At 71.9% G+C, this 46,232-nt stretch carries 36 protein-coding genes, 1 tRNA gene, 1 pseudogene and 1 riboswitch (1 of these 39 only partly in view); of the genes and pseudogenes, 13 read left to right on the top strand and 25 right to left on the bottom strand.

The annotated features are described in order from the left end of the window. The first annotated feature begins 286 nt into the window (after window positions 1-286). Window positions 287-1,507 carry an acetyl-CoA C-acetyltransferase gene (locus J2X68_RS08110; RefSeq protein WP_310431746.1) on the top strand — a complete coding sequence of 407 codons (1,221 nt, stop codon included), beginning with the start codon at window positions 287-289 and terminating at the stop codon, window positions 1,505-1,507. Window positions 1,508-1,804: 297 nt separating this feature from the next. Then, entirely contained in the window at window positions 1,805-2,614 is an 810-nt protein-coding gene (locus tag J2X68_RS08105) for a hypothetical protein (protein ID WP_310431745.1), read from the top strand. Between the two features lie 3 nt (window positions 2,615-2,617). On the opposite strand, the gene J2X68_RS08100 is transcribed toward J2X68_RS08105, so the two are convergent. Next, window positions 2,618-2,929 (bottom strand): hypothetical protein, encoded by a 312-nt coding sequence (locus J2X68_RS08100; RefSeq protein ID WP_310431744.1) that lies wholly within the window; start codon window positions 2,927-2,929, stop codon window positions 2,618-2,620. Between the two features lie 104 nt (window positions 2,930-3,033). Here J2X68_RS08100 and J2X68_RS08095 point away from each other — a divergent pair, with 104 nt between their 5' ends. Continuing rightward, window positions 3,034-3,261 (top strand): DUF4287 domain-containing protein, encoded by a 228-nt coding sequence (locus tag J2X68_RS08095; protein WP_020128488.1) that lies wholly within the window; start codon window positions 3,034-3,036, stop codon window positions 3,259-3,261. A gap of 111 nt (window positions 3,262-3,372) precedes the next feature. Here J2X68_RS08095 and J2X68_RS08090 read toward each other — a convergent pair whose 3' ends face one another. The 3 genes from J2X68_RS08090 to J2X68_RS08080 form a co-directional block, all read right to left on the bottom strand. Further along, window positions 3,373-4,266, bottom strand: a complete 894-nt coding sequence (locus J2X68_RS08090; RefSeq protein ID WP_020128487.1) for a Bax inhibitor-1/YccA family protein — start codon at window positions 4,264-4,266, stop codon at window positions 3,373-3,375. A 233-nt stretch (window positions 4,267-4,499) separates the two neighbouring features. Continuing rightward, window positions 4,500-5,675, bottom strand: coding sequence for a 4-hydroxybenzoate 3-monooxygenase (locus J2X68_RS08085; RefSeq protein ID WP_310431743.1), 1,176 nt, complete (start codon window positions 5,673-5,675; stop codon window positions 4,500-4,502). A 230-nt stretch (window positions 5,676-5,905) separates the two neighbouring features. Next, window positions 5,906-5,989: transfer RNA gene (locus J2X68_RS08080), tRNA-Leu, on the bottom strand. Between the two features lie 391 nt (window positions 5,990-6,380). On the opposite strand from J2X68_RS08080, the gene J2X68_RS08075 reads away from it, so the two are divergent. After that, the gene (locus J2X68_RS08075; RefSeq protein WP_020128485.1) at window positions 6,381-7,151 is read left to right on the top strand and encodes an ABC transporter ATP-binding protein; all 771 of its coding nucleotides are present in this window, start codon (window positions 6,381-6,383) and stop codon (window positions 7,149-7,151) included. A 51-nt stretch (window positions 7,152-7,202) separates the two neighbouring features. Next, window positions 7,203-9,731 carry an FtsX-like permease family protein gene (locus tag J2X68_RS08070; RefSeq protein WP_310431742.1) on the top strand — a complete coding sequence of 843 codons (2,529 nt, stop codon included), beginning with the start codon at window positions 7,203-7,205 and terminating at the stop codon, window positions 9,729-9,731. Between the two features lie 63 nt (window positions 9,732-9,794). Here J2X68_RS08070 and J2X68_RS08065 read toward each other — a convergent pair whose 3' ends face one another. The 12 genes from J2X68_RS08065 to J2X68_RS08010 all read right to left on the bottom strand — a co-directional run bounded on the left by J2X68_RS08065 (window position 9,795) and on the right by J2X68_RS08010 (window position 23,610). Beyond that, the gene (locus J2X68_RS08065) at window positions 9,795-11,084 is read right to left on the bottom strand and encodes a cyclopropane-fatty-acyl-phospholipid synthase family protein (RefSeq protein ID WP_310431741.1); all 1,290 of its coding nucleotides are present in this window, start codon (window positions 11,082-11,084) and stop codon (window positions 9,795-9,797) included. 325 nt (window positions 11,085-11,409) lie between these two features. Continuing rightward, the gene (locus tag J2X68_RS08060; RefSeq protein WP_310431740.1) at window positions 11,410-12,804 is read right to left on the bottom strand and encodes an NAD(P)/FAD-dependent oxidoreductase; all 1,395 of its coding nucleotides are present in this window, start codon (window positions 12,802-12,804) and stop codon (window positions 11,410-11,412) included. Between the two features lie 453 nt (window positions 12,805-13,257). After that, entirely contained in the window at window positions 13,258-14,199 is a 942-nt protein-coding gene (locus tag J2X68_RS08055) for a Ppx/GppA phosphatase family protein (protein ID WP_310431739.1), read from the bottom strand. Further along, window positions 14,196-14,741 carry a DUF501 domain-containing protein gene (locus J2X68_RS08050; protein ID WP_310431738.1) on the bottom strand — a complete coding sequence of 182 codons (546 nt, stop codon included), beginning with the start codon at window positions 14,739-14,741 and terminating at the stop codon, window positions 14,196-14,198. Before J2X68_RS08050 ends, J2X68_RS08055 begins: the two co-directional genes overlap by 4 nt. Before the next feature lie 22 nt (window positions 14,742-14,763). Then, on the bottom strand, window positions 14,764-15,240 hold the full coding sequence (locus tag J2X68_RS08045; protein ID WP_310431737.1) for a septum formation initiator family protein: 477 nt from the start codon (window positions 15,238-15,240) through the stop codon (window positions 14,764-14,766). Window positions 15,241-15,352: 112 nt separating this feature from the next. Next, the gene (eno, locus tag J2X68_RS08040) at window positions 15,353-16,645 is read right to left on the bottom strand and encodes a phosphopyruvate hydratase (protein ID WP_310431736.1); all 1,293 of its coding nucleotides are present in this window, start codon (window positions 16,643-16,645) and stop codon (window positions 15,353-15,355) included. Window positions 16,646-17,018: 373 nt separating this feature from the next. Beyond that, entirely contained in the window at window positions 17,019-17,726 is a 708-nt protein-coding gene (locus J2X68_RS08035) for a transglycosylase family protein (protein WP_310431735.1), read from the bottom strand. 3 nt (window positions 17,727-17,729) lie between these two features. Continuing rightward, window positions 17,730-17,916: riboswitch (cyclic di-AMP (ydaO/yuaA leader) on the bottom strand. Between the two features lie 208 nt (window positions 17,917-18,124). Then, a complete protein-coding gene (locus tag J2X68_RS08030; RefSeq protein ID WP_310431734.1) occupies window positions 18,125-19,135 on the bottom strand; it encodes a transglycosylase family protein in 1,011 nt (336 codons plus the stop codon). 205 nt (window positions 19,136-19,340) lie between these two features. After that, a complete protein-coding gene (locus tag J2X68_RS08025; RefSeq protein WP_310431733.1) occupies window positions 19,341-20,636 on the bottom strand; it encodes a cytochrome P450 in 1,296 nt (431 codons plus the stop codon). A gap of 222 nt (window positions 20,637-20,858) precedes the next feature. Continuing rightward, a complete protein-coding gene (locus J2X68_RS08020; RefSeq protein WP_399039492.1) occupies window positions 20,859-21,872 on the bottom strand; it encodes a nucleoside triphosphate pyrophosphohydrolase in 1,014 nt (337 codons plus the stop codon). Window positions 21,873-21,933: 61 nt separating this feature from the next. After that, window positions 21,934-22,578, bottom strand: coding sequence for a SurA N-terminal domain-containing protein (locus tag J2X68_RS08015; RefSeq protein WP_310431731.1), 645 nt, complete (start codon window positions 22,576-22,578; stop codon window positions 21,934-21,936). Window positions 22,579-22,779: 201 nt separating this feature from the next. Beyond that, on the bottom strand, window positions 22,780-23,610 hold the full coding sequence (locus J2X68_RS08010) for a glycoside hydrolase domain-containing protein (RefSeq protein WP_310431773.1): 831 nt from the start codon (window positions 23,608-23,610) through the stop codon (window positions 22,780-22,782). Window positions 23,611-23,877: 267 nt separating this feature from the next. Between J2X68_RS08010 and J2X68_RS08005 the strand changes: the two genes are divergently transcribed. After that, entirely contained in the window at window positions 23,878-24,282 is a 405-nt protein-coding gene (locus J2X68_RS08005; RefSeq protein WP_310431730.1) for a hypothetical protein, read from the top strand. A gap of 82 nt (window positions 24,283-24,364) precedes the next feature. On the opposite strand, the pseudogene J2X68_RS08000 reads toward J2X68_RS08005, so the two are convergent. Beyond that, window positions 24,365-25,098, bottom strand: a pseudogene (locus tag J2X68_RS08000) (N-acetyltransferase). Window positions 25,099-25,263: 165 nt separating this feature from the next. Beyond that, window positions 25,264-26,022 (bottom strand): HNH endonuclease family protein, encoded by a 759-nt coding sequence (locus J2X68_RS07995; protein ID WP_310431729.1) that lies wholly within the window; start codon window positions 26,020-26,022, stop codon window positions 25,264-25,266. Window positions 26,023-26,210: 188 nt separating this feature from the next. On the opposite strand from J2X68_RS07995, the gene J2X68_RS07990 reads away from it, so the two are divergent. Continuing rightward, entirely contained in the window at window positions 26,211-26,396 is a 186-nt protein-coding gene (locus tag J2X68_RS07990) for an antitoxin (RefSeq protein WP_310431728.1), read from the top strand. A gap of 220 nt (window positions 26,397-26,616) precedes the next feature. Here the strand turns inward: J2X68_RS07990 and J2X68_RS07985 are convergent, their stop codons facing one another. Next, window positions 26,617-27,612 carry an SCO6745 family protein gene (locus tag J2X68_RS07985; protein ID WP_310431727.1) on the bottom strand — a complete coding sequence of 332 codons (996 nt, stop codon included), beginning with the start codon at window positions 27,610-27,612 and terminating at the stop codon, window positions 26,617-26,619. Window positions 27,613-27,720: 108 nt separating this feature from the next. Here J2X68_RS07985 and J2X68_RS07980 point away from each other — a divergent pair, with 108 nt between their 5' ends. Then, on the top strand, window positions 27,721-28,284 hold the full coding sequence (locus tag J2X68_RS07980) for a TetR/AcrR family transcriptional regulator (protein ID WP_310431726.1): 564 nt from the start codon (window positions 27,721-27,723) through the stop codon (window positions 28,282-28,284). 56 nt (window positions 28,285-28,340) lie between these two features. Here J2X68_RS07980 and mfd read toward each other — a convergent pair whose 3' ends face one another. The 3 genes from mfd to J2X68_RS07965 form a co-directional block, all read right to left on the bottom strand. After that, window positions 28,341-31,874 (bottom strand): transcription-repair coupling factor, encoded by a 3,534-nt coding sequence (gene mfd, locus J2X68_RS07975; RefSeq protein WP_310431725.1) that lies wholly within the window; start codon window positions 31,872-31,874, stop codon window positions 28,341-28,343. 436 nt (window positions 31,875-32,310) lie between these two features. Next, the gene (locus tag J2X68_RS07970) at window positions 32,311-34,890 is read right to left on the bottom strand and encodes an ABC transporter permease (RefSeq protein WP_310431724.1); all 2,580 of its coding nucleotides are present in this window, start codon (window positions 34,888-34,890) and stop codon (window positions 32,311-32,313) included. Further along, on the bottom strand, window positions 34,887-35,675 hold the full coding sequence (locus J2X68_RS07965) for an ABC transporter ATP-binding protein (protein WP_057600581.1): 789 nt from the start codon (window positions 35,673-35,675) through the stop codon (window positions 34,887-34,889). The genes J2X68_RS07970 and J2X68_RS07965 overlap by 4 nt, the downstream gene beginning before the upstream one ends. A 388-nt stretch (window positions 35,676-36,063) precedes the next feature. Between J2X68_RS07965 and J2X68_RS07960 the strand changes: the two genes are divergently transcribed. The 3 genes from J2X68_RS07960 to J2X68_RS07950 all read left to right on the top strand — a co-directional run bounded on the left by J2X68_RS07960 (window position 36,064) and on the right by J2X68_RS07950 (window position 40,294). Beyond that, entirely contained in the window at window positions 36,064-37,788 is a 1,725-nt protein-coding gene (locus J2X68_RS07960; RefSeq protein WP_399039487.1) for an MFS transporter, read from the top strand. 470 nt (window positions 37,789-38,258) lie between these two features. Continuing rightward, window positions 38,259-38,687, top strand: coding sequence for a DUF485 domain-containing protein (locus tag J2X68_RS07955; protein ID WP_310431722.1), 429 nt, complete (start codon window positions 38,259-38,261; stop codon window positions 38,685-38,687). Next, window positions 38,684-40,294, top strand: a complete 1,611-nt coding sequence (locus tag J2X68_RS07950) for a cation acetate symporter (RefSeq protein WP_310431721.1) — start codon at window positions 38,684-38,686, stop codon at window positions 40,292-40,294. The genes J2X68_RS07955 and J2X68_RS07950 overlap by 4 nt, the downstream gene beginning before the upstream one ends. A gap of 175 nt (window positions 40,295-40,469) precedes the next feature. Here the strand turns inward: J2X68_RS07950 and J2X68_RS07945 are convergent, their stop codons facing one another. After that, window positions 40,470-41,060: a helix-turn-helix domain-containing protein gene (locus J2X68_RS07945; protein ID WP_310431720.1), complete on the bottom strand. Its 591-nt coding sequence runs from the start codon at window positions 41,058-41,060 to the stop codon at window positions 40,470-40,472. A gap of 317 nt (window positions 41,061-41,377) precedes the next feature. Here J2X68_RS07945 and J2X68_RS07940 point away from each other — a divergent pair, with 317 nt between their 5' ends. Together J2X68_RS07940 and J2X68_RS07935 are read left to right on the top strand one after the other, a co-directional pair. Then, window positions 41,378-42,397, top strand: coding sequence for an aldo/keto reductase (locus J2X68_RS07940; protein ID WP_310431719.1), 1,020 nt, complete (start codon window positions 41,378-41,380; stop codon window positions 42,395-42,397). 44 nt (window positions 42,398-42,441) lie between these two features. Next, complete coding sequence (locus J2X68_RS07935) at window positions 42,442-43,317, top strand: LLM class flavin-dependent oxidoreductase (RefSeq protein WP_310431718.1); 876 nt, start codon at window positions 42,442-42,444, stop codon at window positions 43,315-43,317. 67 nt (window positions 43,318-43,384) lie between these two features. Here J2X68_RS07935 and J2X68_RS07930 read toward each other — a convergent pair whose 3' ends face one another. After that, the gene (locus J2X68_RS07930) at window positions 43,385-44,269 is read right to left on the bottom strand and encodes a cellulose-binding protein (protein WP_310431717.1); all 885 of its coding nucleotides are present in this window, start codon (window positions 44,267-44,269) and stop codon (window positions 43,385-43,387) included. 281 nt (window positions 44,270-44,550) lie between these two features. Then, window positions 44,551-46,232, bottom strand: the 3' portion of a protein-coding gene (locus J2X68_RS07925; RefSeq protein ID WP_310431772.1) for an SUKH-4 family immunity protein. Its footprint extends 1,255 nt past the window's final position; the window shows 1,682 of its 2,937 coding nt (coding positions 1,256-2,937); the start codon falls outside the window, past its right edge — the gene reads right to left on this strand; its stop codon occupies window positions 44,551-44,553.

Below are 46,232 nucleotides of genomic sequence, written 5' to 3'. Positions count from 1 at the left end.
CCGGGGGTCCGGGGGTCCGGGGGTCCGGGGGTCCGGGGGTCCGGGGGTCCGGGGGTCCGGGGGTCCGGGGGTCCGGGGGTCCGGGGGTCCGGGGGTCCGGGGGCGCGGCCCCTGGTCCGGCGCGCCGTCTCCCCCGCACGCGTCCGTCCCGTCGACGACGAGCCAAGCAAGCGCTTAGTAAATTGCGGCCAGGGTCACACCGCCACCCCCGTGACCCAGGCCATACGTACGGGTAACTTCCCAGACAGCCGTGCCCGTACGAAAACCCCTCGCCAATGGAGCCGTGATGCCCGAAGCCGTCATCGTCTCGACCGCCCGCTCGCCCATCGGCCGCGCTTTCAAGGGCTCCCTGAAGGACCTGCGCCCGGACGACCTCACCGCCACGATCATCCAGGCGGCCCTCGCCAAGGTCCCGGAGCTGGACCCGAGGGACATCGACGACCTCATGCTCGGCTGCGGTCTGCCCGGCGGCGAGCAGGGCAACAACCTCGGCCGCATCGTGGCGGTGCAGATGGGGATGGACCACCTCCCCGGCTGCACGATCACCCGCTACTGTTCCTCGTCCCTGCAGACCAGCCGGATGGCCCTGCACGCCATCAAGGCCGGCGAGGGCGACGTCTTCATCTCGGCCGGTGTCGAGACGGTCTCCCGGTTCGCCAAGGGCAACTCCGACAGCCTGCCGGACACGCGCAACCCGTTCTTCGCCGAGGCCGAGGCGCGCACCGCGGCCGTCGCCGCGCAGGAGGGCACCACCTGGCACGACCCGCGCGAGGACGGCCTCGTCCCGGACGCGTACATCGCGATGGGCCAGACCGCCGAGAACCTCGCCCGCCTCAAGGGCGTCACCCGCCAGGACATGGACGAGTTCGGCGTCCGCTCGCAGAACCTCGCCGAGGAAGCCATCAAGAACGGCTTCTGGGAGCGGGAGATCACCCCCGTGACGCTCCCCGACGGCACGGTCGTCAGCAAGGACGACGGTCCGCGGGCCGGCGTCACGCTGGAGGGCGTCCAGGGCCTGAAGCCGGTCTTCCGCCCCGACGGCCTGGTCACCGCCGCCAACTGCTGCCCGCTGAACGACGGCGCCGCCGCGGTCGTCGTCATGAGCGACACCAAGGCCCGCGAGCTCGGACTCACCCCGCTCGCCCGCATCGTGTCGACCGGCGTCTCCGGCCTGTCCCCCGAGATCATGGGCCTCGGCCCGGTCGAGGCGAGCAACCAGGCCCTGCGCCGGGCCGGTCTCACCATCGACGACATCGACCTGGTCGAGATCAACGAGGCGTTCGCCGCCCAGGTGATCCCCTCCTACCGCGAACTGGGCATCGACCCGGACAAGCTGAACGTCAACGGCGGCGCCATCGCCGTCGGCCACCCCTTCGGTATGACGGGCGCCCGCATCACCGGCACGCTCATCAACTCCCTCCAGTTCCACGACAAGCAGTTCGGTCTGGAGACGATGTGCGTCGGCGGCGGCCAGGGCATGGCGATGGTCATCGAGCGCCTGAGCTGACCGCCCGCGCCGGGGCCCGCGGCAGAGCCCCTGCGTAACCGCTTCAGCACCTGCCGTGACGGATCAGCCCGGAGTCCGGAAAGCCCCTGGACTCCGGGCCGTTTTGTGATCCAATCTCCCCCAGGATGTGACCTATCTCCCTCCCCGGAGGGATTTACCCAGCTCAGCGCCTTTCGGTACCGAACCCCGGGCCCAAAGTCCTGCCCGTTTCGTGACGTTACGCACTGACAGCTGGATAGTCCGCCCTTCAAGCTGATGTAGGAAGTCGGGGGTCGACTTTGAACCGGGAGTACGTCAGTGAGCGCCATGCCGATCGCCTTGCTGGTCACCACGGCCGCCACGGGCGCCGTGGGCGTCGCCGTCCTGCGCACCCTCTTGCAGTTGCGCCGGCAGGTCGCCGCCCTGCACACCCAGCTCGCCAAGGACGCCAGGAACGCCGAGGAGACCGCCGCCGAGCTGCGCGGCTTCGTCCCCGCCGCCCGCGGGACGGCCGACGCGGCTGAGATACGCGCCGCCGTCGCCGACGCGCTCGCGGAGGAGCGGGAGCGGGAGCTGGCCGAGGCCCGCGCCTTCTGGGCCGCCCAGGAGTCGCGCGACGCCTCCGACGCGCCCACCCTGCTGGGCCTCCCGGACAGCGAGCTGTTCCTGCCCCGCCAGACCGACTTCGTGGGCCTGGAGCCCCTGGAGTCGGTGAGCGAGCCGACCGCGGACGCCGACGAGTTCGCCGGGGACTCCGCCGAACTGGCCGCGGCCCGCCGCCGTCACCCGTCCCACCCCGACTTCGTGCCGGTCCAGTCACCGGTCGTGAACGACCACGAGCGCACGGTGGCGACCCTCGAGGAACTGGCCGCGTCCCAGATCGAACTGACCGACGTCCGCCCGGGCCCGCTCGGCACCCTCGACGTCTACGTCTTCGCCGACGGCACCACCCTGTGCATGACCCCGGGCCACCGTGAGACGGCGGACCGCCTCGCCGCGGCCCTCACCGCGGGCGAGACCCCGTTCCTGCTGGGCGGTTCGGGCATCTCGGGTGCGTACACCCTGACGTTCCAGTGCGGCGCGGAGAACGTCTACATCCTGGCCGACCGGGTCATAGCGAGCCTGTGAGGCTCACACGCCCGCCCGCTTCTGCGCCTGCGCCACCAACTCCAGAGCTTCTCGCACCTGGCCCTCGTCCGTGAGCACGAGGGCCAAGTCGTGTGCCGCGACGGTGATCTGATCGGCGGCGGCGAACATCCCGGCGTCCGGCATCTCGCGCGGCGGCGTCCCGGGCTCCTCGATCAGCTGGGCGCGCCGGACCAACTCCCGCGCCAGCGCCAGCGCCTCCGCGGCGGCGCCTCTCTGGAGCCGGCTCTGCGGGGCGGCGCGCAGACGATCGGCGAAGTGGTCCACCGCACGGGTCAGGGACGTCGTATCAGCCACGCCGCGAGACTACGCGTCGCACCGGGACTGTTGCCAACGGGCGAACACTCAGGCACCGTGACCTGAAGGACCGGCTTACATCCCCTTTGCTACCGGAGGCGCCGATGTCCCATGTCCTCTCCGAGGAGACCCACCGCAACATACTGGCCCGCATCCCCCATTGCACCGGTCGTGAAGTAGCCGACTGGCTGCGCACCGTCGACGAAGGCCCCGCTCTCCGCTTCGAGGAGAAGGTCAGCTGGCTGCGCGCCGAGCACAACCTCGCGTACGGCCACGCCAAGGCGATCATCCACGAGTACGACCTGAGGAGGGCCGCGCGCAAACTCCTCTAGCGCGCACGCGACACACCGCCCACGGACACGGGGAAGGGCCCCGGGATCGGATCCCGGGGCCCTTCCTCACCGTCTGGGCGGTGCCACGACCGGTCGGCCGGTCGCCGTCGATCAGTCGCTGTTGAGGATCGAGAGGAGTCGCAGGAACTCCATGTAGATCCACACCAGCGTCAGCGTGAGGCCGAAGGCGGCGAGCCAGGCCTCCTCGCGCGGGGCGCCGTAGGCGATGCCGTCCTCGACCTGCTTGAAGTCGAGGGCGAGGAAGCAGGCGCCGAGCAGGATGCCGATGACGCCGAACACGATGCCGAGCGGACCGCTGCGGAAGCCGAGGCCGTCGCCGCCGCCGAAGACGGTGAACAGCAGGTTCACGGCCATCAGCAGGACGAAGCCGAGCGCGGCGGCCATCACGAAGCCGTAGAAGCGGCGGTTGACGCGGATCCAGCCCGCCTTGTACGCCACGAGCACGCCGGCGAAGACCGCCATGGTGCCCATCACCGCCTGGGCGACGACGCCGTCCGCGATGTAGGTGGAGACCGCGCTGGAGATCACGCCGAGGAAGACGCCCTCGAGGGCGGCGTACGACAGGATCAGCGCGGGGGCCGCGCGGCGCTTGAACGACTGGATCAGGGCCAGCACCATGGCGACCAGACCCGCGCCGATGGCGATGCCGTACGACTTGCCGAGGTTGGCCTCGTCGACGGGCAGCAGCACCCAGGACAGCACCGCCGTGACGACCACGGTGCCGAGCGTGGTCGCGGTGCGCGCGACGACGTCGTCCATGGTCATCCGGCCGGTGGCGGCCGGGGCCTGCGGCGGGGCGCCGTACTGCAGGTCCTGCTGGGCGTAAGGGTTCTGCGCGTACGGGTTGCCGGCCTGCTGGGCGTACGGGTTGCCCTGCTGCGTGCCGACTGCGGGTCCCCCGGCCTGCGGCGCGGCGTTGAAGCCCGCGTAGCCGTTGTCGCGGCTGAACCCCCGTCGCGAGAAGACCGGGTTTCTGCTCCTCATTGCACTCCTCCATGGCCACACTGCGCGGCCTTGAGCTCAAGGGTAATAGGTAGGCAAAGGATTGACCCTAGTGCTTGGGGAGGATCTTTCCCTCGTGCTGCTGGCCAACACGCTACGTGGCGTCGTGATTCCCGGCACAGGAGGGCCGTATTCATGACCGAGCCGCGACATGGCCGGTACCGGACGGAGACCCGGCGGGGCCGGGCGGGTCTCCGACGGGGCCCGCCGTCCGCTCACCCGAACGGGAAACCGGTGTACGCCTCGGCCAGGTCGGTCTCGGCGGCGCGCGAGGACGCGATCCGCTCCAGCCGGGCCAGCTGGAGGCGGTCCTCGAAGGGGGTGGCGTCGGGGGCGCGGTGCAGGAGGGTGGTCATGTCGTACGAGAACCGCTCGGCCTGCCACACGCGCCGCAGGCAGGTCTCGGAGTAGGCGTCCAGGAGAGTGGTGGACCCCGTCTCCCTGCGGTGCGTGAGGGCCCGCGCGAAGGTGACGACGTCCCCGACGGCGAGGTTCAGCCCCTTCGCCCCGGTCGGCGGCACGATGTGGGCCGCGTCCCCGGCGAGGAAGAGCCTGCCGTGCCGCATGGGCTCGTGCACGTAGGAGCGCATGGGGGTGACCGACTTCTGGGTGATCGCCCCGCGCTCCAGCTTCCAGTCGTCGTCGGTCTCGAAGCGCCGTTCCAGCTCGTCCCAGATCTCCTCGTCGCCCCACGCCTGGGCGTCCGTGCCCTCGGGCACCTGGAGGTAGAGGCGCGAGACGGACGGGGAGCGCATGGACAGCAGCGCGAAGCCGCGGTCGTGGCGGGCGTAGACGAGTTCGTCGTGCGAGGGCGGCACGTCGGCGAGGATGCCGAGCCAGCCGAAGGGGTACGTCCGCTCGAAGACCCGGGTCGACGCGGCCGGGATCGCCTGCCGTGCGACGCCCCAGAAGCCGTCGCAGCCCACGACGTAGTCGCACTCGAGGACGTCCTCGGCCCCCTCGTGGCGGAAGCGGATCCGCGGCTGGTCGGTGCCGGCGCCCTCGACGGCCAGCGCCTCCGCCTCGAACAGCAGCGGGCCGCCGTCCGCGAGCTGGAGGGCGATGAGGTCCTTGCACACCTCGGTCTGCGCGTAGACCATCACCGACCGGCCGCCGGTGAGGGCGGGGAAGTCGACGCGGTGCCGCCGCCTGGCGAAGCGCAGCTCTATGCCGTCGTGGGGCAGCCCCTCCCGGTCCATGCGCTCCCCCGCGCCGGCCGCGCGCAGCACGTCCACCGTGCCCTGCTCCAGGATCCCGGCGCGCTGTCGCTGCTCGACGTAGGCCCGGTCGCGGCTCTCCAGCACGACGGAGTCGATGCCGGCGCGGTGCAGCAGACGGGCGAGGAGGAGGCCGGCGGGGCCGGCGCCGACGATGCCGACGGTGGTGCGCATCGGGCGTATCCCTTCACTGTTCGCACAGTGAAGTTTTCTTCACTGTCTTGGAACGTGAGTCTGCGCCCCCGGTTACCGGGTGTCAACGGTCGGGACGTCGGACGTCGGCATCGCGAGACGCCGGGAGGGCGAGACGCCGGGACGGTGAGACGTCGAGAAGTGGAGGGAGCCGACCGCCGCGGCGGTCAATGCCTCGATGGAGGATGCAGCGATCGCCGGGACGTCGGAAGTGCCCAGAGCCGGACTTGAACCGGCACGCCCGCGAAGGGGCAGCGAGGTTTAAGCTCGCCGTGTCTGCATTCCACCATCTGGGCAGGCCTGAGGGCTCCGCTTGAGCTTCCGACCCTATCGGGATCCGTCCCTCGAACAGCGGAACAGCGGACCGATGTTGTCTTATTTTATTGACGTCTGAGGGTGCATCAGCACCTGGAACTGGCCATCTGCACTTGCCAATAGCCTCGCGCGCGGCAACCGCTTGCGTATGCGGAATGACGGAATTTCACCGTCCGAACGAGGTTGCTCCACCGGTTCTTGACGATCGGGCTCTCAGGGACAGGGGTCATCCCCAGGTATGACATGACGGCCCACCGTCCGACCCGAGGCTGCCCTCGGAACCGGAACAGCGGGTGACTACACGGCCGTCGGCGGCCAGGACGATGGTTCTCGTCCCCCAGACTTGCCGTCGTCCCGTCAGGAGCCACGCCCGTGACCACCAGCCCCCTCGCCGAGCGGACCACCGCCGTGGCCGCACGCGCCACGGACCTGTCGAAGATCTACGGACAGGGCGAGACCCAGGTGGTCGCTCTGGACCGGGTCTCCGTCGACTTCCGGCAGGCCGAGTTCACCGCGATCATGGGGCCGTCCGGCTCCGGCAAGTCCACGCTGATGCACTGCGTCGCGGGCCTCGACAGCTTCTCCTCCGGCTCCGTGCGCATCGGCGACACCGAGCTCGGCGCCCTGAAGGACAAGCAGCTCACCAAGTTGCGCCGGGACAAGATCGGTTTCATCTTCCAGGCGTTCAACCTGCTGCCGACCCTGACGGCGATCGAGAACATCACGCTCCCGATGGACATCGCGGGCCGTAAGCCGGACAAGGAGTGGCTGGAAAAGGTCATCCGGATGGTGGGGCTCGCCGACCGGCTGAGCCACCGGCCCTCTCAGCTCTCCGGCGGCCAGCAGCAGCGGGTCGCGGTCGCCCGCGCCCTCGCCTCGCGTCCCGACATCATCTTCGGGGACGAGCCGACCGGAAACCTCGACTCGCGGTCGGGCGCCGAGGTGCTCGGCTTCCTGCGCAACTCGGTGCGGGAGCTGGGCCAGACGGTGGTGATGGTGACCCACGACCCGGTGGCCGCGGCCTACGCGGACCGGGTGATCTTCCTGGCCGACGGGCGGATCGTCGACGAGGTGTACGGCCCGACCGCCGACTCGGTGCTCGACCGGATGAAGCAGTTCGACGCCAAGGGCCGCACCAGCTGATCCCCCCACCGGGACCGACCGCTCGCCGACGAGCAGGACTGAGAAGAACCCATGTTCCGTACCGCCTTGCGCAACGTACTCGCGCACAAGGCCCGGCTCCTGATGACCGTGCTCGCCGTGATGCTCGGCGTGGCCTTCGTGTCGGGGACCCTGGTCTTCACCAACACCCTTTCCGGCGCCCTCCAGAACAGCTCCGCCAAGGGCTTCGACCAGGTCGACGTCGCCGTCACCGCCGAGGCCCAGGAGGACGTCGGCGACCGCATCGTCAAGACGCCCGAGCTGACCCAGGCGCTGCTGGAGCGGAGCGCGAAGGTGCCCGGCGCCGCGTCCGCCATCGGCGTCGTGGACGGCTTCACCGCCATCGCCGACAAGGACGGCAAGCTCGTCGGCGGCGGCTTCCAGTCCCAGGGCGGCAACTACTGGGGCGACAAGGACACCCGGTACCCGCTCTCCGCCGGGCGCGCGCCGCGCGGCGCCGACGAGGTCGTCATCGACTCCCGGACGGCCGAGCGGGCCGGGTACGAGGTCGGTGACACCGTGCGGATCTCCGTCGACGGCCCCGTCCTCAGCCCGAGGGTCACCGGCATCTTCACCACCGACGACGGCAACGTCGCGGCCGGCGGCAGCCTCGCGCTGTTCGACACGGCGACCGCCCAGACGCTCTTCGGCAAGCCCGGCACCTACGACGAGATAGACGTCAAGGCCGCCGCCGGGACCTCGCAGAGCGCCCTGAAGGCCGCGCTGGACGCCGCCCTGCCGAAGGGCGAGGTCGAGACCGTCACCGGCGGGCAACTCGCCGACGACCAGGCGGAGATGATCTCCGCCTCGATGAGCGGGATGAAGCAGGGGCTGCTGGTCTTCGCCGGGATCGCGCTGTTCGTCGGCACCTTCATCATCGCCAACACCTTCACCATGCTGGTCGCCCAGCGGACCAAGGAACTCGCGCTGATGCGGGCCGTCGGCGCCTCCCGCCGGCAGGTCACGCGCTCGGTGCTGATCGAGGCGTTCGTCGTCGGCACGGTCGCCGGGGTGACCGGTCTGGTGGCCGGCATCGGCATCGGGGCCGGGCTGCGCTCGCTGCTGGGGACACTGGGGGCGACCGTCCCCGACGGTCCGCTCGTCGTGTCGGGCGGCACGGTCGCCGCCGCCCTCGTCGTCGGCGTCGTCATCACCATGCTGGCGGCCTGGCTGCCCGGCCGTCGCGCCGCGAAGATCCCGCCGGTCGCCGCGATGAGCAGCGTGCACGCCACCGCGACCACCAAGTCCCTGGTGCTGCGCAACACGCTGGGCGCCCTGTTCTCGGCGGCGGGCGTCGCCGTGGTCCTGACCGCGACGACGATGAGCGGCTCGGACGGCCAGGCCCCCATGGGCCTCGGCGCGGTCCTGCTCATCATCGGCGTCTTCATCCTGACCCCGCTGCTGTCCCGCCCGCTCATCGCGGCCGCCGCGCCCGTCCTGCGGATCTTCGGGGTGTCCGGCAAGCTGGCCCGGCAGAACTCGGTGCGCAACCCGCGCCGTACGGCGGCCACGGCCTCCGCGCTGATGATCGGGCTGACCCTGATCACCGGTATGACGGTGATGGCGGGCAGCCTCCAGAAGTCCATCGACAAGATGGCGTCCTCCGCGATCAGGGCCGACTACGTCGTGTCGATGGCGAACGGCAACGAACTGTCCGCCGACATCGACGAGAAGCTGAAGGCCACCGACGGGGTCACCGCCACCAGCCCGATGCGCAACGCACCCGGCCGGATCGACGGCACGACCGAGTACCTCACCGGCGTCACCGGCTCCTCCATCGGCTCGCTGACCGACCTCACGGTCGACGACGGCTCCTTCGAGGTCGGCGGCGGGCAGGTCGTCGTCGACGACGCCACCGCCGAGTCGCACGGCTGGAAGGCCGGTTCCGCCTTCACGGTCCACTACGAGGACGGCAAGAAGCAGCAGCTGACGGTCTCCGGGGTCTACGAGGGCAACGAGCTCATCCAGGGCATCCTGCTGGACAACGCCGCCCTCACCCCGCATCTGGCGGACCCGGCCGACATGCGGGTCATGGTCAAGACCTCGGGCGGCGCCTCGGACGCCACGAAGGACCGGCTGGAGAAGGCCCTCGGCGCCAACCCGGCCATCAAGGTCCAGAGCAAGCAGGACCTCTCCGACGAGGTCGCGAAGATGTTCACGCTGATGCTGAACATGCTCTACGGGCTGCTCGCGATGGCCGTGATCGTCGCGGTCCTCGGCGTCATCAACACCCTGGCGATGTCGGTCTTCGAGCGGTCCCAGGAGATCGGCATGCTGCGGGCCATCGGCCTGGACCGGCGCTCGGTCAAGCGGATGGTCCGGCTGGAGTCCCTGGTGATCTCGCTCTTCGGCGGGGTGCTCGGCATCGGCCTGGGCGTGTTCTTCGGCTGGGCCGCCGGTGAGCTGCTCGGCGCCAGCATGCCGACGTACGAACTGGTCGTGCCGTGGGCCCGGATGGCCGTCTTCCTGCTGCTGGCCGCCGGGGTGGGCATCCTGGCCGCGCTGTGGCCGGCCCGGCGGGCGTCGCGCCTGAACATGCTGGCCGCGATCAAGTCCGAGTAGGGCAGGACCGGTTCGGGGCCCCGTCGCGCGGTGCGGCGGGGCCCCTCGCGCGTGCGGCGGCCGTCAGTTCCAGGTGCGGGCGCGCAGCGGCATGCCGGAGTCGCCCGACCCCGGGGTCCGCACGGCCAGGACCTGGTTGACGCCGATCTGGTTGCGTTCGAAGGCGACGGCGGAGGCGGCCATGTAGAGCCGCCAGACCCGGGCGCGACCGGGGCTGGTGAGGTGGACGGCCCGGTCCCAGTCGGCCTCCAGCCGGGCCACCCAGCGGCGCAGGGTGAGGGCGTAGTGCTCGCGGATCGACTCGACGTCACGGACCTCGAAGCCCGCCCGTTCGAGCTGGCCGACCGTGGTGCCGAGGGGGGCGAGTTCGCCGTCCGGGAAGACGTAGGCGTCGATGAACGAGTCCACGCCGTACGCCGACTCGTCGCGCTGCGGGCGGCGGGCGATCTGGTGGTTGAGCAGCCGGCCGCCGGGCCGGAGCAGGGCGGACAGGACGCGCGCGTACTCCAGGTACTTCTCGGAGCCGACGTGTTCCGCCATGCCGATGGAGGAGACCGCGTCGAACGGCCCGTCGGTGACGTCCCGGTAGTCCTGGACGCGGATCTCGACCTTGTCGGTGAGCCCGGCGTCGGCGACGCGCTTGCGGGCGAACGCCGCCTGCTCCTGGGAGAGGGTGATCCCGACGACGGTGACGCCGTGCTCACGGGCGGCGTGGACGGCGAGGGAGCCCCAGCCGCAGCCGACGTCCAGCAGCCGCGCCCCGGGTCTCAGGCCGAGCTTGCGGCAGACGAGTTCGATCTTGTCGTGCTGGGCGCGTTCGAGGGTGCTGTCCGCGGACTCCCAGTAGGCGCACGAGTAGACCATGGACGGGCCGAGGACGAGCGCGTAGAAGTCGTTGCCGACGTCGTAGTGGTGGCTGACGGCGCGCCGGTCGGTGCGGCGGGTGTGGAGGTGTCCGGTCCGGCGGACCTCCTCACGCGGCGGGGCGGGCGGCAGCGGCGGTCCGGCGAGTGCCAGCAGGCCGCGCACCGCCGAACGGAAGTCGGGGTCGCGCATCGCCCGGGCGAGCGTACGGGCGTCCTCGCCGCGCTGCCAGATCAGGCCGGAGAGCAGATCGAGAGCGGTGTAGAGGTCCCCCTCGACCGCCAGGTCGCCGGCCACCCAGGCGCGGGCGAGGCCGAGTTCACCGGGCTTGAAAAGGAGCCGCCGCAGGGCCCGGCGATTGCGGACGACCAGGGTCGGCGCCTCGGGCGGGCCCGCCTGCGAACCGTCCCAGGCGCGGACGCGCACCGGGAAGGGGGCTCCCAGCAACTGTTCGACGAGGGCGTGGAGCCGCGGCGCGGCGTCAGCCATGATGCACACCTCCGTGACGGGTGATCCCGCAATGTCCTGACACCACGTAAACACGGAAGAGCGCGCCGTCCAGTCCCGCGCGGCCGTCATGGCTCGGCAAAATACCTGCACAGGGCAGGTCTCGCCGCCGGGCCCCGGCGCGCGGGCCGGGGCCCGGGCGCGGTCCGGGCGCGGGCCCCGCGCACGCCGAAGGGGCCGTCCGCACCACGGATGGCGGACGGCCCCTTCGGGGGTGTTCCCGTGACCTGCGGCCCTGCGGCCGGAGGTCGGGTGACCTGTGGCCAGGTGACCGGAAGTCAGCTGACCGGGGGTCGGTGACCGGAGGTCAGGAGGCCTTGGCCTTCTCGCTCTCGGTCTTCTCGACGGCCGGCTTCGCGGCGACCGGGGCCGGCTTCGCGGCCTCGTAGAACTCCTCGCGCGGGGACTCCAGCGCACCGAGCGCCACGACCTCGCGCTTGAGGAACATGCCGAGCGTCCAGTCGGCGAAGACGCGGATCTTACGGTTCCACGTCGGCATCGCCAGGCCGTGGTAGCCGCGGTGCATGTACCAGGCGAGACGGCCCTTGAGCTTGATCTTCATCTTGCCCATGACGATCATCGCGACGCCCTTGTGGAGGCCGAGGCCCGCCACCGCACCCTTGTTGGAGTGCGAGTACTCCTTCTGCGGGAAGCCCCGCATACCGGAGATCACGTTGTCGCCGAGGACCTTGGCCTGCCGCAGCGCGTGCTGCGCGTTCGGCGGGCACCAGGCGTTCTCGACGCCGGCCTTGCGGGCGGCGACGTCCGGGACCTGGGCGTTGTCGCCGGCGGCCCAGATGTAGTCGGTGCCCTGGACCTGGAGGGTCGGGGCCGTGTCCACGTGACCGCGCGGGCCCAGCGGCAGGCCGTAGCGGGCCAGCACCGGGTTGGGCTTGACGCCGGCCGTCCAGACGATGGTGTTGGAGTCGACCTCGAGGCCGTTCTTCAGCACCACGTGGCCGTCGACGCAGGAGTCCATGGAGGTGGAGAGGTAGATCTCCACACCGCGGCCCTCGAGGTGCTCCTTGCCGTACTGGCCCAGCTTGGGGCCGACCTCGGGAAGGATCTTGTCGGCGGCGTCGACGAGGATGAAGCGCATGTCCTCGCGGGACACCGTCTTGTAGTACTTGGCCGCGTCCCGGGCCAGGTCCTCGACCTCACCGATGGTCTCCGCGCCGGCGAAGCCGCCGCCGATGAAGACGAAGGTGAGCGCCTTGCGGCGGATCTCCTCGTCGGTCGTGGAGTCGGCCTTGTCGAGCTGCTCGAGGACGTGGTTGCGCAGGCCGATGGCCTCCTCGACACCCTTCATACCGATGCCCTGTTCGGCGAGGCCGGGGATCGGGAAGGTGCGGGAGACCGCGCCGAGCGCGATCACCAGGTAGTCGAAGGGCAGCTCGTACGCCTCGCCGACCAGCGGGGCGATCGTGGCGACCTTGCGGTCCTGGTCGATGGTGGTGACCCGGCCGGTGAGGACCTCCGCCTTGGGCAGCACGCGTCGCAGCGGGACGACGACGTGGCGCGGGGAGATGTTGCCGGCGGCGGTTTCGGGGAGGAAGGGCTGGTAGGTCATGTACGACCGGGGGTCGACGACCGTGACGGTCGCCTCGCCGTAGCGCATCTTCTTCATGATGCGCCGAGCTGCGTACAGGCCTACGTACCCACCGCCTACTACGAGGATCCTGGGACGCTCCGTGGTGCTCATGCCATCGAGTATCCACCCGCTCGAGGGGGGTCGCTCGTGCGCCCCTTCACAAGCTTCCCGGGGGTGTGTGCTATCCTCCGCGACCCGCGTGATCCACGTCATGGCGCGGAGCGGGAACCAGCGTGTAGGGCATGACGTTGTCCATGCCGCGTGAGCTGCCTCTCCGGGCCCGGAAGGGCTCCGTGAGGACCGTCCGGAACCCCTTCCGTGAACCTTCGCGATACGTCCGCGCGCGCCTCTTTTGAACACGTTCACAGGGGTGTTGGGCCCCCGGAAGGGTCAACCGGGGCCCCTCTGTCCTCCGACAGGGCCGAATTCCTTGTGAAGAACTTCACGAACTTTCCCGAGGGGGTGCCCCCGGGACGCGCCCGAGGGGCCACGAAGGGCCCCTCGGGTCTGCTCATACGGGCATCCTGCCTGCTCAGCAGAGTGCAAGTAGCGCCCCGGCCGCCGTCACGCGATCGACCAGGCGATGCCGTCGAGGATGTCGTGTTCGCTCACGACGACCTCCTCCGCGCCGATCCTTTCCATGATCGCCAGCAGGACGAGCGCGCCCGCCCCGATCACGTCCACCCGGCCCGGGTGCATCGCCGGATACGCGGCCCGCTCTTCATGGGTGGCCCGGAGAAGGTCGTCGCTGATGCTCCTGACCCGGTCGACGCAGATCCGCGCGTGGTGGATCCTCGTGGAGTCGTACGCCTCCAGCCCGAGGGCGATCGCCGCGACCGTCGTCACCGAGCCGGCCAGGCCCACCAGGGTGTGCGCCTCGCGCAGCGGGACCGTCCGCTCGGCGAGGTCGAGGGCGGCCTCGATGTCGGCGCGTATCGCCGCGATCTGCCCGGCGGTGGGCGGGTCGGTGACCTCCCCGTCCACGACCAGGTGCCGCTCCGTCATCCGTACGCAGCCCACGTCGACGGAGCGCGCGGCGCGCACCCGGTCGTCGCCGACCACGAACTCGGTCGAGCCGCCGCCGATGTCCACGACCAGGAAGGGCTTGGCCAGGTCGGCGCGCCCGCCCAGTTCCCTCGTGGCGCCGGTGAAGGAGAACTCGGCCTCCTGGTCGCCGGTGATGACCTCGGGCTCGACGCCGAGGATGTCCAGCACCCCGCGCACGAACTCGTCCCGGTTCTCCGCGTCGCGGGAGGCGGAGGTGGCGACGAAGCGCAGCCGCTGCGCGCCGTGCTCCTTGATGGCGGCCGCGTACTCCCGGCAGGCCGCGAAGGTCCGCTCCAGCGCCTCGGGGGCGAGCCGGCCGGTGCGGTCGACGCCCTGGCCGAGGCGGACGATCGTCATCCGGCGGTCCAGGTCGACCAGCTCGCCGGTCTCCGGGTCGGCGTCGGCGACGAGCAGGCGGATCGAGTTCGTACCGCAGTCGACGGCGGCCACGCGGGTCATCGGGCGCCCTCCGCCGCGTCGTCGCGCGGGCCCCGCGCCACGCACGTGCCCTTGCGCCACCACTCCGGGAGCATCTCCAGGGCCTCGTCGCCGAGGGGGTTCACGCCCGGGCCGGCGGCCAGGGAGTGCGCGACGAGCACGTGCAGGCACTTCACGCGGTCCGGCATGCCGCCCGCGCTGGGGAAGCCCTGCAGCTCCTCGATCTCGTCCCGGCGCCGGATGTAGTCCTCGTGCGCGGCGCGGTAGGAGGCGGCCAGCTCCGGGTCGGTCCCGAGCCGCTCCGTCATCTCCTTCATCACGCCGTTCGCCTCCAGCGTGCCGATGGCCGAGTTGGCCTTCGGGCACGTCAGGTAGTACAGCGTCGGGAAGGGCGTGCCGTCGGGCAGGCGGGGGGCCGTCTCCACGACGTCCGGCTCTCCGCAGGGGCAGCGGTGCGCGATCGCGCGCAGGCCGCGCGGCGGCCGTCCGAGCTGCTGCTTGAAGGCCTCGACGTCCGCGTCGGTGGGCTCGGTGCGCGGGGTGGTCGGCGGGGGCGTTTGCATGCCTGTCTTTCTATCGGTCAGTTCACTGGTCGGAGGCGTCGGACTTGTCGACGCCGTCCCAGACGTTCGAGTACCAGGGGCGGTCGGCCGCGCCGAGGTCGGCGCGGGACTGCCGGGCCGCGTCCGGGTCGATCACCACGAACCCGGTCTCCCCCGGCAGCACGTAGTGCAGCCGCTGCCGGATCTGCTGCTCCGCGTAGGCGTCGTCCTGCCAGCGCGCCTTGAGGTCGCGCAGCTGCTCGACGCGCTCGCTGGCCTGGCGCTTCTCCCGCTCCAGGTCGGCGATCTCGGCGCGCTGGGAGACGTACTGGCGCATCGGATAGGCCAGCGCCACGATCAGCGTGCACAGGACGAGCGCGAGGAGCGCGGCGCGGCCGGTGAGCCGGGAGCGGCGGGCCTGGCGCTTGGTCTGGGAGCGGTAGACCCGGGCCGCGGTCTGCTCGCCGAGCAGCTTGATCCTGGTCGCGGTGGAGAAACGGTCCCGGTCCTTCACGGCCACTGCTTCACGCCTCCCGTCTCACACGTGCGTACGTCCCCGCACACGGTACGGGACCGGGTACGGGGACGTACGTACGACTGGCGGAGCCTTGACTCGGCCCTTGCTGCGACGATCAGTTCGCGGAGCGGAACCGGGGGAACGCGGAGCGCCCGGCGTACACCGCGGCGTCGTCGAGGATCTCCTCGATGCGCAGCAGCTGGTTGTACTTGGCGACGCGGTCCGAGCGGGCCGGGGCGCCGGTCTTGATCTGACCGCAGTTCACCGCGACGGCGAGGTCGGCGATGGTGACGTCCTCGGTCTCGCCGGAGCGGTGGGACATCATGCACTTGAAGCCGTTGCGCTGGGCCATCTCGACGGCGTCCAGGGTCTCGGTCAGCGAGCCGATCTGGTTGACCTTGACGAGCAGGGCGTTGGCGGAGCCCTCCTCGATGCCGCGGGCCAGGCGCTCGGGGTTGGTGACGAAGAGGTCGTCGCCGACGATCTGGACCTTGTCGCCCAGCTTGTCGGTGATGACCTTCCAGCCGGCCCAGTCGTCCTCGTACAGCGGGTCCTCGATGGAGACGAGCGGGTACGCGGAGACGAGCTCCTCGTAGTACTCGGTCATCTCGGCGGCCGAGCGGGACTTGCCCTCGAACTCGTACTTGCCGTCCTTGTAGAACTCGGACGCGGCGACGTCGAGCGCGAGCGCGATCTGCTCGCCGGGGACGTAACCGGCCTGCTGGATGGCCTCGATGATGAGGTCGAGCGCGGCGCGGTTGGACTCCAGGTTCGGGGCGAAGCCGCCCTCGTCGCCGAGGCCGGTGGACAGGCCCTTGGTCTTCAGCACCTTCTTGAGGGTGTGGTAGACCTCGGCGCCCCAGCGCAGGGCCTCGGAGAAGGACTCCGCGCCGATCGGGGCGATCATGAACTCCTGGATGTCCACGTTGGAGTCGGCGTGCGAGCCGCCGTTCAGGATGTTCATCATCGGCACCGGCAGCAGGTGCGCGTTGGGGCCGCCCAGGTAGCGGAACAGCGGCAGGTCGCTGGCCTCGGAGGCGGCGTGGGCGACGGCGAGCGAGACGCCGAGGATGGCGTTCGCGCCGAGCGAGCCCTTGTTGTCGGTGGCGTCCAGGTCGAACATGGCCTGGTCGATCAGGCGCTGCTCGGTGGCGTCGTAGCCGACGAGCTCCGGGCCGATCTGCTCGATGACGGCGAGCACGGCCTTCTCGACACCCTTGCCGAGGTAGCGGTTCGGGTCACCGTCGCGGAGCTCGATGGCCTCGAAGGCACCGGTGGAGGCGCCGGACGGAACGGCGGCACGACCCGTGCTGCCGTCGTCGAGGCCGACCTCGACCTCGACCGTGGGGTTGCCTCGGGAGTCCAGGATTTCCCGGGCTACGACGACGTCGATGGACGGCACGAGCATCTCCTTCTTGGGATGTGACGCTGGTTGTGCGGGGCCCAGGGGCCTTGATGAACCCTTGCTGAGCCTTGCGACTAGAGCCTAACCGCCCCGGGGCCGTCGGCAGCCGACCGACCGTCCCGTGGACAGACAGACGGTACCTATTGTTTCCGCCCGGAACAAAGGGGGTGGCCCAGAAAAGCCGACAGGAGGTGACGAACGGGCAAAGAGAAACCCCGCTCCGGTGCGTACGGGGGAACACGCACCGGAGCGGGGAGCCCGTGGGGACGGGGGGACCCTCACGAGGTCTTCAGTGTGCCGACCCCGGATATGAGGGCGCTGTGGCTTCTCTGGGGGCCAGGTGTCACCTCGGGCCGAGTGCCACGTCAGGCGCGGGTCACTTCAGGTGCAGCTGCTGGCCCGGGTAGATCAGGTCGGCCTGGTCGACGATGTCCTTGTTCAGCTCGAACAGCTTCGCCCAGCCGCCCTTGACCTTGTGCTTCTCGGCGATGGAGCTGAGGGTGTCGCCCTTGACGACCTTGTACTCGCCGTCACCCTTCTTGACCTTCTTGCCGGTCGGGGTGGTGACCGTCTTGGAGGCGGCCGGGCGGTCGGTCGAGCGGGAGGCGCTCTGCTCCTCGGTCGAGCGGCTGCCGGTGCTGCCGCTGTTCGACGAGCCGGTGGAGCCGGCGGAGCCGGAGTCCGAGGACTCGGCGCTCGAGCCGTTGTAGGCGGCGCCGGACAGGCCGGTGCCGCAGACCGGCCAGGCGCCCTTGCCCTGACCCGCGAGGACCTTCTCGCCGATGGCTATCTGCTGGGCCTTGGAGGCCTGGTTCGCCTGCGAGGCGTAGGCCGTGCCGCCGTACGCCGCCCAGGTGGACGCGGAGAACTGGAGGCCGCCGTAGTAGCCGTTGCCGGTGTTGATGGACCAGTTGCCGCCGGACTCGCACTGGGCGACCGCGTCCCACTCGGAGGCGGTGGCGGCGGAGGCGTTGCCGGCCGCCATCAGCGGGGCGGCGATGGCGACACCGGTGACACCGGCGAGCGTGGCGACGCGGGTCGCCTTGGACGGACGGCGGTGCTTGCCCTTTGCGGAAAACAGCATGGTGGATCCCCTCACCGACGCCTACGAGGTGAGCTGTCGGGTTCGGGCCGTGTGAGTTGCCCGGCCACTTCCTCGTCCGGCGGAGCGCTGCTCCGCGGGAGGTGTGGCTTCACCCCGAGCCGTTCCGGTCAACCGACCGGCGCGGCACTTACCTTGGGTCCCCCGCTCCTGCCTGCGGCGCTTGACGCGACGACTGTTCCCGGGCCGCCGCTGGCAGGATTCGGCGTTGCGACGGCCGGGGCTCGGGTTGCCGAGCGGCCTCGACCGTAGACACGCGATCGGAGGAATTTCAAAGACGATCAGGGCTTCTGAGACTCATCCCACACTTTCACCAAACCGGACATTCGGCGCGAAGCGTGACGTGAACTCCCGCTGTTTTTCTTGGGCTTTGCGCCCTATTACACCCCTGTGTCGAGGGTCTGACCGGCGGCGATGTTGCTCGGGTCGACGCCGATGAGGTCCCTGTTCTCGGCGTAGAGGGCGCGCCATCCGCCGTCGAGGCCAAGGGAGTCGGCGATGGACGCGAGGGAGTCGCCCTCCTGGACGACATAGGTCGCCGCGGCGTGCCGTCCGGCCGACGCGGTGGTGGTGCCGTCCACGCCGGCGTCGGTCGCGCTCTTCGTCGCGACCTCGTCGGCGGTGGCGCCACGGTGGCGGCCGGAGCCGAGGGAGCCCGTGTCGACGAGGCTCCAAGAACCTTCATCCTGGACGTATTTGTCCGAGTCGTCCGCACTCGGGGCGGTCGCGGGCGACCCGGCCTCCGTCGAACCACCGGTCCGGCCGGCGGAGTCGCCGGTCGCAGCGGAGTCCTCCGCGGCGGAGGAAGAGGACGAAGGGGAGGAAGCGGACGCCGAGGGCGAACTGGAGGCATCGGCGGAGGAGTCGGACGAGTCGGTCGAGGAATCGTCACCGTCGGAGGAGCCGGAGGAGCCGGACAATCCCCGGGACAGGTCGGACAATCCGGAAGACCCAGAGGAGTCGGACGAGTCGGACGAGTCGTCCGCCACGCCGGTGTCCACGCTCAGCGCGCCGTTCTCCTGGGTGAGCCCGGAGGTCAGCCCGCAGGTGCCCCACGCGCCGATCCCCTCGGCCGCGAGCACCTCCTGCGCCACGGCGATCTGCTGGCTGCGGCTGGCCAGATCGGGGCTCGCCGCGTAGTCGAGGCCGCCGTGCGCCTCCCAGTCCTTCTGGGTGAGGCTCAGGCCGCCGTACTCGCCCCGGCCCTCGTCGGCGCTCCACGAGCCACCGGTCTCGCACTGCGCCACCTTGTCCCACACCGTGCCCTCGGCCGCACTCGCGCCGGAGGCGGCGAGCAGCGGGATGGCGATGGCGGAGCCCGTCACTCCGGCCGCGACGAGGAGCGCCGGGGCCTGGCGGGGGCGACGGTGACGACCGTTCCCGGAGAGCATGCGAGGGGCCTTTCTCTGGACAGCACTGACCGGCGCGGCGAGCGGAACCGATGCGTCGCGCTGACGAGTGAACGTATCGGCAGACGATCACTTGTCACAAGTTAATGCCGCGCAGATCACGTGAAGATCACAGACTTGAGTGCCGGTCACCTTTGCTCCGCCGAACGGTCACACTCCGGCTGACATCCGGTCAGGTGTGCACCGCTCATGACGCGGGACGCACCGGAGTGAACTCGACCGGCAACGTCCGCAGTCCACGCATGATGAGCCCGCCCCGCCACCTCAACTCGGCCGGTTCCACGGCGAGTCGCAGGTCGGGGAGCCGGGTGAGCAGGGTGGCCAGCGCGGCCTGGCCCTCCAGCCGGGCCAGCGGGGCTCCCAGGCAGTAGTGGATGCCGTGGCCGTACCCGAGGTGCTGGTTGTCACGCCGGGACAGGTCGAGGGTGTCGGGTTCCGGGAAACGCTCCGGGTCACGGTCGGCGGCCGCCAGCACCACGAGCACCGGGTCGCCCGGCGCGATGTCCTGCCCGCCGACGCGCAGCGGCTCGGTCGCGAACCGCCAGGTGGCCAGTTCCACGGGGCCGTCGTAGCGCAGGAGTTCCTCGACGCCCGTCTCGAGGAGACCGCGCTCGCCGTCGTCCGCGGTGAGCGACCGCTGGAGGCGTGCGCGCTGCTCGGGGTGGGTGAGCAGCGCGTAGGTGCCGTTGCCGATGAGATTGACGGTCGTCTCGAAACCGGCGAACAGCAGGATGAAGGCCATGGCGGCGGCCTCGTTCTCGGTGAGGTGCTCGCCGTGGTCCGAGGCGCGGATCAGACCGGAGATGAGGTCCTCGCCGGGAGCCGGGTCGGCGGGGAGCTCCGCGCGCTTGCGGTGGATGAGCTCCAGCAGGTACCCGCGCATCTTCTTCACCGACCGCGCGACACCGCCCCGCGGCCCCCCGCCGTGCCGGATCATCATCCCGGCCCAGTCGCGGAAGTCGTCCTGGTCCTCCCGGGGGACGCCCAGGAGGTCGCAGATCGCGTAGATGGGCAGCGGGAAGGCGAAGTCGTGGATGAGGTCGGCCCGGCCCTCGGCGGCGAACCGGTCGATGAGCCGGTCCGTCAGCTCCTGGACGCGCGGCGCGAACTCGGCGACCCGGCGCGGGGTGAAGGCCTTGCTGACGAGCCTGCGCAGCCGGGTGTGGTCCGGCGGGTCGATGTTGAGCAGATGCGTCATCAGCTCGGCCTTGCGCTCGCCGGGGATGCCGGTCCTGCCCTTGGCGTGCGCCGGTTCGTCGTGGTGCGCCGGGTTCTTGGAGAGCCGCTGGTCGGCGAGGGCCTGTCTGGCGTCGGCGTACCGGGTGACCAGCCAGGCCTCGACGCCGCTGGGCAGTGTGGTGCGGTGCACGGGCGCGTGCTCGCGCAGCCAGGCGTAGGCGGGGTAGGGGTCGGTCGCGAACTCCCAGGTGAAGAGTTCGGGAGCGGTACGGTCCGGGTGGTCTGTGTCGGGCTGCTCGGTCACTCCCCGACCGTAGCGGTGTCCCCGCCGCGCTCCGCGAGCGCCTTGCGCGCGGCGGGCGCCCCCTGCCGAGCACCTGCGCGGCCCGGCCCCCAGGTCCTCCGGCTCCCGTGCCGACTCACTGCGCCGACTCACTGCGCCGACTCACTGCGCCGACTCACTGTGCCGACTCACTGTGCCCGTCCAGGCCCTCGCGCCGACGCACCGGATCAGGAACGCCCGGTACTAACGGTCGACCCCCTCGGCGTCCCGGATCGCGTCCCGGTACGCGCGGGCCGCCGCGCGCAGCGCCGCCTCCGGGTCGACGCCCTCCGCCTCGGCCCGTGCCGCCAGGGCCAGCAGTTCGTAGCCGATGCCCGCGGCCGCCGGCAGCGGCACGTCCAGCCGGGCCGTGCGGGCCCTGGAGACCAGCTTCGCCGCGAGGGCCAGGCCGGGCTGGTGGAGGGGGACGCCGTCCGTCACCGACTCCCGCCGCTTCTCCGCCGCCTTCGTGCGCAGCCAGTGCTCCTTCACCTCTTCCGGGGTGGTGGCCGTGGCGTCGCCGAAGACATGGGGGTGACGGTGGACGAGCTTGGCGACGATCGTGCCCGCGACGTCGTCGACGGAGAACGGGGACTCCTCGTCCTCCTCGGCGATGCGGGCGTGGAAGACGACCTGGAGCAGGACGTCGCCCAGTTCCTCGCGGAGTTCGTCGTGATCGCCGTCCTCGATCGCCTCGACCAGTTCGTACGACTCCTCGACCGCGTACTTCGCCAGGCCCTTGTGGGTCTGCCGGGAGGACCACGGGCATTCGGTGCGGATCCGGTCCATGACCTGGACGAGGTCGAGGAGCCGGGCGCCGGGGAGGTCGTAGGAGGCGGGGAGCAGCTCCAGCTCGGGCATGGAGACGCGGCCGGAGCCCGCCAGCCGGGCCAGGCCGTCGGTGAGGGCCGGTTCGCCCTCGCCGGTGGCCACGACCACGACCGTGCGGCCGCCGGCGCAGGCGGCGAGCAGGTCCTCGGCGGTCGGGGAGGTCTCCTCGACGGTGACGCCCGCGTCCCGCAGGTAGGGCAGCTGCGGATGCGCGCCGTCCGCGCACAGCACCCGGTCCGCCGCGTGCAGGGCCTGCCAGGCGGGCCAGGACAGCAGACCGGGGGCGACGCGGTGGCTGGTGGTGAGCAGGACGACGCGGCCGGGGGCGTCGACCGCGGGCTGGGCGGCGGCGGAGCTGATGGCGTTCACACCCCGAACGTAACCCACGCCGGTCAGCGGCCCCGCGAGTTATCCACAGGCGGGACCGGCCGATCGTACGATCACATCGTCACGTGGTCTGCTGCGTCCCGGCCGCCGAGATCTCCCGCACCCACGGCGTCTTCGCGTCGACGCGGGCGACCTTCTGCGCGTCCCAGTTCCCGTAGCGCGGGTTGAGGTCCACGTCGAGTTCCTCGGACGCCTTGGACAGCGCGTTCCAGAAGGCGGGCTGGCTGGTGTTCGTGCCGAGCTGGGTGGCGAGTTTCTGGGCCTCCAGCTGGAGACGGAGGTTGTCGTCGAGACGCTGCGGCGGAATGCCGTACTGCTGGAGCCACGCCGTCTCCAGGCCCTTCGCGCCGCCCGCCTGCTGCTCCAGGCCGGCCCGCATCTCCTGGACCTCCCGGCGGCTGACGGTGATGCCGGCGTCCTCGGCGGCGCGGTGCAGCACCTTGTCGAGGACCATGCCGTGCAGGGTGTCGCGGGCGAGGGAGCCGGTCTGGGCGACGGCCTGCGCGTACTGGGCGTCGTCGGTGACCGCGGCCCGCTGGGCCGTGCGCACCTCGTTCACCCGGCTCTCCAGCTGCGCGACGGTGATCCGCTGGCCGCCGACCACGGCCGCCGCGCCGGGATGCGCGTCGTTCCCGCAGGCGGCGAGGAGAGGGGCCGCCACGATCGCGGCGGACAGCAGAAGCGCGGTGCGACGACGGCGGTGCAAGGGAAACCTCCCGAGGAGATTGTGCGACGGTGCACAAAGTCTTGCGGTGATCGATGGTAGGCAGTGGGGCGGCTGGGGCCAACCCATTCGACCAACGATTCACCAGGACTTCGGGCACCGCCGCGCCCGCCCGCCGCCCGCTCTTCGGTGCGAGGCCTCAGCCCCGCGCGCGTGGGGCGCTCCGCGCGGGGACGGTCCGGGTCAGCCGACGATGGCGACCGGGGCGTCCCACGCGTCACGGTCCACGGTGATCGTGTAGCCGCCGCGGGTCTCCTTGCTGTTCACCAGGTACTGGTGGCCACGGCTGTGGCCGGTGTACTGGGTGGCGCCCCACGGCCAGTCGGTGGTCGTGGTGTCCTTCTTGTCCCACAGCGCGTACCAGAGGTTGCCCGGCAGGTCCGTCTTGTCGGTCGCGGTGGCGACGGCCTTGGCGCTGGAGCTGCTGAAGCCGTAGTAGCCGGCCCGGTACGTCTTGGCGCGCAGCGTCTTGGTGAAGGAGCGCACATACGTCAACACGGCGTCGTTGCACGCCTTGTCGGTGATGTCGTAGGGCTCCATGTCGAGGTAGACCGGGCTGCCGGCCTTCATGCCGAGCGCCGAGGCCCTGGCGACCGCGTCCGCGCCGTCGGTCGCGCCGAGGGAGGCGGCCGTGGCGGCGGTGAGCTTCTCGGGGCTGGAGCCGGTCTGGCAGGGCGGCTGGGCGCCCACGTAGATCGGGATCAGCTTCCAGCCGGCCGTGTTGACCGACTTCACCCAGGAGGCCGTCAGGTTGGGCTGCGCGCAGCCGCGGTTCTTGCCGCCGACGTAGACGGCGGCGCCCCCGTAGTAGCCGTCGGTCTTCCATGCCTTCATCGCGGCGGACGAGGGCGCGGTGCAGGCGTCGAAGGCCCGCCCGGTGTACGTCCTCTGGGCGGGCCACGTGGTGGCTGCCATCGAGGTCTGAGCCGCTGCCCCGGCTCCCGCGAGAACGGCCGCGCCGGCCACGCCCCACGTGATGTATCTGCGCTTTCTGGACTGCCGGTGCTCGGCCATCCCCACCCCATCGTTCGATTCCACGCGTACGGCGCTGTCGCCGCGTACGGTCGTGTCCGGCTGGACTCCCCTGATCCGGTGCGACGCTACGGCCTCGGCTCGACGTCGGGCGCCCGGACGGAACGCACGGTAACCCGCGGCTTCTCACCGGTCGGGAAACACAGGGCCCCCATAGGCACAAGATTCACTCATGTCACAGTAAAGAAGCGGTGCCCTGCGGCGGCCTGTCCGTGTCCTACCCTTGCCCCAGGTGACTTGGGGGGCGACATGACAATGCCGACGACGGCGACCGGGGCGGGCGCGGAGAGACGACTGACGGCCGGCTGGTTCCAGCGACTCGTCTGGGTGGTCCTGGTCTGGGTTTCGCTGGGCTTCCTGGTCTGGGTGCCCTTCCTGTACGTGGCGGTGCGCCGCGGCCTCTCCTCGGACTGGGTGGCCTTCGGCTCGTTCGCGCTGTACGAGTGCGTGATCCTGCCGTGGGCGGTGATCACGCCCGACGGCGACGGCGACGCCTTCTTCGGCATCGCCATACTGGTGACCCTGCTGACGGCGACGGTGCTGCTGCTGTCCGCGGTGTTCGACAAGAAGATCCCGTCCGCCCAGCCCGTGTACGGCGGGGCCATGGCCCCGCAGGGCCAGCCGTACCAGCAGGGGTACCCGTACGGGCGGTAGCCGCCGCGGGACGAGGACTCGGGGCGCGGCGCCGGGGGACGCCCGCTCCGGCACCGCAGGCGGCGGGACCGCCCGCCCGGCCTCACAGAGGGTGCCGCATCCACACGTTGGGCTCGACGTAGACCGCGAGGTCCCGCTCCGGCTCGCACCGCACGGGGACCAGCGCGCCGGGCACCTCGACGTCGCCCTGCGTGTCGAAGGGCAGCGACGCCACTGCGCCAGCGAGCCCGCCACCGTCATCGACGCCGGCGCGACGCGCTCGATGCTCGCGCCCGCCCGGGCGTGCACCCGCAGCCACGGGTCGTACGGCAGCCCGTCCTCCCGCACCCGGTGCGCGTACTCCTCGATCGGGGTGCGCGGCTCGAGATGCTTGGCGTTCGGCCGGACCGGGGCCACGACCTCGGCGAACCCCTTCGCCCGGGCGCTGTCCCGCATCGCCGAGAGCATCCGCCCGGAGAGGCCGCGGCCCTGCGCGTGCGGGGCGATGACGATCGAGATCGCGCTCACCGTGTCGGGCCGCCTCCCGCCGCGCTGATCGGCGAAGGCCCAGACGAGCACCTGGTCCCAGCCCCGGGCGGGCAACTCGTCACGGCCGTCGGCGCGCAGGGCGAACGGCACGCTGTAGGCATGGGCGACGACCTGCCCCCGCTCGTCCTGCGCGAACAGCGCGTACTCCGGGAACTCGACGGGGATCCGGCCGTAGTGCGCGTTGCCCACCGGGTCGTGGGTCACGAACTCCGGCCAGGTGTCGGGCATGTCCTGGACCGGGCCGAGCATGTCGGGCCGGTCGGCGAGGCTGGACACCTTCGGTTCCATACGGCCACGGTAGGCGAGGCCACGACCGGGCGGGACCGGATTTCCGCGGCCCCGCCCCGCGGCGCTCCGGCAACCGTCGACGGGGTCGGCGTGGGACTGCCGGGGAGTCGGCGTGGGACTGCCGGGGAGCCGCCGCAGGGCCGGGCCGCACCACCACCGGTCCCCTCAGCCCGCGTGGAATCGCTCCGGGGCCTTGGTGGGGTTGCCGCCGGTGGGGAGTTTCTGGGCGGGGCAGGACTCCAGGACCTTCTCCATCGCGGACTTCTCCGCCGCGGTGACCCACAGTTCGTACTTCTTCTTCACCGCGACCTGCGCCGCGACGTACGTGCACCGGTAGGCCTTGTTGGGCGGCAGCCAGGTCGCCGTGTCGCCGTCTCCCTTGGAGCGGTTGGTGCTCGCGTCGACGGCCAGGAGGTTGAGGGGATCGTTGGCGAGCGCGATGCGCTTGCCGGCGTCCCAGTACTTGGCGCCCTTCTGCCAGGCGTCCGACAGCGCGACGACATGGTCGATGTCGACCTTGCTGCTGCCACGCCGGTACGTCACGTCCTTCCCGGAGTACGGGTCCGATTCCAGGACGCCGTAGGACACCTTGCACGTGCCGCCGGTGAACTTCACCTCCTCCAGGTCGCGCTTGAGGATGTCGTCGCGGGTGTCGCACGAGTTCGAGTCCGTGTCCGCCCAGGCGGTGCCGAACTTCTCCCGGTCGTAGCCGGTCTTGGGCGCCCGCCCCTTCACGGCCAGCGACTCGGCCGCCGCGAGAGCCGCCCCGCCGTTGCCCGCTCCGCCGCCCGCCGTCGCTCCCGCGCCACCGGAAGCCGCACCCGCGCCGGAACCGGAGCCCGTGACCTGCTCCTTGCATCCGGACACCGAAACGGCACACATCAGCACGACGGCAACCGCCGCCCCGCCCCTCAGACGCCTCACGCGCCCCTCCCCTGCCTGCCCGACACCACCCCGCACAGGGCGTTTTCCCCTGACGGGGACCGGCACACACGGTAGCGAGGGGGCGCTCGGGGACCGTCGGGAGGTCCAGACCACAATCGACTCAACTGGGCATGTCGGACTTACCGGGAATATCGTCGGTGGAGAGTCAGCTTCGGAAGGAGCTCTGGATGGGCATCCTCGACAGGTTCAAGAGCAACAAGGCGGCACAGGACAAGACCAGGAAGATGTCCGACACCGCGGAGCGGAAGGCGAACGAGAGGACGGGCAACAAGTACGAGTCCCAGATCGACTCCGGGCAGCAGAAGATGCACGAGCGGCTCGGCATGGACGAGGAACGGCCCGACCAGCCCTAGCCCGCGGTTCCGATCCGGCCGCACGCCCGGCCGCTGCCCGGCCCGCAGAACTACGGGCCGAGCCACCGACATCACCCGGTGCACGAGGCCGTCCGCACAGAGCGAGCCCGCTGCGGACGGCTTCGGCCTTCCCTGCCCCGCCCCGCCCCACCCCGCCCCGCCTCTGCCCCACGTCCGCGCCTGCCCGCGCCCGCATCCCGGAGCGGCGGTGCGGTGGCGCTCACACCCTCCCGATGCCGAGCGTCGACTCCGAGGGCAGCAGTCCGGACCCCAGCACCGCCACCCAGTAGTCCCCCAGGAGTGCGGCCAGGCGCTCCGCGCATGCCGGGCCGATGGCCTGCCAGGGGCCGAGTGCCAGCCGGTCGGTGTCCTCCTCGACGCGGCGGCGCAGCTCACGGCCCGCCTCCGTCGCCGTGCCGTCCGCCGCGAGCAGGCCTCTCGCCGCCAGCCGCCCGCTCGCCGCCGCCCACTCCTCACGGGTCCAGCCGCGGCTCCGGAACCGCTCGACGGACGCCGCGCCTATCGCGGCGAAGGACACCAACGCCTCGGCCGGGTCGAGGTCCGCGAGGAGCAGGGCGGCGAGATGACCGTCGCCCCGGTGCTCACGCAGGACCGTCGCCGCCTGCCAGAGCTGGAGGTGGGGCTCGGCCGGCCACTCCAGCGCGGCATTGGCCGCGGCGAGCGGGCGGCCCGCCGTGACGGCCGCCTCTGCGGCGCGGCGGGCGAGAGCGGCGGCCTCGGCCGGCTCGGGACCGTCCACCAGGTCACCGAACAGCCTGCGGTACAGCCGGTCGATCCCCCTCAGCCGCGCCGCCAGGGCGGCTTCCGGGGTGGCGACCTTCCAGGCGTCCTCGACGTACCGGGCGACCATGCCGGGCCGGAAACTGTAGAAGGCGGAGGTCACCGCCTCGGCGCTCACCGGGCCCAACGGGGCCGCACGGAAAGGGAAGTAGCTCCCCCACCGGTCCTCGGTCGAGTACCCGAGCGCGTCGGCCTCCTCGAAAACCTCCGGGGCGTAGTACAGCACCGCGTGCAACGGCTCCAGCAGATGCCAGAGCCGGCGGGCCTGCGCCGGCACGACCCGCCCGTCCCGCCCGCCCGCCTCGGCCCGCTCACCCTGCACGCCCTGTACGCCCTGCTCGGCGCCCTCACCCCGCACGGCCTGTCCGGCCGCCCGGCGCCGCCGGTCCGCCTGCCGCTGCCCGTTCTCGGACATGACGTCTCCCCCTCGTCGCGTTCGGACATCGACCATAACTTGACACTGACAAGATTGCCCGGCCCTTGTGAACTTGTCAATGCCTAGATACGGCGTACGCTGCTGTGCATGAGCGACCGCCCCTACCACCACGGCGACTTGCGGCGCGCCATCCTGGCCGCCGCCCTCGACGTCATCGCCACCGACGGCCCCACCGGGCTGAGCCTGCGCGACCTCGCCCGCCGCGCCGGCGTCTCGCACGCGGCGCCCGCCCATCACTTCCGGGACCGCACCGGTCTGCTGACGGCGATCGCGGCGGAGGGACACGGACTGCTGGCGGGCGCTCTGGCGGAGGCGACGGATCTACGGGACGCGGGCGCGCGCTACGTCCGTTTCGCGCGCGAGCACCCCGCCCACTTCCAGGTGATGTTCTCGCCCCAGCTGCTGCGCGCCGACGACCTGGAACTGACCACGGCCCGCGCCCTGTCCGCGGCCGCCCTGAGCAACGCCGTCGCCGCCACCGCACCCGCCGGGGACGGCACGGACGCCCGGCTGGCCCGTATCGCCGTCTGGTCCCTGGCCCATGGATTCGCCACCCTCCTGCTCGGCCACAACCTCGACAACCTCCTGGGCGGCGAGGACCCCGAGGAGGTGCTCCGCGCGCTGCCGATGATGCTGTTCCCGTCGGCCTGAGCGTGGCCGGCCGGGGCTGGGCCGGGCTGAGCTGAGCGGCGGTCGACGGCGGCGGTCTACGACCCGAGCACCGTCGCCAGCAGCTCGCCCACCCAGCCCAGCAGTTCGCGTCCGACCAGCGGCTTGCCGCCGACCTTCGCGGTCTTCGGGCGGGGCACCAGGATCTGGTGCGCGGCCGGCTTGAGGACGGTCCCGGGGTAGAGCCGCTTGAGGCGCAGCTCCTGGGACTCGCGCAACTCCACCGGCGCGAAGCGGATGTTGGGACCCTGGAGCACGATCTCGCCGACGCCACACGCGCGTGCCAGCATCCGCAGCCCCGCCACCAGCAGCAGGTTCTCCACCGGTTCCGGCAACTTTCCGTACCGGTCGACGAGTTCCTCGCGGACGGCCTTGACGTCCTCCTCCGAGTTGGCGGAGGCGATGGACCGGTAGGCCTGGAGGCGCAGCCGCTCGCCGGGCGCGTAGTCGTGCGGGACGTGCGCGTCGACCGGCAGCTCGATCTTGACCTCCAGCGGCGGCTCCTCCTCGACCCCGCCGGACTCCAGCTGTCGCCGGTAGTCCGCCACGGCCTCGCCGACCATCCGGACGTACAGGTCGAAGCCGACACCCGCGATGTGCCCGGACTGCTCGCCGCCGAGCAGGTTTCCGGCGCCCCGGATCTCCAGGTCCTTCATCGCCACGTACATGCCCGCGCCCATCTCGGTGTGCTGGGCGATGGTGGCGAGACGCTCGTGGGCGGTCTCCGTGAGGGGCTTCTCCGGGGGGTAGAGGAAGTAGGCGTAACCGCGGTCGCGCCCTCGTCCGACCCGGCCGCGCAGCTGGTGCAGCTGGGACAGGCCGAAGGTGTCGCCGCGCTCCACGATCAGCGTGTTCGCGTTGGAGATGTCGATGCCGGACTCGACGATCGTCGTCGAGACGAGCACGTCGAACTTCTTCTCCCAGAAGTCGACGACGACCTGCTCCAGCGCCGTCTCCGACATCTGGCCGTGGGCGGTGGCGATCCGCGCCTCGGGCACGATCTCACGCAGTTTCGCCGCCGCCCGGTCGATCGACTCGACCCGGTTGTGGATGTAGAAGACCTGGCCCTCGCGCAGCAGTTCACGGCGGATGGCGGCGCCGATCTGCTTCTGCTCGTAGGGGCCGACGAAGGTGAGCACCGGGTGGCGCTCCTCGGGGGGCGTGGTGATCGTCGACATCTCGCGGATGCCCGTCACCGCCATCTCCAGCGTTCTGGGGATGGGGGTCGCCGACATCGTCAGGACGTCGACGTTCGCGCGGAGCTTCTTCAGCTGCTCCTTGTGCTCGACGCCGAAGCGCTGCTCCTCGTCCACGATGACCAGGCCGAGGTCCTTGAACTTCGTCTCGGAGGAGAACAGCCGGTGGGTGCCGATGACGATGTCCACGGCGCCCTCCTGCAGCCCCTCCAGGGTGGCCTTCGCCTCCGTGTCCGTCTGGAAGCGGGACAGCGCCCTGACGTTCACCGGGAACTGCGCGTACCGCTCGCTGAACGTGCCGAAGTGCTGCTGCACCAGGAGGGTGGTCGGCACGAGGACGGCGACCTGCTTGCCGTCCTGGACGGCCTTGAAGGCGGCCCGGACGGCGATCTCCGTCTTTCCGTAGCCGACGTCGCCGCAGATCAGGCGGTCCATCGGGACCGTCTTCTCCATGTCGTCCTTGACTTCGGCGATGGTCGTGAGCTGGTCGGGCGTCTCCGCGTAGGGGAAGGCGTCCTCCAGTTCGCGCTGCCAGGGGGTGTCCGTGCCGAAGGCGTGGCCGGGGGCCGCCATCCGCGCGCTGTACAGCTTGATCAGGTCGGCGGCGATCTCCTTGACCGCCTTCTTCGCGCGCGCCTTGGTCTTCGTCCAGTCGGCGCCGCCGAGCCGGTGCAGCGTGGGAGCCTCGCCGCCCACGTACTTGGTGATCTGCTCCAGCTGGTCGGTCGGGATGTAGAGACGGTCGCCGGGCTGGCCGCGCTTGGCGGGCGCGTACTCCACGACCAGGTACTCGCGCGTGGCGCCCTGGACCGTGCGCTGCACCATCTCGATGTAGCGGCCCACGCCGTGCTGCTCGTGGACGATGTAGTCGCCCGCCTCCAGGGTGAGCGGGTCGATGGTCTTCCTGCGGCGCGCGGGCATCCGGGCGCCGTCCTTGCCGGCCGCCTTCTGGCCGGACAGGTCGGTCTCCGTGAGGACGGCGAGGCGGAGCGCCGGGTCGACGAAGCCGTAGTCGATCGAGCCGCACGACACGTGCACCACGGACGGGCCGAGCTCGGACAGGTCGGCGTCCAGACGGGCCGCGACGCCCTCGCCGCCGAGCACCTCGACCGTGCGGGCCGCCGGGCCGTGCGCCTCGGTGACGAAGGCGACGCGCCAGCCGTCGGCCAGCCAGCCCTTGGTGTCGGCCAGCGCCTTCGCGGTGTCGCCCCGGTAGGTCTCGGGGGCGTGCATGCCGAGCTTCAGCGTGTCGGCGTCCAGTTCCTCGTCGGCCGCGAACGGCGACACCGACCACCACATCATGTCCAGCTCGCGCGCGTGGTCGCGGACGTCCGCGATGGACCACAGGGAGGCCGCGCCGACGTCGATGGGCGCCTCGCCGCCGCCGGCGGTCGCCGCCCAGGACGCCTGGAGGAACTCCTGGGACGTCGCCACGAGGTCGGTGGCACGCGTGCGTACCCGCTCCGGGTCGCAGACGACGGCCATCGCGCCCTCGGGCAGGACGTCGATCAGCAGCTCCATGTCGTCGACCAGCACCGGGGCCAGGGACTCCATGCCCTCGACGGCGATGCCCTCAGCGATCCTGGCGAGCAGCTCGCCCAGCTCCGGGTGCTCCTCGGCGAGGGCGCGCGCACGCGTGCGCACCTCGTCCGTCAGCAGGAGTTCACGGCAGGGCGGGGCCCACAGACCGTGTTCGGCGACCTCCAGGGAGCGCTGGTCGGCGACCTTGAAGTAGCGGATCTCCTCGACGTCGTCGCCCCAGAACTCGACGCGCAGGGGGTGTTCCTCGGTGGGCGGGAACACGTCCAGGATGCCGCCCCGTACGGCGAACTCACCACGCTTCTCGACGAGCTCCACGCGCGCGTAGGCGGCTGCGGCCAGGGCTTCGACGGTCTCGTTCAGGTCGGCCGTCAGGCCGGTGCGCAGGGCCACGGGTTCCAGGTCACCGAGCCCCTTGACCTGCGGCTGGAGCACCGAGCGGACCGGGGCCACGACGACCGAGACCGGGCCGGTCTCCGGGTCGTCGGGGCGTGGGTGGGCCAGGCGGCGCAGGATCGCGAGGCGGCGGCCGACGGTGTCGCTGCGCGGGCTGAGGCGCTCGTGCGGGAGCGTCTCCCAGGAGGGGTACTCCACCACGCCGTCCGGGGGGAGCAGCGAGCGCAGGGCGGCGGCCAGGTCCTCGGCCTCACGGCCGGTGGCCGTCACCGCGAGGACCGTGCGGCCGGTCTCGCGGGCCAGGGCGGCGATGGCGAAGGGGCGGGCCGCCGGCGGGCCGACCAGGTCGACGTGCATGCGGTTGCCGTCGGCGGCCGCGGGGATCGCTTCCGCGAGGGCGGTGTCCTTGACGACGGCGTCGAGCAGACCGTGCAGACTCATGGAGGGCTGGGCTTTCCGTCCGAGGGGCCGGGGTGCGTCCGGGGACGGGCGCACCGGGGTCCGGGGTGGCGACGCGAAGGTCCGGGTGGGCAACGCGAAGGGCCCGACGCGTGTCACGAGCCGGGGGTGTCCAGCGTACGTCGGGGTGAGGTCGTTCGCCGGGGGCTGTGGACAACCGGGGGACGGTGGGGGCGTGCGGGACTTGGTTCGCCCCGCCGCGCGGTCCTCCCTCGGCCCCGCCGCGCGTCCCGCCCTCGGACCCGGTTCTGCCGCCCCTGGAGCCCCGCCCGGAGCCCCGTCCGGAGCCCCGTCCGCGGCCTGGACCGCGTCGTCCCGACGCGGTCCAGGCCGGCCGGAAACGGCGAAGAGCCCGGCACCGAGAAGACCCCCGTTCTTCTCGGTGCCGGGCTGGTTCGGGCGGGCCGGCCCGGTGGGGCTATTCCGTCGCGATCGCGTTCAGGACGTTCATGCGGCCCGCGCGGAACGCCGGGATCAGTGCGGCGAACAGGCCCACGAAGGCGGAGCCGATGAACACGCCGATGATCGTCGGCCACGGGATCTCCAGGACGTCGAGTCCCTGGAGGGCGAGGAGCTGCTGGGCGGTGGCCCCCCAGCCCATGCCCAGGCCGAGGCCGAGGAGGGCGCCGAAGAGGGCGATGACGACCGACTCCAGGCGGATCATGCGGCGCAGCTGGCGGCGGGAGAGACCGATCGCCCGCATCAGGCCGATCTCCCTCGTGCGCTCCACCACCGACAGGGCGAGGGTGTTCACCACACCCAGGACCGCGACGATGATCGCGAGGGCGAGCAGGCCGTAGATCAGGTTCAGCAGCTGCCCGATCTGGTCCTTGAGCTCCTGCTTGTAGTCGGTCTGGTCGCGGACGGTGTACTGCGGGTAGTCGTGCAGCCCCTTCTTCAGGGCCGTGTACGCGGTGTCCTGCTGCCCGTCCTTCGCCGTGGCGAAGACCAGCTGGTCGAGCGGCAGCTTGTCGGCGGGGACGTACTTCTTGAGGGTGGCGATGGACGTGTACATCGCGCCCTGGTCGATGACGGCGTCACTGCTGGTGATCGCGCGGACCGTCAGCCGGGCCGTGGAGCCGTCCTTGAAGGCCACCGAGATCTCGGACCCGAGCTTGATCTTGTGGTCGTCGGCGAACTTCTCGTGGACGGACATCGAGTCGGGACGGTAGGCGTCGGCGAGGTTGCCGGCGACGGTCTCGACGCGCAGGTCGGTCGCGTAGGTCGGGTCGGCCGCCGTGATCGCCGTCTTGTCGAGCGTCTTGCCGTCGGGCGTGGTGAAGTCGGCCTCGGTCCACTTGTACTCGGTGACCCGCTCCAGGCCCGGCGTCGACTTGACGGCCTGCACCGCCTGCGGGGTCATCAGCTGACCGCCGTCGCTCTGGATGATGAAGTCCGTGCCCACGCTCTTGTCGAGCTCCTCCGTGGCGGAGGCGACCATGGAGGAGCCGACCACCGACAGACAGGCGACCAGCGCGAGGCCGATCATCAGGGCCGCGCCCGTGGCGCCGGTGCGGCGCGGGTTGCGCAGCGCGTTGCGCTCCGCCATCCGGCCGACCGGACCGAAGGCCCGCAGCACGATCGCGCCCAGCACCCGGACCACCGCGCCCGCCAGCAGCGGGCCGATCACCACGAAGCCGATCAGGCTCAGCACCACGCCGAGGCCCAGCCAGAGCGAGCCTTCGGCGGCCTTGTCGGCGGCCGCGGCGAGGTAGAGGCCGAAGCCGCCCGCGCCGGTGAGGAGCAGGCCGATGACGGCCCGTACGGCGCCCGCCTTGGCGTCGGCGGGAGCGCCGGCGTCACGCAGCGCGGCCATCGGGGAGACCTTGCCGGCCCGGCGGGCCGGGAGGTACGCCGCCAGCACGGTGACGACGACGCCGAGCACCATGCCGACCACCGGGGTCGTCCAGGCGACCGTCAGGTCCTCCGTGGACAGGTTCATGCCGGTCATGCCCATGAGCTTCATCAGGCCGACGGCGATGCCGACGCCCGCACCGACGCCGAGGAGCGAGCCGACCACGCCCAGCAGCAGGGCCTCCGCGAGCACGGACCGGTTGACCTGCTTGCGGCTGGAGCCGATGGCCCGCATCAGGCCGATCTCCCGGGTGCGCTGCGCGACCAGCATGGAGAAGGTGTTGATGATCAGGAAGATGCCGACGAGGAAGGCGATCCCTGCGAAGCCGAGCATCGCGTACTTCATCACGTCCAGGAAGCTGCCGACGCTCTCGCGGTTGGCGTCGGCGGTCTCCTTGGCGGTCTGCACCTTGTAGCCGGCGCCGATCTCGGCCGCCACGTTCTTCTTCAGCTGGGCGTCGCTCACGCCGGCCGCGGCCGTCACGTTGACGTTCGTGTAGACGTTCGACTCGCCGACCAGGGCCTCCTGGGCGGTCTTCGTGTCCAGGTAGAAGATCGCCGCGCCGGGGTTGGTGACCTGGAAGGCGGCGATGCCGGAGATCTTCGCGCGGTGCGTGCCGACCGCGGTGATGACGCCGACCTCGTCGCCGAGCTTCAGGTCGTGCTTGTCGGCGGTGTCCGCGTCGACCATCACCTGGTCGGATCCCTTGGGCGCCGCGCCCTCGGTGATCTCCATGGTGCGGGCATCGTTGGCGTTCCAGTTGCCCACGATGGTGGGCGCGCCGCTGGTGGGCGACAGGCTGTCCTTGTCGGCGTCGACGACGGTCGCGGAGGTCGAGAAGACGGTCCCCTCCGCCGACTTCACCCCGTCCGCCTTGCGGACCGCGCCGAGCACGGAGGCCGGCATGACCGGCGGCTTGCCGTTGTCGGAGGTCGTCTCGCCGGTGTCCGAGGCGCCCTTGGCGCTCACCGTCACATCGGAGGAGGTGCTGGCGAAGAGCTTGTCGAAGGTGGTGTTCATCGTGTCGGTGAAGACGAGCGTCCCGCAGACGAACGCCACCGACAGCAGGACCGCGACGGCCGAGAGGGCCATGCGCCCCTTGTGCGCGTAGAAGTTGCGCATCGAGGTCTTCAGGACGGTCATGACGTACGCCCCCGCGCGTCGAAGTCCTTCATGCGGTCCAGGACGGTCTCCGCGGTCGGCTTGAACATCTCGTCGACGATCCGGCCGTCCGCGAGGTACAGCACGCGGTCGGCGTACGACGCCGCCACCGGGTCGTGCGTGACCATCACGATGGTCTGGCCCAGGTCGTCCACCGAGCGGCGCAGGAAGCCCAGGACCTCGGCGCCCGCGCGCGAGTCGAGGTTTCCGGTCGGCTCGTCACCGAAGATGATCTCCGGGCGGGCGGCGAGGGCGCGCGCCACGGCGACGCGCTGCTGCTGACCGCCGGAGAGCTGGGTGGGCCGGTGCCTGAGGCGGTCGGCGAGTCCCACGGTCTCCACGACCTGGCTCAGCCACGCCTTGTCCGGCTTGCGGCCCGCGATGTCCATCGGCAGCGTGATGTTCTCCAGCGCGTTGAGCGTGGGAAGCAGGTTGAACGCCTGGAAGATGAACCCGATGCGGTCCCGCCGCAGCTTGGTGAGCTTCTTGTCCTTGAGCCCGGTGATCTCGGTCTCGTCCAGGTAGATCTGCCCGGACGACACCGTGTCGAGACCGGCGAGGCAGTGCATCAGCGTGGACTTGCCGGACCCCGAGGGGCCCATGATCGCGGTGAACTGGCCGCGGGCGATGTCCACGTCGACGTGGTCGAGCGCGACGACACGGGTCTCACCGGACCCGTACGCCTTGACGACCTGCCGCGCCCGCGCGGCTACGGCCGTACGCCCTCCAGTGCCCCCGTGCCTGGGAATGGTCACAGCCGAAGTCACGGTAAGTCTCCTCAGTCGGAAATTCAGAAGCGGATGAGCGGCGCCCCGGACCGTCGAGACGGTGCGCGGTGCCACGTCGAAGAGTCTGTCGGCGGGAAGGGGTCCCTCGCGCTGGTGCTCGGGCCCGTCTTTCCGGGGGGTTAACCCCACCCCCCGGAAGTGGTGCCGGCCGCCCCCCAGCGGCGTAAAGCCAGGTTAAGGACGGGACCCCGCCCTTCTCCTCCTCCGGCAGTACGAACCCTCCCCGAGCCCTGGTACGGAGGTACCCCTAGGGGCCGTCCACCGCGAGGTGGAGAGCCCTTCGGGGTTGTCTCCACCCTTCGGCCCAGTCAGCCTCCACCCTCCCGCGACGCGAGGGTCAAGTGGGAAGCTGACTCCCGGCAGTTGGATGCAAGGGGCACGGGAGACACGGGGGCCACAGGTGGGGGACGTCCAACCGGCGACACGCGAGGCCGCGCGGCCGACAGCACCGCGCGGCCGGAGAGCGGTCGTCGCCGCCCTCATGCTCTCCATGGCGCTGGCCGCCCTCGACTCCACCGTGGTCTCCACGGCCGTCCCGCAGATCGTCGGCGACCTGGGCGGGTTCTCCGTCTTCTCCTGGCTGTTCTCCGGCTACCTGCTCGCCGTGACGGTCACCCTGCCGGTCTACGGCAAGCTGTCCGACACCTTCGGCCGCAAACCGGTGCTGGTGGCCGGGGCGGCCCTCTTCCTGCTCGGCTCGCTGCTGTGCGCCCTGGCCTGGAACATGGGGGCGCTGATCGCGTTCCGCATCGTGCAGGGCCTGGGCGGCGGGGCGTTGCAGGGCACCGTGCAGACGCTCGCCGCCGACCTGTATCCGCTCAAGGAGCGGCCGAAGATCCAGGCGAAGCTGTCCACGGTGTGGGCGGTCTCGGCGGTCGCGGGGCCCGGCCTGGGCGGGGTCCTGGCCGCCTACGCGGACTGGCGCTGGATCTTCCTCATCAACCTGCCCATCGGAGCGGTGGCGTTGTGGCTGATCGTCCGTCACCTGCACGAGCCGCAGCATCAGTCGTCGCCGTCCGCGCCGTCGTCGCCGTCCGCGCAGTCCGCGCGGGAGGCGCGCACACGCGCGCGTGACGGGTCGCGGGTGCGGGCGACGGGTGGCGCTTCGCGTGCACGCGCGCGTGGAGGGTCGTTGCCACGGGCGGCGCGTGACGCGTCGCGTGCACGCGCGCGCGTCGACTGGGCGGGCGCCCTGGCGGTGTTCGCCTGCGGCGGGGTGCTGCTGACCGCGCTGGTGCAGGGCGGGGTGGCGTGGCCGTGGCTGTCGGGGCCGTCGCTCGCCCTGTTCGGCGCGGGGCTGGCGCTGGCCGGGCTCGTCGTCGTCATCGAGCGCCGGGCGGCGGAACCGATCATCCCGGGCTGGGTGTGGCGCCGCCGCACGATCGCGGCGGTCAATCTCGCGCTGGGCGCCCTGGGTCTGCTGATGGTGGCCCCGACGGTGTTCCTGCCGACGTACGCCCAGTCGGTGCTGGGGCTGGGGCCGGTGACCGCCGGGTTCGTCCTCTCCGTCTGGACCCTGAGCTGGCCGCTGTCCGCCGCCCTCAGCCAGCACGTCTACCGGCGCATCGGCTTCCGCGACACGGCGCTGCTGGGCATCGGCGCGGCGACGCTGATCCTGCTCGCGTTCCCGTTCCTGCCGTATCCCGGCGAGGCCTGGCAGCCGGCCCTGCTGATGCTGCTGCTCGGCGCCGCGCTGGGCCTGTTCCAGCTCCCGCTCCTGGTGGGCGTGCAGTCGACGGTGGGCTGGTCGGAGCGCGGCACCACGACCGCGTCCGTGCTGTTCTGCCGTCAGACCGGGCAGACGATCGGCGCGTCGGTGTTCGGCGCGGTCGCCAACGGGGTGCTGGCGGCCCGGCTGGGCGGCGCGGGCGACCTGGACTCCGTCACCCGCGCCCTCGCCGCCGGTACGGCTCCGGAGGCCGTCCGGGACGCCGTCGCGAGCGCCGTGCACGCCGTCTACCTGGGCGCGGCCTGCGCGGCGGCCCTCGCCTTCCTGGTGCTGCTCTGCGTGGCCCCACGCAGGTTCCCGGTGCTGACGGACCGCCCGGCCGACGAGCCGACCGCACGACCGGCCGACGAGGCGACCGCATGACGGCGTGACGGCGTGACGGCATGAGGGCATGAGGGCATGAGGGCATGAGGGCGCGACGGCATGACGAGCCGACCGCATGACGGCGTGATCGACAGCCGGGTGCTTCGGCGGACCGGATGACCGGCGGGCAAGGTGACCGCCGGGCAAGGTGACCGCCGGACCGGTGCCGACAGGCCACGTGACCGGCGGGCCGGGTGGACGACAGACAAGGTCCGGCGGGCCGGCCGATGGCTCCGCCACGCTGCTGTGAAGACGATCGCCACATGGGTCGCAGGACCCCCACAGATGTGGGGTTAACGCGGGTAACACCCCAGGTCAGGCTGCATTTCGCTCAGTAAGCGCATACCGACCACTCAGTTTGGTGAAAACCCTTCGCAGTCGCCTTACTCCCAAGTAACGTGCGTCCCTCGCCCCACCCCCCACTCCCTGCGGTCCGCCGCCACGGACCCGAGCCACGCAAGGAGCACGGGATGTCACACGACCCGTCACACCCCGGCCCGACCTACCCCTGGCAACCACCGCCCCGGCCGCCCGAGCCGCCTCGGCGCCGGCCCGCCGACCACGCCCCGCTGGGGCGCCACAGCGACCTGCGGGTCCTGCGCGGCGCCTACCGCCGCCAGCGGCGGGTGGCCACCCTCACCGCGCTCGGCTACTTCGTCGTCTTCCTGGTCCTGTCGGCGTTCGCGCCGTCCCTGATGACCGGCAAGGTCGCCACCGGCCTCCCCGCGGGCCTGCTGCTCGCGCTGCTGCAACTCCCCGTCACCTGCCTGGCGATCGTCCTGTACGAGCGGACCGCCCGCCGCCATGTGGACCCGCTCGCGGACCGCATCCGCAAACTCTCCGAGATCGACGCGAAGCGGGACGCGCGCGGAAACCGCACCAAGGAGGCCGGACGATGACGGAGTTCAGCGACGACGCGCAGACGATGTCCCTCGTCGCGTTCACCGCGATCGCCACGATCACGCTGCTGCTGTGCGTGATGACCGGCCCCGACCGCGACGACCTCGCCGAGTTCTACACCGGCTACCGCTCCCTCTCGCCGCTGCGCAACGGCCTGGCCATCGCGGGGGACTACATCTCGGCGGCCACCGTCCTGGGCACCGGCGGGGTGATCGCGCTGTGCGGCTACGACGGTGTCGTCCTCGCCCTCAGTACGGCGCTCTCCCTGATGCTGCTGATGTTCCTGCTGGCCGAACCGCTCCGCAACGCGGGTCGGTTCACCATGGGCGACGCGCTGGCCCGCCGTATGCCGGGGCGGGCGGTGCGCATCACGGCGTGCGCGGTGACGCTGACCGCGCTGCTGCCGATGATGCTCGTCCAGCTCGCCGGCACCGGCCAGCTGCTCGCCTTCATCCTGGGCTTCTCCGGCGACTCGGTGAAGACGGGCTGCGTCGTCTGCATGGGCGTGCTGATGATCAGTTACGCGGCGATCGGCGGCATGAAGGGCACCGCCCTCATCCAGATGCTGAAGATCGTGATGCTGCTCGGCTCCGGAACCGTCATCGCCCTGCTCGTCCTGTACCGCTTCGACTGGAACCCGGGCACCCTCTTCGACGCGGCGGCCCGGGGCAGCGGGGTCGGCGACGCCTTCCTGCACTCGGGGCTGGAGTTCGCCGGCGGGCCCTTCCCGCGCGTCGACATGATCACCGCCCAGTTGTCGGTCGTCCTGGGCGGCGCCTGTCTGCCGCACATCACCATGCGCATGTACACCGCCTCCAGCGCCCGACAGGTGCGCCGGTCGATGTCCTGGGCGGTCTCCGGCGTCGCGCTCTTCGTGCTGATCATGACGGTCGTCGGCTTCGGCGCGACGGCGATCGTCGGCCGCGCGGTGATCGCGCAGGCGGACCCGCAGGGCAACACGGCCTACCTGCTGGGCTCCCGGGGCGCCTTCGGCGGCGAGGTGTCCACGGCCGAGACCCTGCTCTTCACGACGGTCACGACGGCGATCTTCCTCACGGTGCTCGCCTCGGTCGCCGGCATGATCCTCGCCTGCGCCAACTCCCTCGCCCACGACGTCTTCGCGGCACGCGACCCGCACATGTCGGCGCGCCGCGAGATGCTGCTGGCCCGGTTGTCCGCGCTGGCCGTCGGCGTCCCGACGATCCTGCTGGCCGCCCAGGTCCAGCACCGCAGCCTCCAGCCGCTGGTCACCCTGTCCTTCTGCCTCGGCGCGTCGGCGCTCGCCCCGGCCCTGGTCTACAGCCTCTTCTGGCGCCGCTACACCCGCACGGGTCTCCTCGCCACCCTCATCGGCGGCACCCTGTCCGTCCTGATCCTCATGCCGGGCACCAACCTGGTCTCGGGCTCGCCGGTCTCCGCCTTCCCCGAGGCGGACTTCAACTGGTTCCCCTTCACGACCACGGGCATCGTCACCGTCCCGCTGGGCTTCGCCTTCGGCTGGCTGGGCACGGTGGTCTCGGGCCGCCGCAAGGCGGAGGAGCAGCGCCGCCAGTACGAGGCCGTGGAGGGCTGGATCCTGGCGGGCGCGGGACGCGGGGAGGCGTGAACGCGCGCGTGCGGACACCCCGCACGCGCGCGTAGCCGCGCCCCCGTCGCCGCCCGCCCGACGCCGGTGAGCAACGGTGACCGCGGTGCACGCCGTCGTCACGGGGCGATGGGTGCCGTCAGGCCGGTGAGCCCGGTGAGCGCGGCCACCACGGTCGGCGTGGCGCGTGCTGCGGTCAGTCCGTCCGGCGCAGTCCCGCGACGAGGAGTTCGACCGGTCGGCGCGGGTCGTAGCGGGGATCGTCCTCCGCGCCGACGCACAGGTTGCCGACGCCGCGCATGATCTCGTAGGCCTGGAAGCCGGGCCGGATCTCACCCGAGGCGACCGCGGCGTCGAGCAGCCGGCCGCACACGGGCACGAGGCGGTCGAGGAAGTACGCGTGGAGCGCCTCGAAGCCCGCGTCGTCGGACTGGAGCACGGCGGCTAGTCCGTGTTTGGTGACCAGGAAGTCGACGAAGAGGTCGATCCACCGGCCCAGCGCGGCGTGCGGGGTCGGGCCCGCCGCCAGCAGGGCAGGACCGGCCTCGGCGCAGGCGTCGACCTGATGCCGGTAGACGGCGATGATGAGGTCCGCCCGCGTCGGGAAGTGGCGGTAGATCGTGGCCGTCCCGACGCCCGCCCTGGCCGCGATGTCGCGCACCGGCGCCTCCACGCCCGCCGTCACGAAGAGCGCGGCGGCCGCGTCGAGCAGGGTCTCCTTGTTGCGCCGGGCGTCCGCCCGCTGGGGCCGGGCCGTGCGCCCCGCGCCCCGGTCGCCGTCACTCACCGCGCCACCTTCCTCTCCCGCCGCCTGCCCATCTCGTGCCCGCTCACTGCCCATCGCCTGCCCGCTCGCTGCCCGACCGACTGCCTGACTCGCCTCCGCCGACACGTCCACCGTGCACCTGGTCGCACCTGAGGACGACCTGGTCGCCGACGGGGGTTGATAAACGGAACAGTGTTCCGTATGTTCAAACGGGACACGGTTCCGTTTGCCCATCATGCCAGAGCGGCGGGCCCGTGACCAAGCCGCGCACGCCGTCACGCACGCCGTCACGCACGCGTGCGACACGACGCGTCATCCTCGAGGAGGAGACAACAGTCATGCAGTACCGCACCTTGGGCCGGACCGGCGTACAGGTCAGCTCCCTCGCGCTCGGCGCGATGAACTTCGGCCGGATCGGACGCACCACCCAGGACGAGGCCACCGCCCTCGTCGACGCCGCCCTCGAGGCCGGCATCAACCTCATCGACACCGCGGACATGTACAGCGACGGCGAGTCGGAGGAGATGGTCGGCAAGGCCATCGCCGGCCGGCGCGACGACATCGTGCTGGCCACGAAGGCCGGCATGCCCATGGGCGACGAGCGCAACCGGCGGGGCAGCTCGCGCCGCTGGCTCGTCACCGAGCTGGACAACAGCCTGCGCCGTCTCGGCGTCGACCACGTGGACCTCTACCAGATCCACCGGTGGGACCCGAGCACCAGCGACGAGGAGACGCTCTCGGCGCTGACCGACCTCCAGCGCGCCGGAAAGATCCGCCACTTCGGCTCCTCGACCTTCCCGGCCTACCGCATCGTGCAGGCCCAGTGGGCCGCCCGCGAGCACCACCTGAGCCGCTACGTCACCGAGCAGCCCAGCTACTCGATCCTCCAGCGCGGCGTCGAGACCCACGTACTGCCCGTGACCGACGAGTACGGCCTCGGCGTCCTGGTGTGGAGCCCGCTGGCCTCGGGATGGCTCACGGGCGCGATCCGCGAGGGCCGCCCCGTCACCACCAGCCGCTCGGCGTTCATGCCGCAGCGCTTCGACACCGCCCTCCCCGCCAACCGGGCCCGGCTCGACGCCGTCGAGCGGCTGGCCGCGATCGCCGACGAGGCCGGCCTGACCCTGATCCAGCTCGCGCTCGGCTTCGTGACCGCGCATCCCGGCGTGACGAGCGCGCTCATCGGCCCCCGCACCACGGACCATCTGCGCGCACAGCTCGCCGCCGCGGACACCGTGCTCTCCGCCGACGTGCTCGACGCGATCGACGCCGTCGTCGCCCCGGGCACCGACCTCGCCGCCCACGAGAAGTTCGACACTCCGCCCGCGCTGCTCGACCCGTCCCTGCGGCGCCGCTGACCGGACGGGGACGACCCCTCCTCACCGAAGGACGCGACCACTCCATGGCACCCACTCCCCCGCCCCGCTTCGGGATCATGACCGCCCCCATGCAGGTCGACTACCAGGACGTCCTGCGGGTCTGGCGCGAGGCGGACGCGATCCCGGAGATCGAGCACGCCTGGCTCTTCGACCACCTCATGCCGATCGGCGGCGACCCGGACGGGCCGGCCTTCGAAGGCTGGACCCTGCTCTCGGCGCTCGCCGCCCTCACCCGGCGGATGCGGCTCGGCGTCATGGTGACCAGCAATCGCTTCCGGCCGCCCGCGGTGCTGGCCAAGATCGCCACGACCGTCGACATCGTCTCCGGCGGGCGGCTCGACTTCGGCATCGGCGTCGGCTCGCGGCCCGACCACCCCCTCGCCCGGCGCGAGTACGCGGCGCACGGCCTGCCGTTCCACGACACCACGCACGCCGTGGAGAGCCTCGCCGAAGCCTGCACGCTGATCCGGCGGTTGTGGACCGAGGAGAAGCCGTTCGACTTCGAGGGCGCCCACCACCGGCTCACCGGCGCGTTCGGCAGCCCCCGGCCCGTCCAGCGCCCCCACCCGCCGATCCTCGTCGGCGGCCGCTCGGCCGCGACCCTGCGGGTGGCCGCCGAGCACGCCGACCTGTGGAACATCCCGGGCGGCGACCTCGACGACGTCGTCCGCCGCAGCGCCCTTCTGGACCGCTACTGCACCGAGATCGGCCGCGACCCCGCCTCGGTCACCCGCTCGATCCACCTGCCCGTCTCCTACGACCGGCCCGCCGCCACCCGGGCCGCGATCGGCGACGCGATCGGCGCCGGCTTCGGGCACATCGTGCTCGGACTGCCGGCGCCCTACCCCGCCGACGCCGCACGGTGGGTCGCCGACGAGCTCATCGGCCCGTCGTCGTAGACACAGGACGACCGACACGACCGACACCAACGACGCGACCGACGCCGGCGGCCCGGTCCCGTCAGGCCTAGTCGACCGCCCGGCCGGTGAGCGCGCTCAGGCTGTTGCGCACGTGGTCCATGTGCGCCTGGACGTCGTCCCGGCGTTCGTCGTGCTCCCGCAGCACCCGCTCCGTCTCCCGGTCGATCCGCTCCTCGCGGGCGCGCGCCTCGGTGAGCAGCTCGGCGGCACGCGCGTGTGCCTCCTCCTGACGGAGGCGGGCCGACTCCTCGGCCTCGGTGAACGCCTGCTCGGCCTCGGACAGCGCCGCCTCCGCGCGGGCCACGGACCGGGCGTGCCGCGCGTCGAGGGCGGCGATCCGCTCGGCCTCCTCGCGCTCCGCCGCCGCCCACCGCTCGGCGAGCTCCTTCCCCTGCTCGGCGAGCATCGCGGCGGTGCGCTGCCGGACCTCGCGCAGGGCGGCCAGCGCCTCGCCCCGGTACTCCTTGACCTGGCGCCGGGTCCCGATGCGGAGTTCGTCGGCCTCGGCGCGGGCCGCGAGCAGCCGCAGGCGGGCGCGTTCCTCGGCCTCCGCGCGCAGCGCGTCCGCCTCCTCCTGGGCCGCGCGGCGCACATCGAGAGCACACGTCTCGACGTGCGCGACGTGCTCCCGCGCTTCGGTGCGGGCGTCGTCACGGACCGCCGCCGCCTCTTCCAGCCCGAGCTGGAGGATGCGGCGTGCGCGTTCCCCGAGGGAGTCGTACGTCTGCGGGGCGAGCCGTGTCACCACCTCGCGCAGCTGCTCGGCCTCCTCCTCCATCTCCCTGGCGAGCACCGTGAGCCGGGCGGCCCGTTCCCACGCGGCGTCCCGGTCGGCGCAGAGGGCGGCGGTGTACGCCTCGACCTGTTCCGGGCGGTAGCCGCGGCCGCGGACGGTCACGAACCCCGGCGGTGACATCGATGCGCTGCTCATCCTGAAACCCCTCGCCACCCGACGGACACGACATGATGATTTCGCGCATATCTTGATGGATCGGGCGCAAGTGTTCATAACGCGACACTCCGCGCACAGGTCACGGCACACCCCGACACAAAGGGGTCGGGCCCGATCATCCGACCGGGCCCGACCCCTTTCCGTCCTGCTCGTCCTCGTACTCGCCCTCGCCCTACTCGCCCGTCTCGCCCGTGGACCTGTACGCGTACGCGTAGGCCTCCACGGCTCCGCGCCTCGCTACGGGGCGCGGTGACGGTGCGTCACAGCAGTCCGTCCCACATCTGTTCCAGCAGCACCGACCACCAGCTCTCGGGCGAACCGAGCGCCGCCGGGTCGATCGAGGCCAACTGGGCCTGGAAGTCGACGGTCCAGCGACCCGCCTGCTCCTGGTTCAGACCGAACCGCAGCCGCCACATCCGCCCGAGCAGCGCCAGACAGCGCGCGAACTCCGGCAGCCCGGTGTTCACGAACTGCGGCGGCACGGGCGCGCCTCCGGGACCCGCCTCCACCGGCACGGCGACGATGTTCGCCGTGCCGTACTGCACGCAGATCGCCTTGCCGAAGTCGCTGCCCATGACGAGGTAGGAGCCCGCGTCCGAGGCCGGCTGCACGCCCCGTTCGGCGGCCAGCTCCGCCAGTGTCGGCACCGGCCGGCCCGGCTGGGCCTGGGCCCAGAAGAACGGCCCCATGTCCGCCGGCAGGCCCGCCACAACCAGGGTGTGCGCCACGACCGGCGGCACGCCCTGCCGGGACACCGCGGCCTGCTCGAAGCGGAACACCGCCGGCCCGAAGACCGCCGCCAGTTCCTGCCCGATCGCCTCCGGCGGGATCGGCGGCGCGGCCTGCACCGCCGGCAACGGCGCGCGGACGGGCGCCGGACGTGCCGGTCCGTCCGCCACCTGGTGCAACTCGCCCTGGTGCGCCAGCAGCTGCTGCATGCCCTGCTGGCGGCTCGCGTGGTCCGTCCCGTACGGCGCGATGCTCGTGATCCGCGCCTGCGGCCACTGCTCGCGCATCATCCGCGCGCAGTAGGCGCCCGGCAGCTCGCACGACTCCAGCTCCGTGTGCAGCTCCAGCACCTGGTCCGGCGGCACGTTCATGGCCCGCAGCTCGTGGAAGATCTGCCACTCCGGGTGCGGGGTCCCCGGCGCCGAACGCCGGATCAGCTGCTGCTCCGAGCCGTCCTGCGCGCGGAAGCGGAGCACGGCCTGATAGCCCGGGCCGACCGTCGGCAGCCCCTGCTGCTGCGGATACCCGTACGCGGGCGGCTGCCCCGGCACAGGACCGCCCGGCGGCATCGGCGGCTGCGGCGCGCCGGGCGCGGGAGCCATGCCCGGAGCACCCGGGAAACCGGGAGCCGCGGGTGCGCCGGGAGCGCCCGGGAAGCCGGGGCCACCGGGAGCCTGCGGCGGCGGAGGCGCGCCGGGACCGCCCGCCTGGGGCCCGGCCAGCATGGTCTGCGCATGGTGGGCGGCACCGGGCGCGCCGGGGGCGCCCGGGAAGCCGGGGACACCCGGCGCCTGCGGTGCGCCGGGCGGCGTGCCCGGAGCGCCGGGAGCGCCCGGCGCGTGGGGCACCCCCGGGGCGCCGGGCGGCTGCGGGGCGCCCGGTCCCATCCGGCCGGGGTCGGCAAGCATCGTCGCGGCATGGTGCACGCCACCGGGAGGCGTGCCCCCGGGCGGATTCGGTCCCGCGGGCGCACCGGGCGCACCAGGCGCACCGGGAGGCTGAGGCGCACCTCCCGCGCCCCGGCCCGCGCCGCCGCCCGTACCCGGGCTGCCGGGGCTCCCCGGACCGGCCGGACCCGCGGACCCGTCCGGGCCCAGGGCCGACACGAGCTGGGTGGGCACGTACCCGCCCGCCGGGGCGCCGGGCGCGCCCGGGCCGGAAGGCGGCGGAGGCGTGTTCCCCGGTCGCGCGCCCGGCGTTCCCGGGGCGCTCG

The sequence above is a fragment of the Streptomyces sp. 3330 genome (assembly GCF_031456635.1).
GTDB lineage: Bacteria > Actinomycetota > Actinomycetes > Streptomycetales > Streptomycetaceae > Streptomyces.
This window is presented reverse-complemented; position numbering and strand designations above follow the sequence as displayed.

Bases quoted from the DNA above. Each gene is read 5' to 3' on its own strand.
- J2X68_RS08110 (WP_310431746.1), top strand. From the start codon at position 287: ATGCCCGAAGCCGTCATCGTCTCGACCGCCCGCTCGCCCATCGGCCGC.
- J2X68_RS08095 (WP_020128488.1), top strand. From the start codon at position 3,034: ATGTCCCATGTCCTCTCCGAGGAGACCCACCGCAACATACTGGCCCGC.
- J2X68_RS08090 (WP_020128487.1), bottom strand. From the start codon at position 4,266: ATGAGGAGCAGAAACCCGGTCTTCTCGCGACGGGGGTTCAGCCGCGAC.
- J2X68_RS08085 (WP_310431743.1), bottom strand. From the start codon at position 5,675: ATGCGCACCACCGTCGGCATCGTCGGCGCCGGCCCCGCCGGCCTCCTC.
- J2X68_RS08070 (WP_310431742.1), top strand. From the start codon at position 7,203: ATGTTCCGTACCGCCTTGCGCAACGTACTCGCGCACAAGGCCCGGCTC.
- J2X68_RS08065 (WP_310431741.1), bottom strand. From the start codon at position 11,084: ATGGCTGACGCCGCGCCGCGGCTCCACGCCCTCGTCGAACAGTTGCTG.
- J2X68_RS08060 (WP_310431740.1), bottom strand. From the start codon at position 12,804: ATGAGCACCACGGAGCGTCCCAGGATCCTCGTAGTAGGCGGTGGGTAC.
- J2X68_RS08055 (WP_310431739.1), bottom strand. From the start codon at position 14,199: ATGACCCGCGTGGCCGCCGTCGACTGCGGTACGAACTCGATCCGCCTG.
- J2X68_RS08050 (WP_310431738.1), bottom strand. From the start codon at position 14,741: ATGCAAACGCCCCCGCCGACCACCCCGCGCACCGAGCCCACCGACGCG.
- eno (WP_310431736.1), bottom strand. From the start codon at position 16,645: ATGCTCGTGCCGTCCATCGACGTCGTCGTAGCCCGGGAAATCCTGGAC.
- J2X68_RS08035 (WP_310431735.1), bottom strand. From the start codon at position 17,726: ATGCTGTTTTCCGCAAAGGGCAAGCACCGCCGTCCGTCCAAGGCGACC.
- J2X68_RS08030 (WP_310431734.1), bottom strand. From the start codon at position 19,135: ATGCTCTCCGGGAACGGTCGTCACCGTCGCCCCCGCCAGGCCCCGGCG.
- J2X68_RS08010 (WP_310431773.1), bottom strand. From the start codon at position 23,610: ATGGCCGAGCACCGGCAGTCCAGAAAGCGCAGATACATCACGTGGGGC.
- J2X68_RS08005 (WP_310431730.1), top strand. From the start codon at position 23,878: ATGACAATGCCGACGACGGCGACCGGGGCGGGCGCGGAGAGACGACTG.
- J2X68_RS07990 (WP_310431728.1), top strand. From the start codon at position 26,211: ATGGGCATCCTCGACAGGTTCAAGAGCAACAAGGCGGCACAGGACAAG.
- J2X68_RS07985 (WP_310431727.1), bottom strand. From the start codon at position 27,612: ATGTCCGAGAACGGGCAGCGGCAGGCGGACCGGCGGCGCCGGGCGGCC.
- J2X68_RS07980 (WP_310431726.1), top strand. From the start codon at position 27,721: ATGAGCGACCGCCCCTACCACCACGGCGACTTGCGGCGCGCCATCCTG.
- mfd (WP_310431725.1), bottom strand. From the start codon at position 31,874: ATGAGTCTGCACGGTCTGCTCGACGCCGTCGTCAAGGACACCGCCCTC.
- J2X68_RS07970 (WP_310431724.1), bottom strand. From the start codon at position 34,890: ATGACCGTCCTGAAGACCTCGATGCGCAACTTCTACGCGCACAAGGGG.
- J2X68_RS07960 (WP_399039487.1), top strand. From the start codon at position 36,064: ATGCAAGGGGCACGGGAGACACGGGGGCCACAGGTGGGGGACGTCCAA.
- J2X68_RS07955 (WP_310431722.1), top strand. From the start codon at position 38,259: ATGTCACACGACCCGTCACACCCCGGCCCGACCTACCCCTGGCAACCA.
- J2X68_RS07950 (WP_310431721.1), top strand. From the start codon at position 38,684: ATGACGGAGTTCAGCGACGACGCGCAGACGATGTCCCTCGTCGCGTTC.
- J2X68_RS07940 (WP_310431719.1), top strand. From the start codon at position 41,378: ATGCAGTACCGCACCTTGGGCCGGACCGGCGTACAGGTCAGCTCCCTC.
- J2X68_RS07935 (WP_310431718.1), top strand. From the start codon at position 42,442: ATGGCACCCACTCCCCCGCCCCGCTTCGGGATCATGACCGCCCCCATG.
- J2X68_RS07930 (WP_310431717.1), bottom strand. From the start codon at position 44,269: ATGAGCAGCGCATCGATGTCACCGCCGGGGTTCGTGACCGTCCGCGGC.